The following is a 55,942-nucleotide window of genomic DNA, read 5'->3' on the forward strand; positions in this document are numbered from 1 at the left end:
GCTACCGGGTACGGATGGAGAGCAGGGTTTCGGCGGCCACGCGCATTGAAGTGCTCACGGATGGCCTGTTTTTACGCCAGCTGCAGGCCGATCCAAGCCTGAGTGGCGTGGGCTGCGTGATCTTCGATGAATTTCACGAACGCCGCTGCGAAGCCGATCTAGCCCTGGCCCTGCTGCGGGAAGCCAGGGAGCTGCTGATGCCTGAGCTACGGCTTCTGGTGATGTCAGCAACCCTCAACCTGCAACCCCTGGTGGAGCAACTGCCGGAGGCGGCTTTGCTCACCAGCGAAGGGCGCAGCCATCCGGTGGCCCTTAGTCATCAGCAACCGCGTGAGCGCGAACTGCTGCACGCCCAGGTGGTGCGTGCATTGGAGAGCCACTGGCTCGACCAACGGGCCGATGGCGAAACGGTGCTCGTGTTTCTGCCCGGCCAACGCCAGATTCAGCAAACCCGCGACGCCATCGCAGACACCGCCTGGGGAACGGAGCTGGAGCTCTGCGCGCTCCACGGCAACCTGCCGCTGAGCGAGCAAAGCAACGCGATTCGCCGCAGCCGCCAGCGCGCCGGGAAGGTGGTACTAGCCACGGCCATCGCTGAAAGCTCCCTCACCATCGAAGGGGTGAGCCTGGTGATCGATAGCGGTCTCAGCCGCCGCAGCCGCTTTGATCCGGTGAGCGGCATGGAGAGCCTGGTGACCGTGCTCTCCAGCCAAGCCAGTGCCGAGCAGCGGGCAGGGCGAGCCGGGCGCCTCGGGCCTGGTCGAGCCCTGCGCCTATGGAGCCCGGCGGAGCAGCAACGCCGGCCCGCCTTTGATCCGCCGGCCCTGATGGAGGCCGACCCGGCCCCACTGGTGCTTCAGCTTGCCCAGTGGGGCGCGGGTCTAGGCGAATCCTTGCCCTGGCTTGAGCCACCACCAGCCGCCCATCTGTTGGAAGGGCAGGAGCTCCTGATGCAGCTTGGCGCCCTCGATGCCAATGGCAGGCTCAACGAACACGGCCGTGCCATGGCAGCTCTCGGCGTCCACCCACGCCTGGCCCATCTGCTACTGCGGGCACGGGAGCTGGGGGCGGTGGGGCTGGGCTGCAGCCTGGCGGCCCTGCTGGGGGAACGCGATCCCTTGCGCCAACAGGAGGCCGGCAGTGATCTGATGCGCCGGATCGACTGGTTGCGCACAGCCAGCCGCGATCCACGCCGCCAGCAGCTGCGCCAGCTCACCCAACAACTTCAGCGCCAGCTGGAGTTGTTGGGTGAGGCGCCAGCAGCTCCCACCGAGCCGGTTGCGGCATTGAAAGAGCAGGCGATTGCAGCTGAGCTGATCGCCCACGCCTATCCCGAACGGGTGGCCCTGGAGCGCAGCCCAGGTTCGGGGCGTTACCTCACCCGCAGCGGCCGCGGTGCCCAGTTACCGCCGGCTGATCCGCTGCTGGGCAGCCCCGCCCTGGCCATCGCCGCCGCCGACGCCGCCAGCAGCGATGCACGCATTCAGTTGGCTCTCCCCCTGCCCGCAGCAAGCCTGATGGCCCTTGCGGTTGTTGCCGGCAGCGAGCAAGGGCGAGTGAGCTGGGACAGCCAACAGCAACGCATCCGCTGCGAACGGGAGCGATGCCTGGGCGCCCTGGTGCTGGAGCGCCGCAGCTGGCCGGATGCACCGGCCAGTGCGAGGCGGGCGGCCTTGCTGGAGGGGTTGGCGGAGCTGGGGATCGAAGCGCTGCCCTGGGACGATGTCAGCCGGCAGTTGCAGCAAAGGATCTGCCTGGCCCATCGGGAGCTGGGAGCTCCCTGGCCTGACCGCAGCCACGCCGCACTGGCGGCAGACCCTGAAGGCTGGCTGGGGGATCAGCTCGACAGCATCCGCAGCCGCAACGACCTCCAGACCCTCAACCTGGAAGAAGCCCTCTGGAGCGACCTGCCATGGGAGGCGCGGCGCACACTGGACCAGCTCCTGCCGCCAACGCTGCCGATTCCATCCGGCCGCCAGGCCCGGCTCGATTACAGCAGTGGCGAGCCTGTGCTGGCTGTGAAGCTGCAGGAATTATTCGGAGCCGCAAGCACCCCCACCGTGCTGGATGGCCGCCTGCCAGTCACCGTTCAACTCCTCTCACCGGCGGGCCGCCCAGCCGCGATCACCCAGGATTTAGAAGGGTTTTGGAGCGGGGCCTATCAGCAGGTACGCAAGGAGCTAAGGGGGCGGTATCCCCGTCACCCCTGGCCCGATGACCCTGCAAACACCCCCGCCACTGCACTCACCAAGCGAGCCTTACAGCGGCGTCAATCCCAGAGGTGATCAAAGCCGAAGTGGCGGAGGCCCTCGGCAATGCCGCTGCAACCCTCACGCGAGGCCAAATACACCGACGGGAGACGAGGCAGATGCTCCAGCAATGCCGCTTCGGCATTGGCCACCATCACACCCTTAAGGCCGGTTTCAAACATGGCCAAATCGTTGAGGGTGTCACCGGCGGTGACGACAGTGCTGCGGTCCACCTCAAGCCATTCGAGCAATGCCATCAAGGTGGAGCCCTTGTTCACCCCCGCCGGCAACAGATCGAGATAGCGGTTGTCAGACATCAAGCAATCCACGCCATGGGCCTCGAGCTGAGGGATCAACCGATGGTCAAAGCGCTCGGGATCCACGTAGTAGGCCAGCCGGCGCTCCGAATGAAGCGGCTGTTCGGTGAGGCCGGGCTGTCCCTGTAGCAGCGGCAGCAACTGCGCTTCCACCCCCTGCCAGCGGGCTTCAATCGGGTCCACCGCCAGGGGCACCGGCGCCAGGGAACAACCACAGGCCACGGTGCACCCCACATCGCTAATCACCAGATGCGGGGCTGCCAAACCGATCGGCTCGTCTTCTTGGAGCACGCGGGCAATGGAGGCCAGATCCCGTCCCGTGCAGAACACGTGCAACACCCGCTCGCGTTGCTCGGCCAACCATCGATAAAAACTGCGGCGCTCCTCGGTTGCCCCGCCGAGCAAGGTGCCATCGAGATCAGTCACCAACACCAACTCCGGCGCCTGGGGCAGCGGCGCTGAGAGCTGGCTTTCCAGCAACTGACGCGACATTACAAGCAGCGAAAAGGGGCCACAACCGTATCGCCCAACACCGTCAAGTGTCTCACATGTTTCGTTACAATTGGTTCGTTCGCGTCAATCCGATGCCCGATTCCACCTCCACGACTGCTCGCTTCGGTTTTGTGAATTTCGCCGAGACCTGGAATGGCCGCCTGGCCATGCTGGGCTTCACCATCGGCCTGGCCACCGAACTGCTCACCGGCCAAGGCATCCTCGGCCAGATCGGCCTGGGCTGAAGCACTCGGCACTCAACGTGTTTCAGCCGAGCGCCTCCTGATGCAGGAGGCGCTTTTTGATGGGCCAAACTGGCAAGGTGATGCGTCAAGCGCCCCTCTGGCCCAGCTCTTTGCCAAAAATCGCCGCGACGGCGCCCGCATGCTCAGCAGCGGGATCGTGATCACATCCGTGGGCTGGATTCGCATCGACCATCCCGCCGGACAGGTGGTTGCCTTGCTGGGAAGTCTGGTCTGTCTGTATTGGTGGGGCTGTTACCGCCGCCTGGAGAGGTGAGTAGCGAACCAGGCCTTCCCCGTTACAGCGTCGCCGAGCTCAATCAGGCCGTTGCTTCACTGTTGGAGCGAGGGTTTGCTCCCCGCTTTCTGCTGGATGCCACCGTGTCCCGTCCACAGCTCAAAAAGGGGCATCTCTGGCTCACACTGGTGGATGAGCAGGCCTCCATCTCCGGGGTGGTGTGGGCCTCACAGCTCAGCAAGCTCACCTACCGGCCCAGCGAAGGCGATGGGGTGCTGGTGGTGGGCAAGCTCAATTTCTGGGCAAGCCGCGCCAGTCTCTGTGTTCAGATCCTTGATGTGCGGCCCAGCCTCAGCGCCGTGCTCCGGCAATTCGAACGGGTACGCGAGCTACTCGAACCGGAAGGCCTGCTCGACTCCCAGCGCAAACGTCCTTTGCCGGCGATGCCAGAGGCTATTGCCCTGCTCACGAGCTCGCCCAGCTCTGCCCTGGCCGACATGCTTCGCACCAGCCAGGAACGCTGGCCAGCCACCAAGATCTACGTGGTGCCGATTCCAGTCCAGGGACCGGTGGAGGCACAAGTCAGGGCCCGATTAGCTGAGGTGGTCGCCCGGGCGCCGTCTCTCGGGATCGAAGCCATTGTGTTGGCGCGCGGCGGCGGGAGCCGCGAAGACCTGGCGGTGTTCGATGCGGAAGGATTGGCCCGTGACCTGGCAGCCTGCCCGCTGCCGGTGGTGACCGGCCTAGGCCACGAAGACGACACGACCATCGCCGATCTCGTGGCTGACTACCGGGCCGCTACCCCTACGGCCGCCATGGTGGCGCTGCTGCCTGATCGCCAGGCCTTGGCACTCGGCCTCGCGCAACAGCGCCAGCTACTCAAACAGGGCCTGTTGCACCGCCTGCAACGGGAGCAGCTCTGGATCGACAATGCACTGAAACGACTGGAGACCTTGCACCCGCGTGCCCTGCTGCCGCAAATCCGCGAACAGTTGGAGCAACGGCTGGAACTCCTAAGCGCACTTTCGCCCCAACGACTCCTGGAGCGCGGCTTTGCTTTAGTGCATCAACACAACGGCCCACTGTTGCGCTCTGTGCAACAAGTGCAGCCTGGAGATGTGCTTCAGCTGCAGCTGGCAGACGGCAGGATCAACAGCGTTGTACAAACTGTGACGAGCAAAGCCGATGGTTGACAGCAAACCGAAGCGCAACCGTGCGCGCAAAACCAACGAAGCGGCTGAACAATGGCAAAGCGAGCTGCAGACCCTTAGCTTCAACGAAGCACGCACCGCGCTCGAGCTGGCGATCGGGAAGCTTCAGGCCAGCGACCTTGAGGTAGAGGAAATGGCTTCGCTATACCAGCGGGCTGAGGCCTATGCCGAGCGATGCCGCAACGTGCTCGAGCGGGTGGAGCAAGACGTGATCGAATGGGACCAACCCTCCACCTAAACACCCCTGGCATGGCTCAACCTGCACATCCCAATCCCTGGTTGGCCTGGTTCTATCTGGCACTCGCCATCGCCGGTGGCGTGCTGCCCTGGATGGCCAACCTTGACTTTATGCGCGACTACGGAGCCAGCTTCGATCTGAAGGTCTTCATCGATCTGGCCAATGCCAACCCAGCAGCGCAATCGCTATCTAGAGATCTTCTGATCGGCGCAACTGCGGTGACCACCTGGATCATCGTGGAGAGCAGACGCTTGCAGATGCGAAATCTCTGGCTGGTGCTGCTCAGCTCGGTCACGATTGCCTTTGCCTTTGCGGCACCGTTCTTCCTCTTCTTGCGCGAGCGTCGGTTGGCCGAACTGGCCCGTGAGCCAGAGACGAGTTCAGCGATCGTCTGAAACCTCGCTGACCTGCACGTCGATCACAGCATCGCGAGCTGGTTGATCAACGGAGCGGCCACTGGTGGAGGACGGAGCCGCCAGAGCTCCGCCGCAGGCGGGACAGACCGAAGCACCGATGCTGGGCGTTCCGCAAGCGGGACAAGTGACCAAGCGGCGCTTGAACCACTGCCACGCCAAAAAACCCGCACCCGCCAAGACTAAAGGGCCAAAAACCAACAGAAGCGTGACGCCCTCGAGCACGTCGACAAACAAACGAGCCGTGAAGCCTGGCGCCAGCAGCAAGACGCCGATCACGGTGATCCACAGCCAGGGAATGGGACGTTGCATCGATCACCAACGGTTAACGACTACCTGCATCCTCACAGCAGCAGGAGCTAAGCGGCAGGAGCTGACCGTACGGATGCCTCGCCATCGCGACGACGACTCGCAACAACACTCAGCGCCATCCCGTAATACACAACAAGAGCCACGAGCCAGACCCACAAACTCAACAGCAACACACCACCGATCACACCATACGCCTGAAATCGATTCCCCAAAGACAGCAAACTGCGCCCCAGACCAGCATTCAAGGAGGTGAGTGCGATGCCAATCAAGAGTGCTCCTGGCAGGAGCGGCTTAGCCGGAACATGACGTGTGGGCAGCACAGCCAACAAGGCATAAGCCAAAGCGCAAGAGATGAGAATGGAGAGGCCAAAGTCAACCACCCAAGGCACAGGAGCCCAGAGATGCAACCAGGTGGGCAGCAAGTTCTGCAGCCAGAGCCGCCAACTACCAGGACTCAGCAAACGCAGATTCGTGGTGAGCTGATCAAGTACAACAAAGAAACCGATCAATACAACCAAGCCGAGCGCCTCAATCCGAGCCCGAATAAATCGCCACACTGGAGTCGTCCACGCATCGATTGGCTGCGAACAAGGGCGAAACCCCCAGAGGCGATCGGCACCACGCTGCAAGCTGAGATAGGCATTCGTAGACGAGACCAACAAAAACACAGCGCCAACGACTCCCGCACCTGTGCCCTGACCGATCAACTTCATCAACGTCGTGCTGACCAGCGGAATCACTGAGGCAGGCAACACACGATCAGCCAGCTGCAACAGCTGACCGGAGAGCCCGTCGACCCCACCCAAAATGCGGCTTGCAACCGCCAGAGCAATCAGCAGGATTGGGAAGAACGACTGCAGGGTGTGATATGCGAAAGCAGCACTCAGATCAACACAATCCTCTCGATCCCAGAGCCTATAAGAACGCCAAAACAGACTGAACGCTGAGCGCCAAGGAGAAGACTTCGACGATGGCGTCAACACGTTAGACAAGCAGCCGTTCAACGCACCAAATACATCCAGACCCTACTGCCTGAGCCAAGCCTTTGCCACAGCAAACCAGCCAACAAAAAAGCCACCCTCTCGGGTGGCTTCTCTGTCTCATCACCCCAATCAGCTGATTAACAGCAGCGATTGGAGCGAGAGCTGGTTGGAGCAAAGAGTGTTTTACCTGGCATCGACCTATTTTCTCAGGGGGCTACCCCCCAAATATCGTCGGCGCTGCATCGTTTCACAGCCGAGTTCGAGATGGATCGGAGTGGTTCCAATGCGCCATGGACACCAGGATAGAAAACTTAGGTTAAAAGCTTTCAACTTCTTTGCTCTCAGGTGAACCCTGAGAACTGCATAGGTTACGAGATCGTCTCATGCTGGCTTTCACCAGCACAAGACATTCGCTCTAGAAGACAAAGATCTCGCCTCACATGGAGGCCTGAGAGCTGAGGTTTGGTCAAGCCCTCGGTCTATTAGTACTCCTCTGCTTCACGCATTACTGCGCTTCCACATAGAGCCTATCAACGGGTGTTCTTCCCGTGACCTTACTGGCTTAAGCCATGGGAATACTCATCTTGAGGTGGGCTTCCCACTTAGATGCTTTCAGCGGTTATCCACTCCGCACATGGCTACCCAGCGTTTACCGTTGGCACGATAACTGGTACACCAGAGGTGCGTTCCTCCCGGTCCTCTCGTACTAGGGAGAAATCCTCTCAATATTCCTGCGCATGCACCGGATATGGACCGAACTGTCTCACGACGTTCTGAACCCAGCTCGCGTACCGCTTTAATGGGCGAACAGCCCAACCCTTGGGACCGACTTCAGCCCCAGGTTGCGATGAGCCGACATCGAGGTGCCAAACCTCCCCGTCGATGTGAACTCTTGGGGGAGATCAGCCTGTTATCCCTAGAGTAACTTTTATCCGTTGAGCGACGGCCCTTCCACTCAGAACCGTCGGATCACTAAAGCCGAGTTTCCTCCCTGTTCGACTTGTAGGTCTCACAGTCAAGCTTGCTTCTGCTTTTACACTCGTCGGCTGATTTCCAACCAGCCTGAGCAAACCTTTGCGCGCCTCCGTTACCTTTTAGGAGGCGACCGCCCCAGTCAAACTGCCCACCAGATACTGTCCGGTTCCCGGATGACGGGTAACCGTTAGAACCCTAGCTCGCAAAGAGTGGTATCTCACCAGTGGCTCACCATCACCCACAAGCAATGGATCAAAGCCTCCCACCTATCCTGCGCATTGCGAGCCCGAGCACAATACCAAGCTACAGTAAAGCTTCATAGGGTCTTTCTGTCCGGGTGCACGTAGTCCGCATCTTCACAGACAATTCTATTTCGCCGAGCCTCTCTCCGAGACAGCGCCCAGATCGTTACGCCTTTCGTGCGGGTCGGAACTTACCCGACAAGGAATTTCGCTACCTTAGGACCGTTATAGTTACGGCCGCCGTTCACCGGGGCTTCAGTCGTTAGCTTCGCTTGCGCTGACCAACTTCTTTAACCTTCCGGCACTGGGCAGGCGTCAGCCCCCATACATCGTCTTGCGACTTAGCGGAGACCTGTGTTTTTGGTAAACAGTCGCCTGGGCCTATTCACTGCGACCAGCTCGCGCTGGCACCCCTTCTCCCGAAGTTACGGGGTCATTTTGCCGAGTTCCTTAGAGAGAGTTACCTCGCGCCCCTCGGTATTCTCTACCACCCCACCTGTGTCGGTTTCGGGTACAGGTAATCATGCCTTAACGGGTATAGGGCTTTTCTTGGAAGCTTGACGTCACCAACTTCGCTTCCGTAGAAGCTCGCACTCACGCCTCAGCTCAAGCTGTTTTCACCAGCTCTCAACGCCTCGAACGCTTGGACCGGTAACCAACATCCGGATTGGCTAGCCTTCTCCGTCCCCCTTCCCAAAACATGATCAGTACAGGAATGTTGACCTGTTGTCCATCGACTACGCCTTTCGGCCTCGCCTTAGGTCCTGACTAACCCTCCGCGGACGAGCCTGCCGGAGGAACCCTTAGGGTTTCGGGGAATGGGATTCTCACCCATTTTTTCGCTACTCAAGCCGACATTCTCACTTCCATGCAGTCCACGCCCGCTTACGCTAACGCTTCACCCCACATGGAACGCTCCCCTACCATTAAACAAGTTTAATCCGCAGCTTCGGTACAACACTTAGCCCCGTTCATTTTCGGCGCAGGATCGCTCGACCAGTGAGCTATTACGCACTCCTTTGAGGATGGCTGCTTCTAGGCAAACCTCCTGGTTGTCTGGGCAATCCCACCTCCTTTATCACTTAGTGTTGATTTGGGGACCTTAGCTGGCGGTCTGGGCTGTTTCCCTTTCGACCATGGAGCTTATCCCCCACAGTCTGACTGCCTAGTTACACACAGGGTATTCAGAGTTTGTCTCGATTTGGTACCGCTCTCGCAGCCCGCACCGAAACAGTGGCTTTACCCCCCTGCTGGAGCACTAGACGCTACGCCTCAACGTATTTCGGGGAGAACCAGCTAGCTCCGGGTTCGATTGGCATTTCACCCCTAACCACAGCTCATCCGCTGATTTTTCAACATCAGTCGGTTCGGACCTCCACTTGGTATCACCCAAGCTTCATCCTGGCCATGGTTAGATCACCCGGGTTCGGGTCTATAAACACTGACAATCGCCCTATTCAGACTCGCTTTCGCTATGGCTCCACCATTCCCGGTTTAACCTGCCAGTGCCTATAAGTCGCCGGCTCATTCTTCAACAGGCACACGGTCACCCGATCAGTCGGGCTCCCATTGCTTGTAAGCTCACGGTTTCATGTTCTATTTCACTCCCCTCCCGGGGTTCTTTTCACCTTTCCCTCGCGGTACTGTTGCGCTATCGGTCACACAGGAGTACTTAGCCTTACGAGGTGGTCCTCGCGGATTCACACGGAATTTCACGTGCTCCGTGCTACTCGGGATACAGCTAGCTCAGTTCAGTTTTCGAATACGGGACTTTCACCCTCTGTGGTGCGCCATTCAAACGCTTCTTCTAACATCCCTGATACACGTTGCTGTCCCACAACCCCGATGCTCGAAAGCATCGGTTTAGGCTCTTCCCCGTTCGCTCGCCGCTACTGAGGGAGTCGTTTTTACTTTCCTTTCCTCCAGCTACTAAGATGTTTCAGTTCGCTGGGTTGGCTCGTGCCGCCCTATAGATTCAGGCGGCCGTTCTAGGGGTTGCCCCATTCGGAAATTCCCGGATCAAAGCGTTTTTCCAGCTCCCCGAGACTTATCGCAGGTAAACACGTCCTTCATCGCCTCTGTGTGCCAAGGTATCCACCGTGAGCCCTTTGTAGCTTGACCAAATTTAATCCTCCTAACGCTTCAGGCTGTTGAGGCCTATTCTCTCAAAATTGTCAGCATTGCTGCTACCAATTAAGGATCAGACTCCCTCCGGCTCGGCGCCATCGGAAGAACGCTAGAAGGTCTCGGCTCTCAAAAATAGAATCACGAATCAACTCAAACCTGATAACGATCCATCAATGATGGCTCATCAGACTTGATTGACTCGCCTCTATGAGATGCTTTGTCTTTCCAGACTCACCTATGCAGTTGTCAAGGTTCTGCTGAATCTCATTGAAAAAACCTCTCGCGAGGCTCCTTCGCTGAATTCAGCATCAGGGCAACCATCCTTTGGAATGCTCTGAGGCTGAACTCTGCTCGATCGCTCGAGCTCGTTTGATCAGCGAACAACGTCTACGTCACCTCTCAAGAATTGCTTCCTGGTTGAGGAGTTCAGGTGTTAGTGGAGGTTAGCGGACTCGAACCGCTGACATCCTGCTTGCAAAGCAGGCGCTCTACCAACTGAGCTAAACCCCCAAGACTCATCGCCTCTTCATTGACATGCATCAATGAAAATTAAACTGAGTTTGAATGGGCCATCCTGGACTTGAACCAGGGACCTCACCCTTATCAGGGGTGCGCTCTAACCACCTGAGCTAATGGCCCAGGAAGTGAACCCTCTATGGGGTGACCTAGACAACGTTTAGGAACTAAAAATCAAGAATCAAGCATGAATGACTTGCCGAAACATCTCATTCATCTCAACCTTGAAGTTGAGGTACCGATCGACCTTCGAGATGACAGGATCATGGCCTGAGATTAAAATACTCAGACATCACAATCAGGTATTGTCTCCCTGTTAGGAGGTGATCCAGCCGCACCTTCCGGTACGGCTACCTTGTTACGACTTCACCCCAGTCATCAGCCCCACCTTCGACATCCTCCTCCACAAGGGTTGGAGTAACGGCTTCGGGCGTGGCCAACTTCCATGGTGTGACGGGCGGTGTGTACAAGGCCCGGGAACGTATTCACCGCAGTATGCTGACCTGCGATTACTAGCGATTCCTCCTTCACGTAGGCGAGTTGCAGCCTACGATCTGAACTGAGCCACGGTTTATGGGATTTGCTAGCTCTCGCGAGTTTGCTGCCCTTTGTCCGTAGCATTGTAGTACGTGTGTAGCCCAGGATGTAAGGGGCATGATGACTTGACGTCATCCACACCTTCCTCCGGTTTATCACCGGCGGTCTCGCTAGAGTGCCCAACTAAATGCTGGCAACTAACGACGTGGGTTGCGCTCGTTGCGGGACTTAACCCAACATCTCACGACACGAGCTGACGACAGCCATGCACCACCTGTCTCTGCGTTCCCGAAGGCACTCTCTCGTTTCCAAGAGATTCGCAGGATGTCAAACCCTGGTAAGGTTCTTCGCGTTGCATCGAATTAAACCACATACTCCACCGCTTGTGCGGGCCCCCGTCAATTCCTTTGAGTTTCACACTTGCGTGCGTACTCCCCAGGCGGAACACTTAACGCGTTGGCTACGACACCGGAGGGGTCGATTCCCCCGACACCTAGTGTTCATCGTTTACGGCCAGGACTACAGGGGTATCTAATCCCTTTCGCTCCCCTGGCTTTCGTCCATGAGCGTCAGTTATGGCCCAGCAGAGCGCCTTCGCCACTGGTGTTCTTCCCGATATCTACGCATTTCACCGCTACACCGGGAATTCCCTCTGCCCCTACCACACTCTAGTCTTGCAGTTTCCATTGCTGAAATGGAGTTAAGCTCCACGCTTTAACAACAGACTTACAAAACCGCCTGCGGACGCTTTACGCCCAATAATTCCGGATAACGCTTGCCACTCCCGTATTACCGCGGCTGCTGGCACGGAATTAGCCGTGGCTTATTCATCAAGTACCGTCAGATCTTCTTCCTTGATAAAAGAGGTTTACAGCCCAGAGGCCTTCATCCCTCACGCGGCGTTGCTCCGTCAGGCTTTCGCCCATTGCGGAAAATTCCCCACTGCTGCCTCCCGTAGGAGTCTGGGCCGTGTCTCAGTCCCAGTGTGGCTGATCATCCTCTCAGACCAGCTACTGATCGATGCCTTGGTAGGCTCTTACCCCACCAACTAGCTAATCAGACGCGAGCTCATCCTCAGGCGAAATTCATTTCACCTCGCGGCATATGGGGTATTAGCGGCCGTTTCCAGCCGTTATCCCCCTCCTGAGGGCAGATTCTCACGCGTTACTCACCCGTCCGCCACTAACCCGAAGGTTCGTTCGACTTGCATGTGTTAAGCACGCCGCCAGCGTTCATCCTGAGCCAGGATCAAACTCTCCGTTGTAGTTCAAGTCCTGTTGACTTACCCTCATCAGCAAGCTGCTTCGGTTCATCTCAACTTGAATTGCTCATCACCCATTCCATCCACTGGCGCAGATCAAACAGTTGGAGCCACTTCCTCTGACAGAAGCGTTCAAAGAGTGCAAAAACAAAATTTCTTTCGTCTTGACTTTCCAGGATCTCAGATCCGGTCGTTGCTCCACCCACTGCACACCGACAACAAACGCAGCCGTGAGAGCCACCCTTGTTGCAAAGCAATAGGCTTCTGCAACTAAAATTTTTGACGGGACCTCACACCTTCACTGCTCTTTGCGGCCAACCACTCACAAGCTCAACACCCTCTCGGGTGGTTCCTGTCAGCAGCTGACGCAGTGAAAGCGTCAGTTCCTAAACGTTTCAGTTGTCCAGGTGCTCCAATCACCGCAGCCTTTCGGCTCACCCTCTCAGGTGCCTCCTCTCGGAGTTGGCTCTCGGATCAGCGATCTCTCGACCGCTTGTTGAACCTACATCACCAGCGGAACCGGCTTTCAGTTCGAAGCGGCGTCTCAGCCGCTCTCTGAACCTACAACACCGATCGCTCGGGTCTTCGGTTCCTGCGACGATCGCCTCTCGGCTCACGCGCAGTCCAAAACCATATCACAGCAATCCACCGACTTGTCAAGCAGGCGACACCAAGGCGTCAGCCCAGGGCTTGAACGTGGCCAGGGTGCTCTGATCGCGCGCCGCCAGCACAGGGAAGTTGGCCTGCGAGAGATCCTCACCCGCATGCAGCTGAGCTGGATCACGGACCAACCAGCGCACCGGACAGTTCAGTTCCTGCAGCACAAGCCAAGCTGCCGCCAGATCCCAGATCTTGGGCGTGGCCTCTAGAGCAGAGATGGTTTGGCCCATCCCGACACTCACCAGATTGAGGCTGGCCACACCCAACAGGCGGATCTTGCCGGGGAAGCGCTGATTGGGCAGCTTCTGCAACACCCCGATCGAGCGACTGCACAACGAGGCGCAGCCCGCCACCTGATTACGCGCCGCCGGAGGCTGAAGTTTGTTGTGCTTACGCCAAGCGCCGCCACCCCGGATCGCCACGATCCGTTGGCGGAGTGGCGGCACATCCAGAACAGCCAAAACGGGGACTCCACGCTCAAAGCGGGCCAGGGAAATCGCCCAGTAAGGAATGCCGGCCGCGAAGTTGGTGGTGCCATCGAGGGGATCCACCACCCAGAAAGCATCTGAGCCCGGCACGCACTGGCTGCCCTCCTCGCTCAGCACCCCTTCACCGGGATAAAGCTGAGCCAGCCCCTCCACTAGCGCGGCATCGCTCCAGCGATCACAGGCCGTGATCAGGCTGCCATCGGCTTTGGCTTCCGAATCCAACTGCCCAAAATCCTGGCGCTGCCTCTGGGCCACCTGATCCAGGAGAAGCCCAAGGTCATCCAGGCCAGCCGGCATGCGAATCGGCGATGCAGTCATCCGAGCTCCATGGCAAGAACGCGATCAAGGCTGCGGCCCGTATCTTCGCGGAATTGACGCAGGTTCACCCCACTGAGAAGCACCAGCGCCAGAACAGCAATCGCCGCTTCCAGCACAAACACCGCCGCGTAGGCGGGGAAGGGCGCATCCGCTGGGGTGAACGAGCGAGCCAGATCGAGCAAGCCACCACCGAGCACCTTGCCGGCCGCCCGCGAATAGGCCTGCGCCAGACCCCACACCCCCACAAAGGTGCCAGCCACTTCCGGCAGGGTGAGATCGAGCATCAACACCAGCGTGGCATTGGTGCCGATTCCTGTCGCCAAACCGAATAGGAACAGCACCAGCTTCAAGGCCTGGGGCTCCGCCGTGAAGCCCACCAAGGTGAGCAACAGCAACGCCACCAGGATCAGCTGACAACCCAGCCGAGCACAGGCAAATTTGCCGAGCCGCGGCACCAGCCACAAACCAGCCAGCAACAGACCCACCAAAGTTCCAATGCCCCACACAGCACTGAGGGAGGCCGTGGCAGCGATCGGCAGGCCAAACACCTCGGCGCCGTAGCTCTCGAGAATCGGATCCTGCAAAAACACCGCCAGCGTGAAGGCGAGCAAGAAGCAGAAAAACACGAGCACCTGGCGGCTGGAGGTAATCAGGCGCCATGCCGCAGCAAGGGTGATCGCATCGTCGCGGTCTTCTGAGCGGCTGAGCTGTAACCGTTGGCCCGGGCTTTCGATCCCCCAGGTGGCCACCAGGGTGAGGGCAAACACCACCAGGGCCACCTGGCCCATGAAACGGAGCAGGGTCTGCTCCAGCACCACTGGATCAGTGACCCCATCCAGCCCCCTCAGACAGATGGAGCTGGCAATCGCGCCCACCACGATGCCCACCGTGAGCAGGCACCAGATCAACCCAACCGCCCGCGGCCGCTCCTGCTCGGTGGTGCTGTCGATCACCAGAGCTAGATACGGGGTGGTCGCCAACGACACGGCCAGTCCGTAACAAGCAGTGAGACCGCACAGGGCCGCCACACCAAGAGCGATCCCCCAGGCGGTGCCGGCCTCGAGGGCAGCGTGCAACCGAAAGATCAGTGGGATCAACAGCACCGCCAGGGTGCAGAACAGCGCAGCCCCGATCCAGATGTAGGGCGTGCGGTGCCGCCCGGCCAACGGATGGGCATCCGACAGCTGACCAAACAGGATGCGCGCCGGAGCAACCAGCTGCTCAAACGCCAGGGCACCGCCAACAAGCAGACCGGGAAAGCCCAACTCCGTGAGCATCACACGATTGAGCAGGCCCACAAAGATGACGGCCAAACATCCAACACAGCCTTGAAACAGGCCGAGACGGAGCAGGCGAGGAAGTGGAAGAGACAGCTGTAAGGGTTCAGCTGACTACTGACGTTAGAACGTTTGCCCCGTCAGGAGGCAGGCTTGGCGGAAATGGTCGCTTGGCAAGCAGGCTGCAGAGGCTCGGACGGAACGGGAACGTTCTCCATGGAATCGAGCACTGGCATGCTGGATCCAAGCCCGGTTGGAGGCTGGCACACCGCCACTTGATCGAGGCCAGTGCGGCGGCGCAGCAGAGCGAGATTGTTGTTGTATTCGGCCAGAGCGGTGGCATAGCGCACCTCGGCTTGGGTGAGGTCGCGCTGGTTATCCACCACCTCTCGCTGAGTGCTGACGCCAGCTTGAAAGCGCAGACGCGCCAAGCGCAGTGACTCCCGCGACGAGATCACCTCGCGGGATGTGGTCTGAATATTGCGGTTGGCTTGGCGCAGCTGATAGAAACTTTCTTCAACCTGGAAGCGGAGATCATCACGGGTTTGCGCGAAGCGGAAGCTGTTTTCTTGAGCTCGCTGCTTGGCCTGGCGGTATTGAGCACGCGCTGCACCACCATCAAAGATGTTCCAGCGGGCCGAGAGACCAACCGAGTTCTCCACAGCCCATCCACTGCGGCCGGGTAGGTCCACAAGAACGCTCTCAACGCCGTCAAAGCGGGTACCGTCGAGGCTGTTGAAGATCGTCAGGAACGGTTGCACCGATCCAAGGGCACTATTGGCCTGACTGTTGGCAGCTGAGATATCAAGCAGAGCGTTGTCGAGCTCTTCGCGAAAGGCGTAAGCCGCAATCACGCTCTCTTGTAGCGACGGTGTCCAAACACCAAGGGGGCGCAAGGGCTCCTCAGCTGTAGGACTAACGTTCTGGGGTAAATCAAGCAGCCGCGCCAAGTTACGGCGGGAAATCGATTGATCAGCCAACGCGTTGGTGAGCAGCTGCTGATCGCGAGCCAGCTGGGTTTCAGCTTCCAACACCTCCAGCTTGGTGGCCACACCGGCCTGGAAACGAGCTCGGGCGTCGCGGAGACTCACCAGTGAGGCACGCACCGACTGTTGGCCGATCCGAACGGTGTCGTCGTCGAGCTGGAGTTTGAAATAAAACTGAGCAGCTTGAAGGCGCAACTCACGCAGCGCAATCAGATATTGATTCTTCGACTGCTCAAACTGATCACGCGCAGCAGCGATCTGGGGCACTCGCTGGGGATTGATCACATCCCACTGGGCGGTGAGCGAAGCACCCATCGCCCAGCGATCGGTGTAGGTGTATTGAGTTGTACGGCTGGTCTGGCCAGTGATATCGGTTGTGGGTTGCGTGATGCGCTGGTTACCGCCGGTATAGCTGGGCAAACTGCTGGCATTGATGCTCAGCGTGGGGTACCAGGCCGCTATCTGGGTGCGCAGCTGGCTCTGGGCTTGGTCCACCTGGGTGGCAATCGCCTTGAGGTTGGGGTTGTTGACCTCCGCGAGGTTTTCAACATCCTTGAGCGAGAGGGGGCGCAGTTCCACAATGCGCACCTGCTCAGGCTTGTTCGGCAGTGCCAGGGTTGCCGGAGCAGCCAGGTTTTGCAGGCTTGGATCAAGCTTGGTGGCCGCTGGAGCCAGCACGCTGGCATCCGACTTGGGTCGCGGTCCCTTCACCTGGGGAGCCAGCGGGAGTGGTTCCTGCACGCTGGCAGCGGGCTCTTGCTGAGCAAAGCCGGTGCCCGAGATGGCCAGAAGACCAGAGCTAGCTGCGACAAGCCAGGTCTTGAAGGGTCGCGTCACCGAAAAACTCTGCCCGTATGAAAGTCTTCCGGGGAGCTTAGTCAGTTCAGGCGTCCGTGCCCAGGCAAGCGGCCACGATCTCAGCCGCACCCCCCACCAACTGCACCGACACAGGCAATTGCGCTGCAATGGCTTCCAGGCGTTGGTCGTCAAGAAACACCGGATCACCCTGCCGCAGCATCACAGCAGGCAGCAGCAGTTCCTCACCAAGATCGCGATCAGCCAGCCCCTCCAGCAGATCTGCGCCCGTGAGCAGGCCGGTGACCACCTGATCTTGCCCCCAATAAGGGCTGGGCAGTCCATGGAGCAAAAGCTCCAACCCTGCAACCGCATTGAGTCGATCCACGGCCGGCTGCAGAGCTTCCGCCACCAGCCGCCCCACCACCCAGCTCACACGCCGAGGCCGCGGGAGCGCAGCTGGCAGGGCTGCCGTGGCCTCATCCATGGCCTCCAAGAACGCCCGGATGCTGCCCACCCCATTGCCTTCCTGGGGCAGATCTTCGTAGTTATCCCGAGGCGGCAGGGGATAGCCCGCCATGAGATACCACTCGTCGGACAGCCAAGCAAAGCGGCTACCCAACTCAGCCTGAAAGCGCTGCTGCAGCGGTTCCACCTGAGCAATCACGCGCTGGGCGCAGGCACGATCCACAGGCACCAAACCATCGCCTTCAGGCCGGTAACGGGTGAGCCCCACCGGCACAACCGCCGCGGAGAGCACCGCCGGCCAATCGCCTCCGGCGAAGCCGGCTAGATCGGTCAAGGTGCGCTCCAAGGACGCTCCATCGTTGAGCCCCGGACAGACCACCACCTGGGCGTGAATCTGGAGCTGACGCTGCTGGAACCACTCCAGCTGCTCCATTAGTAGGGCGGCGCGGGGATTCACCAGCAACCGCGAACGCAGCTCAGGCTCTGTGGCATGCACCGACACGAACAGCGGTGAGAGGCGTTGCTCTTCGATGCGCTGCCAGTCAGCGGCCGTGAGGTTGGTGAGTGTGAGGTATGAGCCGTAGAGAAAGCTGAGGCGGTAGTCGTCGTCTTTGAAATAAAGGCTGCGGCGATGGCCAGGTGGCTGCTGATCAATGAAACAAAACGGGCAGTGGTTGTTGCACTGCTTCAATCCATCGAACAGGGCTTCACTGAAAGCCAGGCCCAGCCCGTCGTCAGCATCTTTCTCCAGCTCCACCACGTGAAGGGTGCCGTCGGGATCCTGCACCTCGAGAGTCAGTTCTTCCGCAGTGACCAGAAACTGCAGATCAATCAGATCGCGGGGGCGCACACCATTGATGCTCAGCAGCCGATCGCCGGGCTGAATGCCGAGCTCATCACCGATGGAATCTGGCTCCACCGCATCCACCACGGCCGGCTGCGGAAGCCGCGCTTCACTGGCCTCCACCAGGGGAACGCCGGCTGAGGGTTCCTTCCACACAGGCAGTGCCCGTTTGCGCGTTCTGCTCTCAGTTTGAGGGGTCGAGGGGCTTCAGACCGCCTGGTGGCCCAACCAAAGCAGCAGGGCCAGCCCGAAGAACAACCTGTAACCCACAAACCACCAGGTGCTGTGGTTCTGCAAAAAGCGCAGCAACCAGGCGATGGCCAGCCATGACACCACGGCCGAGGAAGCGATCCCCACCAGCAGCGGCAGCACCCCACCGGCCAGAGGCTGGCTGAAGGCCTCTTTCAACTCCACCAGACCGGCGATCGTGATGGCGGGAATGCCGAGCAGAAACGAAAAACGAGCCGCGTCGGCGCGCTTCCAGCCATCAAAGAGCGCAGCGGTGAGGGTGCTACCTGAACGGGACACCCCGGGAACCAAAGCCAAGGCCTGGGCCAGGCCCACCAAGACCCCATCGCGAACCTGCACCTGCTGCAGCAGGCGCCGGCGGCTGCCGATCTGCTCGGCCAAAGCCAATAACAGAGCCATCGCGATCGACACCACCGCGATCGAGCCAAGGCTGCGCAATGGCGATTGATCGAAATCACGCACCCCGAGCTTGATTGCCAGACCAGCCAGCAGGATCGGGATGGTGCCCAGAGCGATGGCTACACCAAGCCGAGCCTGAGGGTCTTGCCATTGGCGCTGGCGAACGCCTGCCCGCACACCGGCGAGCACTTGGCGTAGATCCTCGCGAAAGAAGCCAATCACAGCCAAGATGCTGCCCAGCTGGATCACGGCGGTCACCGCAACGCCGGGGTCACCCCAGCCCAACACCACCGGCACCACTTTCAGGTGCGCAGTGCTGCTGATGGGCAGAAACTCGGTGAGGCCCTGCACCACACCCAGCACAAAAAAGCGCCAACAAGCTTCGAGCACCCCGATCGGATCCGAGGGGGGCAGAGCAGCAAACACCGGGTCTGGGGCGCAGTAGAGCGACCCTATGTGGTGAGTGCGGCGCTGACCAGCGCCAAGGACACAGCGGATGTCCCTTAAGGTTGGACAACTTTCTTCACATGTTGGTGATCGGGGTCTCGCCCAGCCTCACGGTGGCCGCGCTGCCCCCCAACGCTTCTCGCTTGGCTGCAAGCCATGCAGCCGCCCCGAGCCAGTGGCCGCTGAGCCTGGTGGGGGCACTTCTGGTCGCGCTGCCAGTGTTTCTGCAGGCTCCATGGGTACGGCTGGCGCCCTTTAGCGCTGCGCTCTTCACAGCACCACTGCTGCTGGCCGGCATCTTGCTAGCCCGCCAGCCCAACCCCCGCCTCAGCACGGCGGGCACTCTGCTGGTGGGGTTTAGCGGCAGTTGGCTGGGGGGGTGCCTGTTCTGGGGCTGGTGCCGTCTCCATCCGCTCTGGCATCTGCCGATCGAAGCCTTTGCCTTGCCGCTTGCGCTAGGAGGGCTCAACACCCGCTGGCGACTCGCAGCGAGCTTCTACCTCGCATCGCTGCTGGGCACCGCCGCCACCGATGGGGTGATGGCGATCACCGGCGTGATGCGGCGATGGACCGATGTGTTGCTGGCCCCCCCTGATCAAGCCCCACACCTGCTTCAGGCGGCGGCCCTGGGTGTGATGCAACCCATGGCATTAACGGTGACGCTGCTGGCTGGCGGCCTGCTGGTGAGCCTGTGTCGCCGCTTTTGGCGCCATCCCGACCCAGCCTGGCGCCTAGCCGCCTCTGCCATGGGCACCACCTTGGCCGTGGACGGGCTCTTTCTGGCGGCTGCCCTCTGGGCCCCTCAACTGAGCGGCCTGATCTGAAGAACTGCAAAAGCCTGCCCAAAGCAACGGGAGGGACAGGTCTCACACCTGTAGCTTTGCGAAGCTGCATGGCAGCCCCTGTGATTCCCGTTCAGACGGAGACTTCGATGAAACGGCTGGTTTCGTGGCTCATGAGTGGCGTGCTGATGGCCAGCCTGCTCTTCGGCTTAGTGATGACCCCTTCGGCTCAGGCAGCCGATCTGAACAACGTGGCCGACGAGAAAATCGCCGAACGCGGCGGCAAGGTTGACCTCAACAACTGTTCGGTTCGTCGCTTCCAGGCCTACCCCGGGATGTACCCCACCCTGGCGGGCAAGATTGTTTTAGGTGGTCCTTACAACAGTGTTGACGACCTGTTCAACCTCGATCTCACCGATCGCCAGAAGGAGCTGGTGGAGAAGTACAAGGACAACTTCACCGTGACTCCACCCTCGATCGCCCTCAATGAGGGCTTCGATCGGATCAACGACGGCCAGTACCGCTGAAGGCCTAAGGCCTGGGCTGGCCTTGATCTGAAGGAATTAAATTCCTTAACCGGTATCAGCCGTCGGGCCCGCCCGGCGGCTTTTTTGTTGCCTTCAGGCCTAAGGCCCCATGGTTGAGCTGCCCTCCAATTGGGATGTCGTGGTGGTGGGCGGCGGAGCCGCCGGGCTGATGGCGGCCCTCGAGCTCCCGCCGCAGCTGCGGGTGCTGCTGCTCAGCAAAGACCACGCACCCCGCTCCGCCAGCCGCTGGGCCCAGGGCGGCATCGCTGCAGTCACTCGGCCTGACGACAGCTTCGAAAGCCATCGCGACGACACGATCAGGGCAGGCGGTGGGCTGTGCGATACGCCGGCCGTGGAACTGCTCGTGCAACAGGCTCCCGCCTGCGTGAAGCGGCTGCTGGAGCTGGGGATGGATTTTGATCACCACAACGGCGCTCTCAGCACCACTCTCGAGGCGGCCCATAGCCACCGGCGCGTGCTGCATGCCCAGGACCGCACCGGTGGTGCCCTTGTGGATGCCCTGGAACAACAGGCACTGCAACGGCAAGGCCTGCTGCGACTCCAAGGTGCGCTGGCCCTACAGCTGTGGATTGAGAACGGGCGCTGCTGCGGCCTGCAGATGCTGCATGCGGGCAGCCTGCGCTGGCTGCGCGCCCGGGCCGTGGTGCTGGCCACCGGCGGTGGCGGCCACCTCTATGCCAACACCACCAACCCCTCCCAAGCCAGTGGCGATGGCATCGCCATGGCCTGGCAGGCAGGTGCGGTCATTCGAGACCTGGAATTTGTGCAATTTCACCCCACGGCACTGATGTTGCCTGGGGCTCCCCACTTCCTGATCTCAGAAGCGGTGCGCGGCGAAGGCGCTCGCCTTGTGGATGCCTATGGCAACAGCCCGGTGAGCCATCTCCCCGAGGGGGATCTGGCCGCGCGCGATGCCGTGAGCCGTGCACTCGTGCAGTGCATGCGCGAACAGCAGCTCGAGCATCTCTGGCTAGACCTGCGCCCGGTGGGCAGCACAAAGTTGGAGCAGCAGTTCCCCACGATCCTTGGGCGCTGCCGTGAACTGGGCCTTGAGCCCACCACCGCCCCGATCCCGGTAGCTCCAGCCGCCCACTACTGGATGGGTGGCGTGCGCACGGATGCCATGGCCGCCACCACAATCCCTGGTCTCTACGCCGTCGGCGAGGTGACCAGCACCGGGGTGCACGGCGCTAATCGCCTAGCCAGCAACTCCCTGATGGAATGCCTGGTGTTCGCACGGCAGCTAGGGAACTTGCAGCTGGCGGAGGCCAACGCGCCCCGCGAGGCTCGCCAGCAGCCCCTAGTCGGCCTGCCCGTTCCCACCGGAGAGCAGTTCCGGGAGCTGGAGCGCCGCCAACAGGATCTGCGCCGCCTCTGCTGGCAATCCGCTGGCGTGGAGCGGTGTGTCAGCCAGTTGCGCCACGGCTTGGCCAGCAGCCGGCTCAGCCTGCACCAGGTCAACGACGACCCATGGCTGCGGGCTGCGCAGCAGCAACCACCAGAGCACTGCGCTGATCTGGCCCCCACGGAAGCTGCCTGGATCAGCAGGGCCCACGACCTGCAACAGCGCCTGGTGGTGACCCAATTGCTCTTGGAAGCAGCCCTGTTCCGCCAGGAAAGCCGAGGTGGCCACTTCCGGGTGGATGCACCGTCACCACAACCGTTCTGGCGCCGCCACACCGTGCAACAACGCCATCAGGCCATCGGCACTGAAGCGGTGGCAGCTGATTAATTCAGCGCCGGCCCCTCGTAGCCGATCAACTCAGCCAGCTTGGTCAGAGGTTTCACGCCGGAATCCAGCTGACCGTTGATTTCCCAGGTGGGATAGCCCTCGATTTTCTTGGCATCACAAAGCTCCTTCTGGCTGTTGCGTCCATCGGGGGCGCATTCGATCACCGTGAGCTTGTCCGCCGCCTGCTTACCAAACAGTTCCTTCTGTTCATGGCAATGGGGGCACCAGTAGGCCGAATACATGCGCGCTCCCTGATCGGTGAGCTGCTCGGCCAGAGCAATGGTGGCTTCAGTGCTTTCGGCGCGAACTGGCGGTGGCACACCCCGGCCGGTTTCCACAGCGGGCTGGCCCACCGATGCAGCCCACCCGAGACCGATCACACCCACCAGCAGGGCCGTGATCAGCCCGCGGAAGACGAGTTGGCCGCGATCTTCCCACTCGCCGCCAAACAGGCTCAGCACCAACAAGCCTGTGCTGAGGGCTGCTGAAAGAATGCAGAACGGGCAGCAATCGCGGATGGCGAAGGCCATCACACCGAGTAGCACCGCGCTAAACACGGTCATACCGGTGCTCAGCAGCACCATGCCCCACCAGCTGGGCTGCGCCAGGTTGTGGCGGGCCTCACCCGGAATGACCAACGGCAGCACCGCCATCAGCAGCATGGCGCTGTAGGCCAGGAAACCAAACAGAGACAAGGGCTGGCCAAACAGACTGCCCCAGTCACTGGAGAGCACCTTTTCGCAGCCATTGCAGCCAAAGAAGCCTTGGCTGTTGCAGCTCAGAGAGGCCAGCACACCCCACTTCTTCAGGGTGATCGAGCCGGTATCAATCACGCCAATGGTGGCCAGCACGGCCATCGCCACCCGGATCCACTTGCTACCGGAATCGCCGCGGCGCCGTTGACCGGCCAGGCGCTCACTGAGGCGGGAGGAGGTCACAACCAGGCGCTTGCTGCTGGGACGATTGTGGCATCCACTGCCCGAGGCAGGTGGTGCTGCTCAGTAGGGTTGGGGATTGGCCTGCGCGCGGCCGCACCAGCCCTGAAGCCCCGCCCGATGAGCAAAACCAGCAACAAGCCCACCGTGGCCTTTGCCCACCTTGGCTGCGAGAAAAACCGGGTCGATACAGAACACATGCTGGGGCTTCTAGCCCAGGCCGGCTACGGCGTGAGTGCCGATGAGAGCGACGCCAACGTGGTGGTCGTGAACACCTGCAGCTTCATTCAAGACGCCCGCGAGGAATCGGTGCGCACCCTGGTGGAGCTGGCTGAGCAAGGCAAAGAGCTGATCATCGCCGGCTGCCTGGCGCAGCATTTTCAGGAGGAGCTGCTCGAGAGCCTCCCCGAAGCGCGCGCGATCGTGGGCACCGGCGACTACCAGCACATCGTGAGCGTGCTGGAGCGGGTGGAGGCGGGCGAGCGCGTGAAACAGGTGAGCGCCAACCCCACCTTTGTGGCTGATGAGCACCTGCCCCGCTACCGCACGACCAGCGAAGCGGTGGCTTACCTGAAGGTGGCCGAAGGCTGCGACTACCGCTGTGCCTTTTGCATCATTCCCCACCTGCGCGGCGACCAGCGCTCCCGCCCGATCGACAGCATCGTGGCGGAAGCCAAACAGCTGGCAGCCCAGGGGGTGAAAGAACTGGTGCTGATCAGCCAGATCACCACCAATTACGGCCTTGATCTAGCCGGCAAACCACAGCTGGCCGAGCTGCTGCGAGCCCTGGGCGAGGTGGAGATTCCCTGGATCCGCGTGCATTACGCCTATCCCACCGGCTTAACGGAGGCGGTGCTTGAGGCTTACCGCGAGGTGCCCAATGTGCTGCCCTACCTAGATCTGCCGTTGCAGCACAGCCATCCCGAAGTGCTGCGGGCGATGAATCGCCCCTGGCAAGCGGATGTGACTGGCGGCGTGCTGCGCCGCATCCGCGAACAGCTGCCCGATGCGGTGCTGCGCACCACCTTCATCGTGGGCTTTCCCGGAGAAACCGAAGAGCACTTCCAACATCTGCTCGATTTCGTGGCAGAGCAGCGCTTTGATCACGTGGGCGTGTTCACCTTCTCGCCGGAGGAAGGCACCCCGGCCGCAGACCTACCCAACCAGGTGCCGCCCGAGGTGGCCCAGGAACGCAAAGACCGGCTGATGGCTCTGCAGCAACCGATCGCCGCTGCCCGTAACGCTGCCTGGGTGGGGCGGATCGTGGATGTGCTGATCGAGCAGGAAAACCCAAGCACCGGCGAGATGCTTGGCCGCTGCGCCCGCTTTGCCCCTGAAGTGGATGGCGAGGTGCGGGTGCTGCCGGGTGAAGGAGGCCTTTGCGCAGCACCAGGAACGATGGTGCCGGTGCGTATCACCGCCGCCGACACCTACGACCTCGTGGGTGAAGTCGTGGGCGCCAAGGCCATGGTGAGCGATGCCATGGCGGCGCGTCAGGCCACGCCTTGATCGAATCACTGCAACGCCTGCGGCGCCGGCTCACCCGGCACCAGCGCACCACATTCCTACTGGCCTCAGGGCTGAGCACTGCCGGCTCCTTTGCCGGACTCACAGCCAAGGGCTGGCTGCTGATGGAGGGATCAGGCAATCCCTTCCTACTGGCCGCGAATTTCGCGCTGCTCACCCTGCCCACCCTGCTGGTCAGCGGTCCGGCGGGTGTGCTCACCGATCGGCTCGGGAGCGAGCGGGTGCTGATCCGGGCCCAGTGGGCGCTGCTGGCGGCAGCGGTGCTTGGGGCCATCGCCATCCCGATCAGCAGCGGCGGCCAACAAGACGCTTTATTGCTACTGAGCACCCTCGGGGTGGGCACGGCCAGCACCTATGAACTCACAGCCCGGAACAAATACGTGGCGCTGCTGGTGGATGAACCGGAGCAGCTGGGGCCGTATCTGGCCAGCTTCTCGGTGATCTTCAACGTGGGCAAGCTGGTGGGCCCACCCATCGGCGGGCTGCTGCTGGCGGCCACAGGACCCACCTTGGCCTTGAGCCTGGATGCGACCACCTATCTAATGCCCATCGCCACGCTGCTCTGGCTGATGGCCCCCCACCGGGAGCGCGAGCAACGCAGCCAGCGTGGTCAGGCAGCCAGCCTGGGCACTGCCTGGCGCGATTGCGGCCCAGCCCTGCGCCATGTCTTGCTGTTCACGGGTCTGGCCTGTCTGATTGGCTTCTTCCATCCGGGCTTAGCACCGCTGATGGCTCTGAAGCTGCTGGGGCCCAGCCCCCTGGCCCTCGGACTGTTCACCAGTGTGATCGCCTGTGGCAGCATCAGCGCTGGGGTGGTGCTGCAACGCAATGCCCAGGCGTGGAGCCGCAGGCCAGGCCTATTGCTCGGTGGCAGCACACTGATCACGGCCTTAGGGCAGCTTGGGCTGGCTGCGCCAGGGCCTCAGGTTTGGGGGCTGGCGATGGCTTTTCTGATTGGCGCCGGCACCGCCTCGCTGCTCTCAGGCACCAACCTGATCATTCAGGTGCACGCACCTCAGGTGCTGCGCGGACGCATGGCAGGACTGGGGCAGATCGCCTTCCTGGGGGGTGGGGGCATCAGCGGGCTGATTGCCGCAGGCCTCACCGACCTTCTGCCCGGAGGCTTATGGAGTTGCTTTGCCCTGCTCGGGAGCATTGGAGCAGCAGTGGGCGCTGCAGAACTGCTGCGTCAGGGGCGCATGCGCCTGGCCTGAGGCAGCAGGTTCCGGGCAAGGTCAGATCAGCTTGATCCCGCGCAGCACAAACGAGACCGCTGCTGCTGCCACAAGTCCGCCGCCCACGAGGGCGAGGTAAATCACAGGACCCATCGGTGCATTGAGTGGGAAAGACCCAGCCATTACAGCAGAACCCACCAAGACCTCCGGCTCCACTTAAGCTTTTACGACCACCATCGGTTGTCGCCACCAAGGCAGACCGTTGCTCTGATCCTGAGGATCGCCTGACTACGGCATGCGCACTCTGCTGATCTACCCGGAGTTCCCCAAGACCTTCTGGAGCTACGAAAAGATCCTGGAGCTCGTCAACCGCAAGGTGCTCCTGCCTCCGCTGGGGATGGTCACCGTGGCCGCGCTTCTCCCTCAGCACTGGGAGATGAAGCTGGTGGATCGCAATGTTCGCGAAGTCAGCGAGGCCGAGTGGGATTGGGCCGAGTTGGTGGTGATCTCCGGAATGATCGTGCAAAAAGCCGACATGGCCGTGCAGATCGCCCGGGCCAAGCAGCGCGGCCTACCCGTAGCCGTGGGAGGCCCCTTCGCCAGCTCCACCCCTGACGCCCCTGAGCTCGACCTAGCAGATTTCAAGGTGCTCGATGAGGGTGAAATCACCCTGCCGCTGTTTATCGAGGCCATCGAACGGGGCGAAGCAGCTGGGCGCTTCTCCTCCAATGGCGAGAAACCAGACGTCACTGGGACGCCGATTCCACGCTTCGACCTGCTCGAGCTGGATGCTTACGACTCAATGAGCGTGCAGTTCTCACGCGGCTGTCCGTTCCAGTGCGAGTTCTGCGACATCATCGTGCTCTACGGGCGTAAGCCACGCACCAAAACGCCTGAGCAACTGATTGCTGAGCTCCAATACCTTTACGACTTGGGCTGGCGGCGGGCCATCTTCCTTGTAGACGACAACTTCATTGGCAATAAGCGCAATGCCAAGTTGCTGCTGCCCGCCATCAAGGAGTGGCAGATCGAGAAGGGTTACCCCTTCAGTTTCACCACCGAAGCGTCCGTGGATTTGGCCTCGGATGAAGACATGATGCGCATGATGGCTGAAGCTCGTTTTGATGCGGTGTTTCTAGGCATCGAAACACCCGATGAGGCAAGCCTCTCGGTGGCAGGCAAACACCAAAACACTCGCAGCTCTCTGGAGGAATCCGTCGATCGGATCACCAGCTACGGGATTCGCGTGATGGCTGGCTTCATCATCGGCTTTGATGGAGAGCAAACGGGTGCCGGAGATCGGATCGTGCGCTTCGTGAGCCGCACTGGTATCCCCGCCGCGATGATGGGCATGCTTCAGGCCCTACCCAACACAGGCTTGTGGCACCGCCTTGAAAAGGAAGGTCGCCTGATTCAAGAGAAGGTTGACGCCAAGGGCGTGAACCAAACCAACCTGCTCAACTTCGTGCCCACCCGGCCAATACGAGATATCGCCAACGAATACGTTGACGCGTTCTGCAGGCTTTATGAGCCCAACGCTTACATCGACCGGGTCACCCATTACTACGGGAAAATGGGAGCACCCCGATGGAAAGCGTTCTACCAATCCGAGAACTCAGACAAGTCTGCGCTGCCGGAAATGCGCGATATCAAGGCCTTGGCCACGGTGATCTGGCGGCAAGGCCTCAAACGTGACACACGCTGGAGGTTCTGGCGCTCGCTACTGCACATCGCGCGCCAAAACCCAGCCAACCTCGAGCAATTCGTGGTCACACTCGCTCACAACGAGCATTTCCAGGAATATCGTTCCGTGGTGACCCAGGAAATCGAGGAGCAACTCGCCACCCTTCCTCCGGAGCCACCGCCAACACCAGCAGAAAGCAGCCGGGAACTCCAGCCCGTCTAATCCTGGATGTAATCGCTGCCGCTTTCCAGGCAAAGCTCGGCCTTTTGCAGCTCACGCCCTAGATAAAGGGCGTGATCGAGGCAACTGATCGGAGGGAGGGCCTCGCCCTCACTCAAGGCCATGCCCAACTCCTTGGCAGAGCGGCCCCGATAAATCTTGAGGGGTTCCCGCGGGCCAGCCCCCCGGCAGCTGATCACCTCACCGGTATCAGGATCAGTGGCAAGACCGCGCTCATCAAGACCGTTGCCGTAGTGCTCGGCGATCAGTTCTCCGGCAGCGCGATCGAGTTTGATCAGGAAGTAACCGGCGGGGTCGAGGGCGATGAATCGCTGCGACAACCGCTCATCAAGGCTGCGGCGCTGCTCGGCTGAAAAGCTGGTCATCAGCGGATGTTACGGCGCGGAATCCACCAGGGCCGGCGGCTTAGCAGTGAAGGGCAGCTCTGCGTTGATCGCCTCGATCTGCTCAAGCTGCTCGGCGTTGGCATCCGGCAGCCACCCGCGCACGATGCCATCAAAGCGCTGGTGATACCAGCGATGCAGAGAGGCATGCGGTCTGGCCAGAAAGCCTCGGCGGCGTTTGTGGCTGCCGCCGGCACCGGGGTCGAACTGCTGGATGCCGCGGCCGATCGCCCACTCGATCGGGGCGTAGTAGCAAACCTCGAAATGCAGGTGATCGATCTCCTCATCGCTGCCCCAGTAGCGGCCCCAGAGCTGCTGCTCACTGTGCACACAAAGCGACATCGCCACTGGCTGCTCTGGATCACCGCGGTGGGCACTGAAGAGCACGATGTGCTGGAGAAGTTGCGCTGCAGCGTGCTCAAAGAAGGCTTCCGTGAGGTATTTGCTTCCCCACGGCCCCCAACGAGCGCAATGCTGCTCATAGAAGCCATGCATGCGGCCGAGCAGGGCAGGAGTGATCGCTTCACCCACCACCGGCGTGACCTGCAAGCCAGCGGCCTGCACCGCCTTGCGTTCGCGCTTGATATTGCGGCGCTGGTTGGCGTTGAAACTGCTCAGATAAGCATTGAAATCGCAGTAGCCCTGGTTGCTCCAAAGACTCTGCTGATTGAGCCAGGTGGCACAACCCGCCGCCTCAGCCAGAGGTTGCCAGGCGGGATCCACATACAGGAAGTTGCAGCTGAAGATCTGGTGCTCTCGGCAGAACGCATCGATGAGCTCCAGCATCAGCGCTGTCAGAGCGGCTGCATCTTCGCCGGGGGCCGTGAAGAAGCGATACCCCACCACAGGGCTCACCGGACTCATGCCCAGCAACTTGGGGTAGTAGCGCTGGCCCAGCTGGCCAGCCAGCTGGGCAAAGGCTTGATCAAACACGAATTCCCCGTAGCTGTGACCTTTCAGATACAGGGGGGCTGCCGCGATCAACCGATCACCTTCCCAGAGGCCCAGGTGACAAGGCTGCCAGCCCTGCCTGGGCACGACACTTCCGCTGCTCTCCAGCCCCACAAGCCACGACCAGGAGTAAAAGGGGAGGGATTCCGCCGAAACCAAGGCATGCCATTGCGCTTCGGGGATATCCGCCAACGCGCGATGCCAGCGGGCCGTGAGCTCTGCCATCAACGCGGAAAGGCGGTGGTCAAGCTAGGCGCCTCAGGCTTGAGTGCGTCGCTGGCGGCACTGAGCTTGATCGCGAGCAGCGGCACACCCGCCCAGGCCGGCCTGCTGGGTCCACTACTCAACATGATGCGCCCCCAGCTGGAATCGCGCATCACAGCGGCCTGTCAGCAGTGGGCGAGCGGTGGTGATCGCAGCCTTGAGGAGCGCATGGCGCCCCCCTGCCGTGCCCTGGCTGGCCCGACGAGCCGCTGCCTGATTGAAGAAACGGAACGCAGCGGCCGCACCTTTGGCGTGATGACCGAGCTCTTGGCCGGACGCTTCGGCGACGACAGCGAGGTGGTGGTGAAGCGCTGCGCCGGACGGCTGCTGGGCCTGCCCCCCGATAGCTTTCAAGACGTACCCATCCGCGAACTGGCCCGCCGCTTCAAAACGGCCGCCGCACCTGCCCTGAATCCCTGAGGCGGCGGTAGCGCAGCATCAGCTCTTCACCCTCCAGAGCGCGCTGCTCCTGCAACGACCAAACACCCGGCTCCAAGACAATCGATGCAGGCAGCCAGGTGTGGGACCCACCGAGCAGCAGCGGGCAGAGGGTGAGTTGCAGTTCATCCACCAGCTGGTGCTCCAGCAGAGCACCAGCCAGCTCAGCCCCACCCAGCAGCACCAGCCGCTCCAGCCCACGGTCCGCCAGAGCGGCCAAGGCCTGTTGCCACGTCTCTAGCGGTAAGGCCACATGAAAACCCGCTGGCGGCTCCAGACGCTCAGGCCCCAGCAACCAGCGCTGCAGGGGCTGGCTGAAAAAGCGCAGGCTTGGATCAAAGCATCCACTGCGGCTCACCACCACAGCGGCGGGCTGAGGCGGCAGGCCCTGCCGGGAGCGCTGCTCGAGCAGATCCAGCTGGCGGATCAAGCAGGAGCTGCCATGCAGGCGCAGGGTACGCCCACCGATCAGGCAGGCATCGGCCCAGGCCAGGGCCTCTTCCAACACACGGCGATCACCCGGGCCGCCAATCTGGGCGGCCCCACCGGAGGGCGGAGCCAGGCGACCATCCAGGCTGACCGCCAGGACCAAGCGCAGCTCAGGCGCTAGCAAGAGCCTCAAGGGCCTGGGGCTTCATCCCCAAAGCAGGCACCTCGGCGAACACTTCCGCAGCGTTGTTGGGGCTTTCCTGCAGACGCACCTTGTGAAGAGAAGCACCGAGACCGGTGATCGGAGCACCGAGCAAATCAGCGATATGCAGGGCAATGTTCTCCGCCGTGGGCACGGTGGTGGCGAAATGGGTCACGTCCTTATTGAGGAAGGTGTGATCAAAGGGCTCAACCACCAGCTCGTCGACCAACCCCTGTAGAGCCACCAGATCACACACCATGCCGGTGCGGGGATCGATGGCGCCGCGCACGGTGATCTCGAGCATGTAGTTGTGGCCATGGCCATGGGGCCTGGCGCACTTGCCATAGATGGCGTCGTTCTCCTCGGGGCTCAACTCTGGCCGGGCCAGACGGTGGGCGGCCGCGAAATGGATCTTAATGGTGAGGAACGCTTCCATGGAATCGCCGAGCACATCGGCCCAGAGCTTGTCGGTTTCGTAAAGGCGCAGCCCCATCAGGGGCAGGTGGGGCTGCAGGCGGCGCCAGATCGCCAGGGTGAGCGCCTCTGTGGTGGGCAGCATGCCCGCGCTTTGCTGCAGGTCGAACTCCGGCCAGGCCTCATTGAGGAAGCGGAAATCGAGCTGGGCGGTGATCTGCTCACGAATGGCGTGCTTCACCTCCGAGAGGTTGAGCACCATGCCATCGGTGTCGAGCGGGCCACCCATGGCCACGATCAGCTCGTAGTTGTGACCGTGACCGGGGGCAAGGCTGCAGGCGCCGAAGCGGGCCTGGTTCTCCTCGGCGCTGAGCTCAGGCAGCCAGTAGCGATGGCTGGCACTGAAGCAAGCCCGCCTTGTGATCAGGCAAGGGCGGCCGCGGCCGTGGACATGCGCATCAGCTGCTGCAGGTTCGGCGGGCACCGGGCTCGCCGGAGGCGCCGCCACCAAGGGCGGAGTCATAACTGCATCAATCAATGAATCATTCTAGGAAAATGAACCGCTGCGCTGCCTGAGCCCCTATGGCCAACCCGCATGCTCCGCTGCGCCAACGCCTCGAAGGGCTCAATCTCTACCTGGTGGGGATGATGGGCAGCGGCAAAAGCACCACCGGGCGCCACCTCGCCCAGCTGCTCGGGTATCGCTTCCTCGACGCCGACAGCAGCATCGAACAGGTGGCAGGCCGGGGCATCCCGCAAATCTTTGCCAGCGATGGAGAGGCGGGATTCCGAGATCTTGAGGCAGCTGTGCTCAATCAGATCGCCAGTTGGCACTCACTGGTGGTAGCCACCGGTGGCGGTGTGGTGCTGCGGCCAGAGAACTGGGGCCAACTGCAGCAGGGGGTGGTGATCTGGCTCGATGCCCCAGAGGAGCTGCTGCTGGAGCGGCTCAACGCCGACCCCACTCAGCGCCCCCTCATGCAGAGCGAGGATCCCGCCCAGCGGCTGGCTGAGCTGATGGGCCAGCGGCGCCCCCTCTATGCCCAGGCCGACCTGCACATCGTTCAAGACGGTCGTGCAGCCGAGCAGGTGGCCCTGCAGATCCTCGAAGCCCTGCCCGGGGTGCTCAAGGAACGCGCGGCCGCACCGCAGCACAGCCTGCAGGTGGTGAATGAAACAGGGGAGGTGGGCTGCTCGATCAATTAGCCGGCAACGCGATCGGCGGGTGGTTCGAGCCGAATGGCAAACCACTGCACCACCAAACCAGGCTCAAGCTCCAACTCACAGGCGGTTTCCAGCAGCCGCTGGGCCCGAGCCGCGGCATCAGGCAGACCGCTCAGATCCGGCGGCAGCTGAACCAGATGAGCGAGCTGCCGCTCAAGCCACTTCAGGGTTTCGGCGGCGCTGAGCAGCTCCTGAGGCCGCCCTGGCTCGAGCACCACGTAATGATCCAGCTCCCGAATCAGGGGATCAGACATGCAGCTCCGCCGCGGCGCCAGGATCTGCGCAGCCTGCCACGCCTGTTGAGCCATGGGGATCGCACTGTTGCGTGTGTGCTGCGCGATGGCCTTGGTGCTGGTGTTCAACGCACCCGTGGCCGTTGCCTCAGGCTCAGGCGAGCTGCTGGAGCAGCGTCTCGAGGCCTGGCCAACCTGGAGCCTGCCAGCACCCTTGCCGCGGCCTGGGCAACAGGATCTGACCTACCCGAGCTGGTTTGCCGGTCGCTGGCAGGCCACCAGCATCGACCCCAGCGGCCAGGAGCCTGAGCTGCACTACATCGTTCAGTTCAACCTTGATCAGCAGGGCGAGGTGGTGGGTGATCGCGCCTTCAATGCCAGTGCCATCGGCCAGGCCCTGTTGGGGGAGCTGCTGCTGGAGGTGCGCAACGACCCCCTCAACCCCAACCGCCAGCTGGCCCAGCTAGCCGGCGATCAACAGCTCGAATCCACCGTGGTGGGCCGGCGCAGCAGCCAGAGCAGCAGCACCCTTTTTCTCGCTGATGAGCTGGCCCTACAGGTGATGCACGGGCCGGGAGATCCGCGGGTGAGCCGTGTGGAAACCCTCAGCCGCTACCGGCTGGTGGCGCCGGATCGCATCGAAGCCGAACAGTGGCAAGCCAGCTATGGATCCCCGGCCGATGGGCTCGCCGCCAGCGCGCAACACAGCTGGCAGGGGCGGCTCGTGCTGGAGCGCTTGGATCAGGGGCGCCCCACCTGAGCGCCGATGCCATCACGCCAGGCCCAAAGGGGAGCGAGATGAGGATCGTCGGCCAAGCCCGGCACACCGCGGCCCGCCAGGGGCGCGCCGGCACTGACCGGGAACAACAGCAGCGACAGCTGGGCTGCCACCGCCAGATCCGCCAGGCTGAGCTGATCGCCCACCAGGTAGGAGCGCTGCTGCACCAAAGCGCAGAGCGATTGCAGGTTGGCGCGCAACTGCTCAAGCCCGCCGTGATCGATCACCTGGCCCAAACTGCTGAGCACACCGGCAGGCAGCGCGCCCACAAGGCTGCGTACGGAGGCAGGAGTGGCGTCTGGCAGCAAACCTCCCCGCAACACCGGATCAGCGGCGGCGGCCTGCACGAGCGCCAGTCGCACACCCGCAGCGAGGGCGGTGTCGGCCCAGTCTTCCAGCACGAGCACCTGCGCCCGCTGAGCGGCGTCGGCTGGCAGCAGCGACGGTATGGGCTGTTTGGCTTCGAGATGCTGAGCAATAGCGGTGGAATCGCTAATCACATCAGCGCCATCGACCAGCACGGGCACCTGCCGCTGACCCGAGAGGCGAAACAGCTCCAGCTGCCCCACCCCTGGGGTGACCTCCACCACGTTGTAGGCGAGGCCCTTGGCCGCCAGCACCAGGCGCACCTTCTCGCAGAAGGCAGAGTGGCGAAACTGATGTAGCTCCAGCATCCAACCGGATCCCTTTGGCGGCAGAGTAGCCAGCACAGAACGGCCGGCGCTCCTGAGCTGATGCGGGATTTCTTTCTCAACGTCACGCGCTACCCGCGCTATCTGATCGCGTTTGGCCTCGGCGTGGCCAACTCCGTGCTGGAGCCCCTGGCCAAACGCCGTAGCAATCCGGTCACGGCCGTAGCGCTGTTAGGAGCGCTGGTGAGCGGCCTGGTCAGCCTGGGGCTGATCCTGCGTGCCATGGTGAGCACAGATGTAATCGCCTAGGCATGGCGCAGGGCAGGCGTGTTGAACGGGTAGCGGCCCTGATCCGCCGCGAGGTGAGCGAGCTACTGGTGAACGGGATCAAGGACGATCGCGTCAGCCTGGGCATGGTGAGCGTCACCAACGTGGAGGTGGCCGGCGATCTCCAGCACTGCAAGATCTATGTGAGCGTCTATGGCAGCCCTGAGGTGCAACAGCAGGCCCTGGCCGGTCTGCGTTCAGCCTCGAGCTATGTGAAAGGTGAGCTGGGGCGCCGCCTCAACATGCGTCGCACACCGGAGGTGATCTTCCACCTCGATCGCGGGATCGAAAAGGGCACCTCGGTGCTTGGCCTATTGAACCAACTCGAGCAGAAGCGCCAAGAACAAGGCGAAATCCCCGAGGGCACGGGCCTCCTCAGCGATGATGAGCTCTGATCGCCGTCGCCAATTAGCCCAACTACTCGTGGTGCGCGGCAGCGGCCACAGCCGCGATGGCCAGCGCCGCTACCCCCGCTGGGAATTAACCAACACTGAACTAAAGCGACTGCTCGAGCAGGGCGTGGGTGGCGTGATTCTGCTAGGGGGAAGTGCCGAAGAGCTGCGGCTCCGCTGCGCCCAGCTGCAGGCCTGGGCTAATCAGCCCCTGCTGCTCTGCGCCGATGTTGAAGAGGGGGTGGGCCAGCGGTTTGAGGGGGCCAGCTGGTTGGTGCCACCGTTGGCCATTGGCCGGCTGCATCAACGCGACCCGGAGCTGGCAGAGCAGCTGGCGGAGCGCTACGGACGCTGCACTGGCCGCCAGGCGCGCTTACTAGGCCTCAACTGGGTGTTAGGGCCGGTGTGCGACGTGAACAACAACCCGGCCAACCCGGTCATCAACGTGCGCGCCTGGGGCGAGAACCCTGCAACGGCTGGCTGCCTAGCAGCGGCGTTTGTGCGGGGCTGCCAAGCCGAGGGGGTGCTGGCCTGCGCCAAACACTTCCCTGGCCACGGTGACACCAGCACCGACTCCCACCTGGAGTTGCCGTTGATCCCCCACAGCCGGGAGCGGCTGGAGGCGGTGGAGCTACCCCCATTTCGGCAAGCCATCGCGGCGGGTGTGGCCTCCGTGATGACGGCCCACCTACAACTGCCAGCCCTGGATCAACAACGGCCCGCCACGCTCTCGGCGGCTGTGCTCACCGATCTCTTGCGCCGCGATCTTGGTTTCGGAGGCTTGGTGGTGACCGATGCCTTGGTCATGGAGGCGATCACCCGGCAGTACGGCGCTGCTGAAGCGGCAGTACTGGCCTTTGAAGCCGGGGCCGATCTGATCTTGATGCCGGCTGATGCCGATGCTGCGCTTCGAGGGATGGAACAGGCGGTGGACAGCGGCCGGATCAGCCAGGCCAGGGTGGAGCAAAGCTTGGCGCGGCGTGCAGCCGGCCTGCAGCGCTGCCCAGCCAACCCAGACGCGAGCCTCGATCAGGTTCTCGATGCACTGGGCGGTCTGGTGGAGCCCAATGAGCGCCAGCTCGGCACGTCGTTGCTCACCTTGAGCCTGGAGCATCAAGGCGGCCAGGTGCTGCCGGCGGGATCTGGCATCAATCTGATCCGCCTCGACACACAGCTCAACACCCCCCAGTTGCCAGCCATGGCACCGGCCCTGCTGCGCCCGGCAACCGTGGGCTATCAAGCACGCCTGATCGATCGCCGCAGCCCCAGCCCCTGGAGTGGCGACAGCCAGGCCCCCCTGGCCTTGGAGCACCTTGGAGAGGGCCCCGTGCTGCTGCAGCTGCTGGTGCGGGGCAATCCCTTCCGCGGCAGCGCCGGCGGCGATGAACCCTGGCCCCAGGTGGTGCGCCAACTGCTGGCCGCCGGGCGACTGGCTGGGCTGGCGGTGTACGGGAGCCCCTATCTCTGGGAGCAGCTGCGGGACCTGCTGCCGCCCGAACTCCCAGGGGCATACAGCCCAGGCCAAATGCCCCAGGCCCAAGCGGTGGTGCTGGATGCACTAGGGCTCGCGGCCGATGCCCTCGAGGGGGGCTTCACAGACTGAGGCGGCGCCACTGCCACTAGCCTCAGCCCGCCTGCATCCCGGCTCACGCCATGCTCAGCCTCTCGATGATCGTGCGCGATGAAGCAGCGCAGATCGAGGCTTGCCTGCGCTCGGTGCAGGGTTTTGCCGATGAGTTGGTGGTGGTGGACACCGGCTCCACCGACAACACCGTGGCCCTGGCCCAGGCGATGGGGGCACGGGTGGAGCAGATCGAATGGCCGGGCGATTTCGCACCGGCCCGCAATCAGGCGCTGCAGTTTGTAAGCGGCGACTGGGTGCTGGTGCTCGATGCCGATGAGCAGCTACGGCCAGAGGCGATGGCACCGCTGCGGGCGCTGATGGCCCAACCCGATGTACTGGTGATCAACCTGCTGCGCCACGAGCGTGGGGCCGTGCAATCGCCCTACTCGAATGTGAGCCGGCTGTTCCGCCGCCACCCAGCGATTCGTTGGAGCCGTGCGTACCACTCGATGGTGGACGACAGCGTGGCCGCGCTGCTGCAGCGCGAACCCCAATGGCGCATCGCCGATTGCCCGGAGCCAGCCCTGATTCACGATGGCTACCGGCCCGAGCTATTGGCCCAGGGCAACAAGCCCCAGCGGCTGCGCGAAGCCATGGAGGCTGAGCTGCAAGAGCGGCCCGGCGATCCCTATGCCAGCGCCAAGCTCGGCAGCCTGGAGGTGGCCGAGGGCAACCTGGAGCGGGGCATAACCCTGCTGCGTGAGGGATTGGAGCAATGCCCGTCCGACGCGCATCCAGAGCGCTACGAGCTCTTGCTGCACCTGGCCCTGGCGGAAGCCAGCCGCGACCCGGCCGCAGCCGCGGCGCTCTACCGCCAGGCGCTTGCACTTCCCCTGGCACCGCGCCTGAGCCTGGCGGCGCGGCTCAACCTGGCAGCGCTGCTGCTGCAACAGGGGCAGGCCCAGGAGGCGGAGCAGCTCTGCCAGCGCGCCACCGCCGCAGCGCCCGAGATCGGCCTTGGCTGGTACAACCTGGGGCTGATCCGCCGCCGCCAAGGTGACATCGCTGGGGCGCTCGAGGCCTACCGGGAAGCACGGCGGCTGACGCCGGAGCATGCCGAAACCCACCAAAATTTGGCCGTGGCTCTGCTGCTCGGCGGCGACATCGAGGGCGCCCGCACCAGCTTCCGCCAGGCGATCAGCTTGCTTGGGCAGCAAGGCCGGCGCAGCGAGGCCGAGCACTTGCGCCAACAGGCCGGCGCCATGGTGAAGTTGGAGGGCTGATCCACGTGCACAACCCCATCGCGGCCCATGGCGTGCCGCCGCTGCAAGGGCGAACGGTTGCCGTCACCAGGGCTGAGCAACAGCTGGGGGAAGCACGCCGCCTGTTTGAGCAAGCAGGGGCAACCGTGCTGGATTGTCCAGCGCTGGTAATCGGCCCACCGGATGAGTGGGGCCCGCTCGACGATGCCCTGGCGGAACTGGAGGAGTTCCACTGGCTGGTGGTGTCGAGCAGTAACGGCGTGGATGCCGTGGAGCAGCGGCTGCAGCGGTTAGGCGGGAGCCTGGCGCGGCGGCCGCGCAGCCTCAAGATCGCCGCCGTGGGACGCAAAACAGCAGCGCGGCTGGAGGCGCTGGGCGCTCCGGCCGATTTCGTACCCCCCCAGTTTGTGGCCGACAGCTTGATCGATCACTTCCCCGTGTCTGGCTGGGGATTACGCCTCTTGCTGCCCCGTGTGCAGAGCGGCGGCCGCACCGTTTTGGCAGAGGCCTTTGGCGAAGCCGGCGCGCGGGTGGTGGAGGTGGCCGCCTACGAATCGCGCTGCCCGGCCGCGCTGCCCGCCGCCACCGCAACAGCCCTGGCGGCGGGTGCAGTGGATGCGATCACCTTCAGCAGTGGCAAAACGGTGCAGCACACCGCTCAATTGCTGGAACAGCAGTTCGGTGCCACCTGGCAGCAACAGCTGGAGGGGGTGGCGCTGGTGTCGATCGGGCCGCAAACAAGCCACACCTGCCGCGACCTGCTGGGGCGCGTGGATGCCGAGGCTGTTCCCCACGACCTGGATGGCCTGGTTCGAGCCTGTGTTCAGGCCTTGAACAACCAGCCGCTCAAAGCGTGAACACCCGGCGCTGGCCAGCCTGGTTGAGCACAAGCCTGCCGCTGGCCACATCGATGCTGGTGACACTCCAATCCGCCGGCAGCAAGGCTGGCAACCCGGAGCCGCGGCAGACCCCACGACGCCCCACACACACCGCGCCGCTCTGATCACCCACCTGCACGAGCGCCTGAGCCTGGCCGGCCGTTCGAATCACACCGGTGAAGCGCAACGGCGATGCCGCAGCCGCCGGCGCTCCAGCAGCCGCGGGTTGCGCAAGGGGTGCAAACGGGTCGATGCGGCCGGTGGGTAAAGCTGCAACCACTTGCTGCGGGGTGGGCAAGGGGGTGAAGCCAGCAGCGGGCTGCGGATCAGCAGTCATCGGAGCCTTCGGGGCCGAGGCAGGCGGCTTGGGGGCTGCAGGAGGCAGGCTGATCGTGCCGCTATCGGGGGAGGAGCCACAGGCCGCCAGGCCAGGGATCACCATTAACGCCATGGCTCGATGGAGCAGGGCCTGCGGCCTGATCCATCGAAGGCTGATTGAATCCCTGAACTCAGGCCTGCTGTTGGCCATACCCGCTCTGCACGAGATCGCGGAAGCGGTCCAGGTTGGCCTGGAGCTCCTTGGTCACGATCCCCCCCAGGATGGAGGGTTCCATCAAGGGTGCCAACACCCCCGGTAGCTCGTAGCTCACGGTGAGCTTCACGGCGGTGAGCTCAGGGCCCTGGGGATAAAAACGCACGGCACCTTTAGTGGGCAGGCCTCCCACCGATTCCCAATGCAGCTGCTGGGCTTCCACCCGCTGGGTAATTCGGGCTTTCCAATGGAAGCGGAAGCCTTGAGCGGCAAGGGTCCAATCGGTGAGGTCTGGATCGTTGGGTTCGGTCACCACCGATTCGATCCAGTTCATCCAGCGGGGCATCGCCTCAAGATCGCTCCACACTTCCCACACCCGCTCGGCCGAGGCCTGTACCTCAGAGGTAACGCTGTGTTCAAGCCAACGGCCCATGGAAATCAAGCGAGGGGGTGAGCAGGCAACAGGTGATCAGGCAACGGCCGCGTTGGTGGCCAATTGCGCAGTGGAGCCGAGGATGGCGGCAGCGGCCAAACGTCCGCTCATGGTGGCGCCTTCCATCGAATCGATGTAGTCCTGCTTGGTGTAGCTACCCGCGAGGAAGAAGTTGCCCACCGGGGTGGCCTGGTCGGGGCGGTAAGGCTCCATACCCGGCGCCTCGCGATAAAGCGACTGGGCCAGTTTCACCACATTGCTCCACACCAACTTGAGATTGCGGGCCGATGGGAACAAGCGCCGCACCTGCTCATCGGTGGCCGCCACGATCTCCTCAGTTTTCTTGGGGATCCAGGGATCACCAGGGGTGAGCACACACTGCAGCAGCGAGCCCACGCCCTCCTTGCGGTAGTCCTCCGGGCTAGCCAGAGCCAGATCAGCGAAGCAGCTGAAATCAGCGTCAGCGGTGTAGAGGAGATTGTCGAGGCCAGCAGGGCGGGCCACATCGCGGCGAGCAGCTTCTTCGATGGCGCCGTCGCCCAGTTCGGTCACCCAGCCGTCGTAGCGGAGCTGCACCGTGGCCACCGGCACCGCCTCCAGCTTGTAGAGATTCTCGAACAGTGGCCAGCGGCGCCAGGCCTCAGGGATCATTCGCTGGATGCCGGGCACATCACAGGCGGCGAGGTAGGCATCGGCCTGCACCGTGATCTCGCCATCGGGAGTACCGAGCTTGAGGCCACTCACCTCGGTGCTGGGTTGACCATCCGCACCAGCTGTGCCCTCTTCAAACATCACCTCGGTAACGCGGTGGCGCAGGTGCAACCGGCCGCCGCGCTGCTGGATGTAATCGAGGATCGGGCCGGTGAGCCAGCGGTGCGGAGATCCCTTGAGCAGGTTGAGCTTGGAGGCTTCGGTTTTGGCAGCAAACATCATGAAGATAGTGAGCATGCAGCGAGCCGAGATCGCTTCACAGTCGATGAAGCCCAGGGCATAGGCGATCGGATTCCACATCCGCTTGATGCTCTGCTCGCTGCCGCCATGGCCGAGGAACCATTGCTGAAAGCTGATGCGATCAAGGTCGCGAATCACCTTCATCGCCCCTTCGTAATCCACCAAACCGCGCACGATTGGGCTGGTGCCCAGCGCCAGGGCATTGCGCAGCTTGTCGAGCCAGTCGAGCTGGGGGGTGGTGAAAAAGGCCTTCAGGCCGTTGAAGGGTGCGCCGAGGGCGAAGCGGAAATCCAGCTCACGCAGGTCGCCGCCGGCATTCACGAACAGGTGGGTGTGGTCTTTAGGGAGCAGGTTGTCGATCGCACCCACTTTGCGCAGCAGGGCAAACAGGTTGGCGTAGTTGAAAAAGAACACATGCAACCCCATCTCGATGTGATTGCCGCCCTCATCGACCCAGCTGCCCACCTTGCCGCCCATAAACGGCCGGGCTTCGTAGAGATCCACCTGATGGCCGGCATCCACCAGATCCACGGCCGCGGCAAGACCCGCCAGACCTGAACCCACGATGGCGACGCGCACCCTGCTTCTCCCATGGAATGGGCACGACTCTATGGAGAGGGGCAGCAGAGCGGCAGGTGTGGGTTGTGCTCCATACGATGGGGAGATCAGGCCAGAGCCTTTCGATGACCAGCGATACCGCCACAACCACCGCCCCCGCCGCTCAGGCGACGCACACCGGCCGCGACGGCAAAGGGATTCAGATCACCGAATCAGCCATGAAACAGCTGGCCACGCTGCTGCCGGCCCAGGGCGACGGCAAGGTTCTGCGTGTAGGCGTGCGCTCAGGTGGCTGCAGCGGCATGAGCTACACGATGGACTTCATCGATGCGGCTGACATCCAGGCCGATGACGAGCGCTATGTGTACGAGCCCGCCGGAGCACCCAGCTTCACCGTGGTGAGCGACCCTAAGAGCCTTCTCTACATCTACGGCATGCAACTGGATTTCTCCAGTGCTCTGATCGGCGGGGGCTTCAATTTCACCAACCCCAATGCCACCCAGACCTGCGGCTGCGGCAGCTCGTTTGCGGTGTGAGCGGCTGCATCCCGCCCGGGTGCGAATCTGAGAGCACGACCAGGCCTGCCGCAGACCCATGACTGACGCCGTCGCCGAAGCACCCTCGCTATTTGAGGAGGCCCTGCAGCGCTACCAGCAAGGTGCACCGCTGCCCGAGGTGATCGACAGCTTCCTCACGATCACCGAGCAGGAGCCGCGGCTCTCAGCAGGTTGGACCTGCCTGGCCTGGCTGCAACTTCTCGACAATCAGCCCCAGGCGGCGATGCGCTCGGCCCGCAATGCCGTGAAGCTCAACCCCCAAGACCCCCAGGCCCGCATCAACCTCAGCCTGGCGATGCTGGAAACCAACGCCAAGGGTGTCCGCGAGCACATCGAATGGGTGCAACGGGTGCGGGTGATGGCGCCTGAGCTGGCTGAGGAGCTGGATAACTCCATCGCCGATGGCATGGCCCGCCGGCCCGACTGGCAGGCGCTTCAGAAGGTGCAGGATTGGCTCAAGGGTTGACCCCGCACACAACCGACCCTCGCCCGATCCTCCTGCTCAGCAACGGGCATGGCGAAGACCTCAGCGGCGCCCTGATCGGGCGAGCACTGGTCGAGCGAGGGCTCACGGTGGACGCATTGCCGCTCGTGGGCCACGGCCGCGCCTACGAGCAGGCTGGGATTCGCCTGCGGGGCCGCACCCGCGAATACAGCACCGGCGGGCTGGGCTACACCAGCGCCTTTGGCCGCCTCACCGAACTGGTGCAGGGACAAGTGATCTACCTGCTCAGCCGGCTGCTGCTGCTGCTGCGCATCGCCCCTCGCTATCAGCTGATCCTGGTGGTGGGAGATGTGATCCCCGTAATCGCAGCCTGGCTGAGCGGGCGGCCCACAGCCACCTATCTGGTGGCCTATTCCAGCCACTACGAAGGCAAACTTCGGCTTCCATGGCCCTGTGCATCCTGCCTGCGCCAGCGCCGCACCCGGGCGATCTACAGCCGCGATGCCCTCACCGCCGCCGACCTCACCGGCCAGCTGCAACGTTCAGTGCACTTTCTCGGCAATCCCTTTTTCGATGGAGCTCTCAGCCCCAGCGAACCACTCAAGGGCCACCCCAGACAGCGGCTGGGCCTGCTGCCCGGCAGTCGGCTCCCCGAAGCCTTACACAACCTGGAGCTGATGCTGCGGGTGCTTGAGCGCCTACCCGAACCGCTCCGGCCCGCCGAGCGGCTAGGGCTGCATGCGGCCTTAGTGGGCAAGCTCACCCCCCAGGAAGTGGCCCCCCTAGCCAGCCGCCTGGGCTGGAAGCTGCAGCTGGAGGGAGAAGAGCGCTGCAGCCTGCAGAGGGGGCCACTGCAGCTGCAGCTCGAATGGGGCCGCTTCGCAGCGGTGGTGCAGCAATGCGACCTGCTCCTGTCGATGACGGGCACCGCCGCTGAGCAATGCGTGGGGCTCGGCAAACCTGTGCTTCAGCTGGTGGGGGATGGGCCGCAATTCACGGCTAATTTCGCTGAGGCGCAGCGGCGACTGCTCGGGCCTGGCCTGTTCTGCGCCAGCGGACCTACCGGCAGCGAGGAGCAGCTGGATGGCACCGCCGCATTGCTGGAGCAACTGCTCGCACGGCTCCTGAGCGATGGCGGCTGGCGTGCCGCGCTGCAACAACTGGGCCGCGAGCGCATCGGCAGCGGCGGCGGCGCCGCCAGGATGGCCGCCGATCTGCGCACCCATCTGGATGGCTGAACCCACCACCAGCAGTTCTCTGCCGCTCGGCCAGAGGCTCAAGGGCTGGATCGACACCCTGCTGGTGGTGGATGTGTTTGTGGTGATCGCCGGGGCGATCTGGTTTGGGGTAGCAGTGCTATGCCACAGCCGCGGCATCGAAACACCCCTGGATTGGTTTCAGCGGCTATGGGAGCCACTGTTCACCCCGGCGATCGGCCTGCTGATGGGGGCGGCCATCCTCAGCGGGGTGCTGGGCTGGGCCCTCAAGTGGTGGCAGCGGCGAGCGCAGCGCTGAGCTCGCCATGGCGGAACTGGAAGCCCTGCGCCTGAAGACGCTGTGGCACCACCTTCTGCCCCTCGAGCACCACCTTGGCGCCATCACCAAGCAGCAGCTGCAGCAGGGGGCCCGGCACGGGCAACAGGCTGGGGCGACCCAGGCAACGGCCTAACGCCGCAGCAAAGGTGGCCATGCTGCAGGGCTGCGGGGCCACAGCGTTGTAGACACCGCTGTAGGCCTGATCCGCCAGGGCTGCGGTGATCAGGCTGCAGAGATCCGCGCGGGAGATCCAGCTCATCCACTGCTGGCCGTCGCCAATCGGTCCACCGAAGCCCAGCCGGAACACCGGAAGCATCTTGCCGAGGGCCCCGCCATCGGCGCCCAGCACGATGCCGATGCGCAGGATCACCACGCGACACAGGGATTCAGCGCCGCGGGCTTCCGATTCCCACGCCGCGCAAAGGCGGCCAAGCACGTCGGTTCCAGCCGGGCTGTCTTCTGAAAATTGGGCGCTGCTGCTGGTGCCGTAGTAGCCAATGGCAGATCCATTGATCAGCACCGATGGACGCTGCTCTTGAGGCAGGGCAGCCATCGCTGCCACCAGAGCATGGGTGGTATCAATGCGGCTGCTGGTCAGAAGCTGCAGGTGCTGGGGCGTCCAGCGCTTCTCGGCAATCGGCTCACCAGCCAGGTTCACCACCGCCTCGGAAGCCCGCAGGGCCTGCTGGAGCTCAGGGCGCCGCCAGCTGGCGGCTTGGGCAGGATCGGCCTGCAACCGCTGCAGCTGCGGATGTTGCAGGCCGGCCAAGGGCGCCGCAGAGCGGCTCACCAGGATGAGACTGTGGCCAGCCTCTAGCAGTTGGGGCACGAGGGCACGGCCCACAAAACCGCTGCAACCCACCAACAAAATCCGCACGCGTTCAGCTCCAGCTCGCCGGCCAACGCTAGGGATGGCTGGCTCCCACCAGGCCGAGGCGCCGTGCCAAAGGATTGAGCAGCGTTCCCTGCAGCACCAGCCCCAACAGCACCACTGCGAGCGCAAAAGCAGGCATCGCGCTTCCCCATGACACATCCGAGGCTGCTGCTTGCAACGCGATGGCCACAGGCACCGCCCCGCGCAGCCCTGCCAGCGCGGTGAAATGGCAATCGGCCCGGCTGAACCCAGAGCGCAGCAGCAGCAGCGCTACCACCAGCCAGCGCACCAGCAGCAACACCAACAGCAGGATCAAGGCGGTGGGCAGCAGCTCCACCACCTCGGTGGGCTGCACCACCAGGCCGAGGCACAAGAAGAGCATCAGCTCCGCCAGCTTGGCGAAGCCGGCTTGGCTGGCCTCCAGCTGCTCGGGGTCCACCTCTTCGCTGTTACCGAGCACCAGACCCATCACATAGGCCGCCAACAAAGGGCTAGCCCCCATCAAGGCCGAGCCACCGGCCACCAACATCAGAGCCGCCAGACCCATCACGGTGACCTGGCTGAGGTTGAGCGGATGGCGGCGGCGCCCCAACATCAACACTGCGGCCTTGCCGCCCAGGAAACCCAAAAAGGCACCGAGAAGAAACTGACGCACCACCTCCACCAACAACGGCGCAATGGCGGTGTCTTGGCCATGGGGAAGGGCCAGAGCAAGGCTGGCCAACACCACCGCGATCGGATCGTTGAAGCCGGATTCGCACTCCAGCAGATCCAGCAATCGCTGGGGCAGGCGGCTGCGCAAGGGCCTGAGCAGGGTGAGCACCGCCGAGGCATCGGTGCTGCAGAACATGGCACCCACGAACAAGGCACCGGCCACCCCCACGGCGAAGTGTCGCCCTGGCAGGGTTTGAACCACGACCACCACCAGGGCCAGGGCACCGGCCGTGAGCAGCGACCCGAGGGTGGCCAGGCGCAACGATGGCACCAACACCTGCCGGATCTGCTGCCAGTTGGCCGCCAAGCCCCCAAAAAACAGCACCAGAACAAGGGCGAACTGGGCCAGCTGATCGGCATGGCCGAGGCTCAAGAGCGAAGGCGGCTGGCTGGGCCCGGGCTGCACGTTGTTGTCGATCAGCAGACCGAGCACCAGCACCAGCAGGATGCCGGGCAGGCGGATCTGAGACGCGATGTCGTCGAGGAAGAGGGCGAGCAGCAACAGGCCGCCAAACAGCACCAAGAGGAGCGCCAGGCTTGGTGGCACAGAACCAGCGATCACAGGAGGGCTCTAGCCTGCCTGGGAGCACGCAAGAGCGCCATGGCTGAAACGCCCGCGGCAGCACCCCAGGCTGCAGCCAAGAGCACCATCAAAAAAGGCAGCTTGGTGAAGGTGAACCGCAGCGCCTACAGCGCCAGCCTGGAGGCGCAGGCCAGCGATGTTGTCGCTCCTGACTACATCTTTGAAGGGCCTGCCGAGGTGCTGCTGATCAAAGGCGACTACGCCCAGGTGCGGTTTCGCCGGCCCGTTCCGGACGTGTGGCTACGGTCCGACCAGCTGGAGGCCTTCTAGATCTCAAGCCGACGACGCTCCTCATGCAGCCGGGTGCGGCGCTGTTTGGCTTCGCGCAGCATCTCGCGGCCGTCACGCAGATAACTATCCACATACCCCATCGTGTAGCGCTCCAGCTCCAGCAGAGCGTCCTGCACTTGAGAGAGGCAGTGATACACGCTCAGGCTGAAGCCATGGGCTGACGCAGGAGCCGCAAGCGAGCGATACAGGGTCTCCACTTTCTCCATGCGGGCCTGGCTCTGCTCAAGAAAGGCGCAGAACGCCTCCATCAGCTGATCGTCATAGGGATCAGCAGAGAGGGCGCGGAGCTGAGCCGGGAAGGGATTGATCACCTGAGCCAGCAGGCGATCAATTGGGCCATACACCTGCTGCAGCCAGGCCAGCAGCTCAGCATCTCCGCGGGCCGCCTGAGCCGTGGCCTTGCGAGCAGCCCGGCTTGAGCGCACGGCCGTGCTGTGCAGACGGTCGTGTTCAGCGCGGCGGTCGGGGTCGCCCAGCACTTCCCAGGCCGCATTGAGCTCCAAGATTCGATGCTCCTCGCCACCCGCATCGGGGTGGTGCTGCTTCACCAAAGCCCGGTAAGCCGCCTTGATCTCCGCAGCCGTGGCGGAAGCGGCCACACCAAGCACCTTGTAAGGATCGCGAGTGGAGGAAGGATTGGGCAAGAGCAAAGCAGAGCCATCACCATCTTCACCACGGAGGGGGCGGCGATGTAGATCTGCTCAAGTTCTGCCCATAGGCACAACGCTGCAGAGCAGCTCCCGATCACGGGCGACAGCCAACGATGCACGACATGAAACTCGCCTTCTGCAAGGCACGAGAGCGTGCGCAAAAGCCACGCCTTCAGGCCCGAATCTACGATTGCTTAACTCAAGCAAGATTCATGCGAATGCACGCATGGCTCAAACGACGCAGGGGGAAAGTCCTCTCAACGCTGCTCACATGCACCGTAACTTTCGGCGCGACAGGGGGATCACTTCAAGCTCACGAACAAACCCCCGAAGCAAAACAGCACGACACCGTGCGGGCGATTTGGTTTCCTAACCCTCCCTATGCCGTCGACGAGAAGGGCGTGCCATCAGGCTTGGAGATCGATCTCTGGCGGATGATCGCCGAGTCACACCAGATCCCATACAAAATCAAAAGAGCATCCAGCTTCGCCTCCTTACTTGCCGAGATCCGCTCCGGGGAAGCAGACGTTGGCATTTCTGGCATCCTCATCAATGAAAATCGCAGCAAACAATTCAACTTCTCACTACCAACAGCTAGCAGCAAACTCAAGGCCTACGCACTAGCGCCCACAGAATCCACCGCGCTAGCAATGTTACGCATCGTCCTCTCAAGAGAAGTGATGCTGATCTTTATGGGACTGACATTAATAGCCTGCCTTTTTGCTATCCCCGTTTGGGTCCTAGAGCGACATCGGCAAGACTTACCCGACCCAAGAAAAAGTCACCAGCTGATTTTCATTCTACAAAAGACACTTTTACTTTCCACAGACCATACCAAACGGAGCACAACCAGACTGATCTCAATCGGCTCACTATTTGCACGAGTGCTGCTGACAGCCTACTTCACATCGTATGTGTTCCGCTTGGCCAGCGAGGAAGCCCTGCCGGTTAACAGGCAAACGCAACCCGATATTCAGCTAGAGGATTTAAGCCGTTTCACCTTTGCAGCCATACCCGGATCCATCCAGTCATCGATTGCGAAGAGTAATAACGCCAAAACCATCGACTGCTACTGGACGAAAACCTGCATCGCCATGCTGCAAAGTGGAAAAGCAAACGCGATTCTCGACGACGAGGCAACGGTTCTCACCACGCTCAATCACATGCCTCCCATTCCGAAGGTTGTCGCGGCTTCCGGAGAATTGATGCCGCTACTAATGGCCTTTGGCTTCTCTAATCAATTCAACGAAGACCCACGATCAAAAATACTTAATGCTGCCATTTCCCGGAGCTACTACGACGGAACCTACAGCAAGCTTCAGAAGCGCTGGCTCAAGGAATGAACAGCTTCGCATGGCCTTCAGCTGGCCATAAAGCCCCCAAGGTTGACCGAAATCCACGATCAACCCCACAGAATAGCTAGATCCTATGAGCCAACAAGGTCGCTACACAGGCAACCATGACGATCACTATGGTCAGGCTCTGCAAGAGTTAACGAGCTCTGGATCGGGAGATCACGAGGGCTCTCAAGGTCATAGCGGTAGCTCCAGAGAAAACTGGATTCCCCGGCATTGAGCAGCATCTCCTCCTCCTCAATTCCCCGAAACACAATTCCTGACTCTTCGCGCAGGTCGCGCGCCAGCGAACAATAAACCAAGCCATCAATGTAGCGCATAGCATTTGAAGCACGAATCGCCACCTCACCCGTAAAAGACTGAACCGTTCCAGTTACACCAAAGATCCCGATCTCAAACTGGCTCCTCAGAGCATTGATCAACTAAGTGAACAACTGAGCAGCCATCACGACGACCTCCGCGCAGCCCAGCTGATGCCCAGAAGTTTGCAGAAGGGGCGACACACAGCCACCTCAACCGGCTATCACCATCTTATTCTCTCCCAGCCTGCGGCCTTCATGACGAGCCTCATCAGCAATATCGAGCAAGACAGCTTCGAGCTGACACATGGCATCACGGCCGAACAACCGCGCATTGATCCACAGATCCGCGAGGCGCAGAATCAGATAAGAGGAAGTTCGGTCGAGCGTGGAATAGGTCGTAATCATGGTGAAAATGTCAGGCGTGGAAGGCTACTGGCGGCGTCTAACGGACAGATACAAACGTTTACACCTCAGTGAATTGATGCCACGACAGGGGCCCCCTGTCGCAGGCGTGGCATTCCAACCACAGCACGTGCAAACGATGGCCAACGCGCACAGAAAAGCTTTTGTCGCGCATTTGATGCATCCGTTCGCCCTTCCCCCGAACCACCAGATCGCTGGAAGGCCGAGAAGCCCTCATCGGCTACCGGGGATGTGCATGAAAAAGCCCCCGCCGAAGCGAGGGGCCTGTGATCTTGGTGTGTGAGTGTGCGCGAGGTGCGCGTGAGGAGTGGTCTGATCAGACGATCAGAACTTGAAGCCCACCTGAACCACACCACCAAAGGCATTGAAGGTTTCGCCTTGGGGGGTGTTCTGACCAGCAGGACGGCTCAGATAGAACAGAGCGGGGGTCACGCTGATGTTGTCGGTGACTTGGAAGTTGTACCACCATTCCCAGGCATAGTTGCCGTCGTAGGCGGTGTCACCGTTGAAGGTGGAAGTGGTGAAGGGCTGCTGACCCACGGCCATACCGGCGGAGTTGCCCTTGATGAACACGTCGTTCCACTGCAGACCGACCATCCAAGATTGGGCGTTCTGGGTGTTGCTCAGATCCTCATAGCCATCGGTGAAGCCGGTGATACCCCAGCCAGCGCTGATGGAAGGAGCCCAGCCGCTTTGGGAAGGCTGCCAATAACCATTCAGGGCGAAGCTGTTGGTGGCTGCACCGCCGTTCAGATCAGCACACTTCAGCTTCGAGAGCGCATAGGTGTACTGCGTGCCGGAGCGGATGTCGGTGCCGCACTGGCCGTAACGGTAGGCACCCGTGAGGCCCCAGTTCTGACCGGCACCACCAAGCTGAGCTGTGAACGAACCACCGCCACCATCGGTCATGATGCCACCCTCATTCGGGTTGCCCTTTTGAGCTTCCTTAGCCACATAGCTCACAGAAGCGGCCAGGTAGGGGTTGCCCTTCTTCACTGACTGCTTCCACACAGCTGCAACGGCTGCACCGGTTTCCTTGTTGTAGACACCAGAGGTGCCGTAGGTGCCGGTGAAGAAGTCGAGCAGGTTCGACTTATAAGCGGTGGGAGTAATCGCCAGCAGCTCAGTGTTACGAGCGCGGGCACCAACGGTGAGTTTCACACCGCTGCCCACCGGGAAGGTGTAATACAGACGGTCGATATCAACAACGTTGGGGCCAGCCTTCGACTCGAACGATTTGTCGAGCTTGGTGCCGCGGTATTGGCCACCGTCGAAGGCTGAAGCGGCGTAGTTACCAGAGCGCAGGCGGGTGCGCAGCAGGTCTTTGCCGGTGAAGCTGGTGTCGAAGTTGAGGCGAACGTCGTAGTTGAAGACGAAGGCCGAGTAAAGGCCGTTCTCATCCACACCAGGACCGTTATTGCCCTTCTTGGCAGAACCGCCATAGGTGTAAGCACCCATGTCGAAGGTGGCTTCACCTTTCAGCTTGGTGGTGGTGGAGAACTGGGTGGCTTCCAGTTCGCCCACTTTGGCCTCGAGGCCATCCACGCGGCCCTTCAGCACGGCGAGTTCCTTTTCGAACTCCTTCATCAGGCGCTTCAGCTCGTCGGTCACGTCGGTGATCCGGTCGAGGCAAGCGTTCAGCAGGGCGGCCGCTTCAAAGCGGGTCATCGCACGGCTGCCGCGGTAGGTGCCGTTGGGGTAGCCGGCCACACAGCCGTAGCGCTCGATCAGGTTGCTCAGAGCCTGATAAGCCCAGTCGGTGGGCTGCACGTCGGAGAACTGGGTGATCGAAGTCACCTGCTCCTCAGAGCCGTACTGGCTAACGCCAGCGATGTTGAGTTCAGAGGCGGATGCAGCCACGGGAGCCATCAGGCCCAGGGCAGCAGGCGCCAGAAGAAGCTTCTGGAACAGTTTCATGGTCCTCACACCAATTGAGGGGCCCAGGCATAAGGCCTGAGTTGTGCAGAACTTAAGGGACAGCACCTCAAGCCAGAGAACGGCGCAGCACAGGGCCAGGTAGCCAGCGATACACAGGCATGGTGCGGAGTGCAACTGCCGTCATCTCATCAAAAAAGCCCCGGCCAAAGGCCAGGGCTGAAGTGAGGCAAATGTGTGAGAAATGGAGCTCGAGGTGTGTGAGAAGTGAGCTCCGGTTCAGATCAACAGATCAGAACTTGAAGGTGGTCTTGATGATGCCACCGAAGTTGTTGAGGGGAGCGCTGTCGTTGCGCTTGTTGTTGAGTTCCCAGCCCAGCTGACCCAGGGGGTTGGACAGGTAGTACAGAGCGGGGGTCACGCTGATGTTGTCGGTGACCTGGAACTTGTACCACCACTCCCAGGCGTAGTTGCCGTCCTTAGGTGAGGCGCCGCAGAGGTCCTTGTCGCAAGCGGTGACGAAGGTGGGCTGGCCCACTGCCATACCGAGAGCGTTGCCCTTGATGAAGGCGTCGTCCCACTGCAGGCCGACATACCAGCTCTGGGAGGCCACGCCGTCGAAGTCGAAGGCGGTGTTGTCAGAGCTGTAGCTGGTGATGCCCCAGCCAAGGCTGATGGAGGGAACCCAGCCGCTCTCGGAAGGCTGCCAGTAAGCGCTCACAGCGACAGAGTTGTTGCTGCCAGCACCAGCGAAGGCGCCCTGCAGAACAGCAGCGGGAGTACCGGAGGCAGGGCCCACGCCGTTGCCGTAGTTGTAGGCAACAGCCGCACCCCAGCTGTCGCCGGCGTAGCCGAGCTGACCGGTGAAGGTCTGGGCAGCGCCGTCGGTACCAATACCACCTTCGTTGGGGTTACCAACGTTGGCGTTAGCGGACACGTAGTTGAGGCTGAAGCTCCAGCCGTTATCGGCGTACCACACACCAGCACCTGCGCCTTTGTTCAGGCTGTAGGTGCCAGGGGAACCGGCGTAGGTGAAGACGTCGAGGACGGTGTCAGCGGGGTACACGCTGGGCCACATGGCCAGCATGTCGTCCTGACGCACACGGCCACCGAAGGTGACGGTGACTTTGTCGCCAACGGGGAACTGGTAGAAGAGGCGGTCGATGCCCACCACGTTCGGGCCAGCATCTTCCTGGAAGGCCACTTCCAGAGCGTTCAGGCCGAGGTTGGCGCCATTAGCGCCCACGGTGCCGGCGGCGCCCCAGGGGGAATCACCGAAGTTGCCCGAGCGCAGGGTGGTGCGCAGCAGGTCTTTGCCGGTGAAGCTGGTGTCGAAGTTCAGGCGAACGTCGTAATTGAAAGCGGTAGCGCCTTCGAGGGTCTTGGCAGCGTCAGAGGCGTTGCTGTTGCTGCCGCCAAAGCTGTTGGCACCCATCACGAAGGTGGCAATACCCTTCAGCTTGGTGGTGGTGGAGAACTGGGTGGCTTCCAGTTCAGCAACCTTGGCCTCGAGGCCATCCACGCGGCCCTTCAGCACGGCGAGTTCCTTTTCGAACTCCTTCATCAGGCGCTTCAGCTCGTCGGTCACGTCGGTGATCCGGTCGAGGCAAGCGTTCAGCAGGGCGGCCGCTTCAAAGCGGGTCATCGCACGGCTGCCGCGGTAGGTGCCGTTGGGGTAGCCGGCCACACAGCCGTAGCGCTCGATCAGGTTGCTCAGAGCCTGATAAGCCCAGTCGGTGGGCTGCACGTCGGAGAACTGGGTGATCGAAGTCACCTGCTCCTCAGAGCCGTACTGGCTAACGCCAGCGATGTTGAGTTCAGAGGCGGATGCAGCCACGGGAGCCATCAGGCCCAGGGCAGCAGGCGCCAGAAGAAGCTTCTGGAACAGTTTCATGGTCCTCACACCAAAAGAGGAATTGGGCGCAATGCGCCGTGGAGGCATCCTGCAAGCCCTGCCACGGCAAACACAGAGAAGCTGTGCCACAAACCGCAATGGCATGTAGCAACCAATACACAACGGCCCTCAATGCCGCGCTCGCTCAGACTTCTCGCAACCCCCCACACGCCACCACCTGTGTTGAAGCGATCGCCCTGGCTGTGGTGGCTGGTACTACTGGGCATTTGGCTGTTGGCCACCGCCGCCGATCGCGCCTGGCTTATGGCTGATCAACGCCTGCCGGCCTGGGATCAAGCCGACTACCTCAACAGCGCCATTGATCACGGCCGCGCCCTGGGGCTTTTGGGCGGCGGGAGCTGGCCGGGCTGGCAAGGGCTGATGGATCTCTCGCCCAAAATCCCACCGCTGGCATCGCTGGTGAGCGGCACGGTGATGGCCGTAGCCGGCGAAACTGTGAACGGCGCCAGCTGGTCCCTGAGCCTCTGGCATGGCCTGCTGCTGCTGGTGATCGCCCGCTGGGGCCAGGAGCTGCTCAACGCGTCGTTTGGCTTACTCGCGGCAAGCCTGGTAGCCCTGGCACCAGCGCTATCCGGCCTGCGGGTGGACTTCACCCTCGACATGCCGCTCACCGCCAGTTGCAGCCTGGCCCTATGGCTGCTCTGGCGCTGGCAGCGGCGTGAGGGCGGCGGCGGATGGGGACAGGCCATCGCCGCCGCCGCCGCCATCGCCGCAGCCCTGCTGATCAAACAAAGCGCGCTGCTGGTGCTGGCTCTACCGGCCCTATGGAGCTTCGGCCAGGCCCAGGCACACCCCAGACGACGCTGGCAGGCGTGGGCTGCGCTGGCTTTGGTGCTGGCCTTGCTGCTGCCCTGGCTGCATCACAACTGGATCACCACCCTGGGCGGCACTGAGCGTGCCGTGATCAGTTCAGGGGCTGATGAAGGTGATCCCGGCAGCCTCGATCCCCGCAGCCTGATCTGGTACCCACGCCTGTGGGCGAGCCAGCTGGGCGTCGCCACAGTCAGCGCCGGGCTGGCCGGGCTGGCCCTGTTGGGCTGGCAGCATCGCGGCCACTGGCGTCAACGCTGGCAGGCCGGCTGGGGCTGGCTGCTGGGAGTCGCGATCAGCGGCTGGCTCTGCACAAGCCTCAGCCCTAATAAAGACGAGCGCTACATCGCGCCGGTGCTGCCGCTGCTAGCCCTTCTGCTGGCGCGGGGTTGGTGGGCCCTGGGACAATGGATCGCCCGCCAGCGCTCGAGCCACTGGGCCAGCGGAGCCCTTGCTCTGGGGTTGATCAGCGCTGGCGGGATCGCGGCCCGCGCCAGCCTGGGCGAACTGGATCGCGATCCCCCCTCCGCCGTGGTGGCAGCGATGCAGAGCCTGCGGGAGCGTGTAGGCGATGCCCCCACCACTCTGCTGATCAGCGGCAGCAGCGCCGATCTCAACGAACACAGCCTCACCCTGTTGGGCCGCCAACAGGGTGGCCAGGTGCTGGTGCGCCGGCTGGGGCGCAATCCCGGCCAGGAGGAGCTGGCTCTCGAGCAGGGGGAGTGGTGGCTGATCGCCACTGGCGACCAGGGCACGAGCCGAGCCTCCGCTCGGGCTCTCAGCCGCGCCGTACGCCGCAATGGCCGCTACGAACGCGTGCAGATCTGGCCCTGGAGCAAGCAGCGCCAGCTGGAGTTGTGGCGGCGCAAGCCTGGTGTGGCAGCACCCAGCAGCTTCCAGCAGCGGTTCATCAGCCTGGCCCGGGGGCTGGAGCAGGGGCCCCGGGGCCTGCAGCCGGTGTTTGCGGCGATCGGCCCCTGGCATCTGCTCGATCCTCGCTTCAGCTATCAGGCCGAGGTGAAGCAGTGGGCGGAGGCCCAGCTGCAGCGCAATCCCAGCCATCGCGATGCGCTCTGGAGCCTGGCCCTGGTAGCGGTGCTACAGAACCGGCCACAACAGGCTGATCAGTGGTTTGCCCGCTTGGAGCAACTCGAGGGCAACGGTCACTGGCCCACCGCTTATCGCAGCGTGGTGCAGCTAGCTGACTGGCGAAGTTGCAGCGCGGCCAGGGTGGCCGACGCGCGCGACAGTGATCCCAATACCACTCCGGTGCTGATGGCCCTTCGCGATCTGAGCCGCAGCCTCTGCTTCGATCCACGCGGCCCCATCGCGCTGCGCAGCAGCCTGCCGGCCGCGGTTGAACGCGTGTCGCTGGAGCTGAAACAGCCATGAGCCAGCGCCTGACCCCAGAGCAACGCGTGTGGCTGGCAGCCGGGGTGTTCACCCTGGTGGGCTGGACACTGCAGTGGTGGCGACTGCACAGCTTCGCCGCCACGATGGATCAGGGGATCCTGTTCCAAGTGCTCTGGAACGGCCTGAGCGGCCATCCATTCGAGAGCACACTCTCCTCGCAACTTTCCACCAACGTGGTTCATGGCGGCCAACTGCCGGCCATCGGCTACCACCGCCTCGGACAGCACTTCACACCCACCCTGGCCCTGTGGATCCCGCTGGTGGCACTGCTCGGCAAATGGGCCCTGCCGATGCTGCAGGTGGCGCTGATCGCCGCAGCCGGCCTGGTGCTGCATCGCATCGCCCGCCTGCGGCTGGAGGCGGATCTAGCGGCGATGCTCACCATGGCCTTTTTCGGCGCCAATGCCGTCATCGGCCCCACCCTGGGCAATTTCACTGATCTCAGCCAGCTGCCGCTGTGCGTGTTCGTGCTTCTACTTGGTCTGCTGGAGCGGCGCCTCTGGCTGACCCTGCCCGCGGCGTTCTTGATGCCCCTGATCCGCGAAGACACCGGCGTAGTGCTCGTGGGGATCGGGCTGTGGCTACTGGTGCGGCAGCGCTCGCGCTGGCCCCTCGCGCTGGCTTTGATCGCCTGGGGGGGCGGCTGGGTGGTGCTGGTCACCAACGTGCTGATGCCGCTGTTCAGCCAGGACAACTCCCGCCGCTTCATGGTGGAGAACTTCGGCCAATACCTGCAGGGCCAGGAACAGGCCAGCAGCCTTGAAACAGCCGTGCGCGCCCTGCAGCAACCGCTGGTGCTGCTGCGGGAGCTGGTGAGCCCACCCCGCGACACGCTGCTTTACCTGGCAGGCCAGGGCCTGCCTTTGTTGTTCATCCCCTGGATCGCGCTCGACAGCTGGCTGTTGATGGGCCTGCCTCTGCTCGGCCTGCTGCTGGCCCAGGGCTCCAACAACCCCCTATCGATCAACATCCGCTACACCTACCTGGTGGTACCGGGGCTGTTTGCCGGCAGTGCCCTCTGGTGGCAGCGCCACCAGCCGCTGTTCGCCTCAAGGCGACTACGGCGTGTGTGGGCTGGCTGCATCCTGCTGTCCCTGCTGTTCACCCTGGGCAGCAATCCCAACCGCAGCCTGTCGTGGCTGATCCCCGACAGCATCCAGCCCCTGGTGTACAGCAACCCGATACGCCAATGGCAGCACAGCCAGCAGGCTCATGCAGTGCTGGGTTTGATTCCCTCGAAAGCCAGCGTGGCAGCCAGCACCCCGCTTATCCCGCATCTGGCGGCGCGGCAGGTGCTGGTGCGCTTCCCCGACCATGTCGCCTACCAAACCCGCGCTGGCCAGGCCACACCCGTGGAATGGATTGCCGTTGATCTCGATCAACAGCGTCGCTATGCCGTGGCCTTCCCCCAGGAGCAGAAAGCGTTGAAGCGAAGCCTGCGGCAGCT

At 62.5% G+C, this 55,942-nt stretch carries 54 protein-coding genes, 2 tRNA genes and 3 rRNA genes (2 of these 59 running past the window's edge); 28 read left to right on the forward strand and 31 right to left on the reverse strand.

Annotated features, from left to right (window positions below):
* Positions 1-2,285: the 3' portion of an ATP-dependent helicase HrpB gene (gene hrpB / locus KJJ24_RS08865; protein WP_214338134.1), read on the forward strand. The gene continues 232 nt to the left of window position 1, outside the view; 2,285 of the gene's 2,517 nt are visible here — the last part of the coding sequence; the start codon falls outside the window, past its left edge; it ends in the stop codon at positions 2,283-2,285.
* Here the strand turns inward: hrpB and KJJ24_RS08870 are convergent.
* Positions 2,270-3,058, reverse strand: a complete 789-nt coding sequence (locus KJJ24_RS08870; protein WP_214338135.1) for an HAD family hydrolase — start codon at positions 3,056-3,058, stop codon at positions 2,270-2,272. The genes hrpB and KJJ24_RS08870 overlap by 16 nt on opposite strands.
* Positions 3,059-3,150: 92 nt before the next feature.
* On the opposite strand from KJJ24_RS08870, the gene KJJ24_RS08875 reads away from it, so the two are divergent.
* Genes KJJ24_RS08875 through KJJ24_RS08895 form a run of 5 tightly spaced genes read left to right on the forward strand, consistent with a single transcriptional unit; the run spans position 3,151 to position 5,382 of the window.
* Positions 3,151-3,303, forward strand: a complete 153-nt coding sequence (locus KJJ24_RS08875) for a chlorophyll a/b-binding protein (RefSeq protein WP_214338137.1) — start codon at positions 3,151-3,153, stop codon at positions 3,301-3,303.
* A gap of 40 nt (positions 3,304-3,343) precedes the next feature.
* Positions 3,344-3,577 carry a hypothetical protein gene (locus KJJ24_RS08880; RefSeq protein ID WP_214338139.1) on the forward strand — a complete coding sequence of 78 codons (234 nt, stop codon included), beginning with the start codon at positions 3,344-3,346 and terminating at the stop codon, positions 3,575-3,577.
* The gene (gene xseA / locus KJJ24_RS08885; RefSeq protein WP_214338141.1) at positions 3,574-4,731 is read left to right on the forward strand and encodes an exodeoxyribonuclease VII large subunit; all 1,158 of its coding nucleotides are present in this window, start codon (positions 3,574-3,576) and stop codon (positions 4,729-4,731) included. Before KJJ24_RS08880 ends, xseA begins: the two co-directional genes overlap by 4 nt.
* Positions 4,724-4,987 carry an exodeoxyribonuclease VII small subunit gene (gene xseB, locus KJJ24_RS08890; protein ID WP_214338143.1) on the forward strand — a complete coding sequence of 88 codons (264 nt, stop codon included), beginning with the start codon at positions 4,724-4,726 and terminating at the stop codon, positions 4,985-4,987. Before xseA ends, xseB begins: the two co-directional genes overlap by 8 nt.
* Before the next feature lie 11 nt (positions 4,988-4,998).
* Entirely contained in the window at positions 4,999-5,382 is a 384-nt protein-coding gene (locus KJJ24_RS08895; protein ID WP_250544546.1) for a DUF2834 domain-containing protein, read from the forward strand.
* On the opposite strand, the gene KJJ24_RS08900 is transcribed toward KJJ24_RS08895, so the two are convergent.
* The 12 genes from KJJ24_RS08900 to KJJ24_RS08955 form a co-directional block, all read right to left on the reverse strand.
* On the reverse strand, positions 5,368-5,712 hold the full coding sequence (locus tag KJJ24_RS08900) for a ribosomal protein L32 (protein WP_214338147.1): 345 nt from the start codon (positions 5,710-5,712) through the stop codon (positions 5,368-5,370). The two genes, KJJ24_RS08895 and KJJ24_RS08900, sit on opposite strands and share 15 nt — an antisense overlap.
* A 47-nt stretch (positions 5,713-5,759) precedes the next feature.
* The gene (locus KJJ24_RS08905; RefSeq protein ID WP_371811804.1) at positions 5,760-6,695 is read right to left on the reverse strand and encodes a YihY/virulence factor BrkB family protein; all 936 of its coding nucleotides are present in this window, start codon (positions 6,693-6,695) and stop codon (positions 5,760-5,762) included.
* A gap of 185 nt (positions 6,696-6,880) precedes the next feature.
* A 5S ribosomal RNA gene (gene rrf, locus KJJ24_RS08910) occupies positions 6,881-6,997 on the reverse strand.
* A 160-nt stretch (positions 6,998-7,157) separates the two neighbouring features.
* Positions 7,158-10,033: ribosomal RNA gene (locus KJJ24_RS08915) — 23S ribosomal RNA — on the reverse strand.
* A gap of 443 nt (positions 10,034-10,476) precedes the next feature.
* Positions 10,477-10,549: transfer RNA gene (locus tag KJJ24_RS08920), tRNA-Ala, on the reverse strand.
* Positions 10,550-10,604: 55 nt separating this feature from the next.
* A tRNA-Ile gene (locus tag KJJ24_RS08925) sits at positions 10,605-10,678 on the reverse strand.
* Between the two features lie 193 nt (positions 10,679-10,871).
* Positions 10,872-12,356, reverse strand: a 16S ribosomal RNA gene (locus KJJ24_RS08930).
* The 16S, 23S and 5S rRNA genes sit together here with 2 tRNA genes alongside, the layout of an rRNA operon.
* A 653-nt stretch (positions 12,357-13,009) precedes the next feature.
* Positions 13,010-13,819 carry an inositol monophosphatase family protein gene (locus tag KJJ24_RS08935; protein ID WP_214338149.1) on the reverse strand — a complete coding sequence of 270 codons (810 nt, stop codon included), beginning with the start codon at positions 13,817-13,819 and terminating at the stop codon, positions 13,010-13,012.
* A complete protein-coding gene (locus KJJ24_RS08940; RefSeq protein ID WP_371811715.1) occupies positions 13,816-15,132 on the reverse strand; it encodes a BCD family MFS transporter in 1,317 nt (438 codons plus the stop codon). The genes KJJ24_RS08935 and KJJ24_RS08940 overlap by 4 nt, the downstream gene beginning before the upstream one ends.
* A 104-nt stretch (positions 15,133-15,236) precedes the next feature.
* Positions 15,237-16,919 carry a TolC family protein gene (locus KJJ24_RS08945; RefSeq protein ID WP_250544549.1) on the reverse strand — a complete coding sequence of 561 codons (1,683 nt, stop codon included), beginning with the start codon at positions 16,917-16,919 and terminating at the stop codon, positions 15,237-15,239.
* Between the two features lie 46 nt (positions 16,920-16,965).
* Complete coding sequence (locus tag KJJ24_RS08950; RefSeq protein WP_214338151.1) at positions 16,966-18,345, reverse strand: TIGR03279 family radical SAM protein; 1,380 nt, start codon at positions 18,343-18,345, stop codon at positions 16,966-16,968.
* A gap of 51 nt (positions 18,346-18,396) precedes the next feature.
* Entirely contained in the window at positions 18,397-19,263 is an 867-nt protein-coding gene (locus KJJ24_RS08955; RefSeq protein WP_250544551.1) for an undecaprenyl-diphosphate phosphatase, read from the reverse strand.
* Positions 19,264-19,364: 101 nt separating this feature from the next.
* On the opposite strand from KJJ24_RS08955, the gene KJJ24_RS08960 reads away from it, so the two are divergent.
* The 3 genes from KJJ24_RS08960 to nadB all read left to right on the forward strand — a co-directional run bounded on the left by KJJ24_RS08960 (position 19,365) and on the right by nadB (position 22,346).
* Positions 19,365-20,108, forward strand: coding sequence for a DUF3120 domain-containing protein (locus KJJ24_RS08960; RefSeq protein ID WP_214343521.1), 744 nt, complete (start codon positions 19,365-19,367; stop codon positions 20,106-20,108).
* 107 nt (positions 20,109-20,215) lie between these two features.
* Positions 20,216-20,593 (forward strand): photosystem II complex extrinsic protein PsbU, encoded by a 378-nt coding sequence (gene psbU, locus KJJ24_RS08965; protein ID WP_214338153.1) that lies wholly within the window; start codon positions 20,216-20,218, stop codon positions 20,591-20,593.
* A gap of 109 nt (positions 20,594-20,702) precedes the next feature.
* On the forward strand, positions 20,703-22,346 hold the full coding sequence (gene nadB / locus KJJ24_RS08970; RefSeq protein ID WP_214338155.1) for an L-aspartate oxidase: 1,644 nt from the start codon (positions 20,703-20,705) through the stop codon (positions 22,344-22,346).
* Here the strand turns inward: nadB and KJJ24_RS08975 are convergent.
* Complete coding sequence (locus KJJ24_RS08975; protein ID WP_214338157.1) at positions 22,343-23,284, reverse strand: vitamin K epoxide reductase family protein; 942 nt, start codon at positions 23,282-23,284, stop codon at positions 22,343-22,345. The genes nadB and KJJ24_RS08975 overlap by 4 nt on opposite strands.
* 117 nt (positions 23,285-23,401) lie before the next feature.
* Here KJJ24_RS08975 and rimO point away from each other — a divergent pair, with 117 nt between their 5' ends.
* Positions 23,402-24,790, forward strand: a complete 1,389-nt coding sequence (rimO, locus tag KJJ24_RS08980; protein WP_214338159.1) for a 30S ribosomal protein S12 methylthiotransferase RimO — start codon at positions 23,402-23,404, stop codon at positions 24,788-24,790.
* Entirely contained in the window at positions 24,787-26,022 is a 1,236-nt protein-coding gene (locus tag KJJ24_RS08985) for an MFS transporter (RefSeq protein WP_214338161.1), read from the forward strand. The genes rimO and KJJ24_RS08985 overlap by 4 nt, the downstream gene beginning before the upstream one ends.
* A gap of 21 nt (positions 26,023-26,043) precedes the next feature.
* Here KJJ24_RS08985 and KJJ24_RS08990 read toward each other — a convergent pair whose 3' ends face one another.
* Positions 26,044-26,166, reverse strand: a complete 123-nt coding sequence (locus KJJ24_RS08990; RefSeq protein WP_250544553.1) for a cytochrome b6-f complex subunit 6 — start codon at positions 26,164-26,166, stop codon at positions 26,044-26,046.
* A gap of 112 nt (positions 26,167-26,278) precedes the next feature.
* Here KJJ24_RS08990 and KJJ24_RS08995 point away from each other — a divergent pair, with 112 nt between their 5' ends.
* A complete protein-coding gene (locus tag KJJ24_RS08995; protein ID WP_214338163.1) occupies positions 26,279-27,889 on the forward strand; it encodes a B12-binding domain-containing radical SAM protein in 1,611 nt (536 codons plus the stop codon).
* On the opposite strand, the gene KJJ24_RS09000 is transcribed toward KJJ24_RS08995, so the two are convergent.
* Together KJJ24_RS09000 and KJJ24_RS09005 are read right to left on the reverse strand one after the other, a co-directional pair.
* Complete coding sequence (locus tag KJJ24_RS09000) at positions 27,886-28,272, reverse strand: DUF4346 domain-containing protein (RefSeq protein WP_214338165.1); 387 nt, start codon at positions 28,270-28,272, stop codon at positions 27,886-27,888. The genes KJJ24_RS08995 and KJJ24_RS09000 overlap by 4 nt on opposite strands.
* Positions 28,273-28,281: 9 nt before the next feature.
* Positions 28,282-29,466 carry a GNAT family N-acetyltransferase gene (locus tag KJJ24_RS09005; protein ID WP_214338166.1) on the reverse strand — a complete coding sequence of 395 codons (1,185 nt, stop codon included), beginning with the start codon at positions 29,464-29,466 and terminating at the stop codon, positions 28,282-28,284.
* 39 nt (positions 29,467-29,505) lie between these two features.
* On the opposite strand from KJJ24_RS09005, the gene KJJ24_RS09010 reads away from it, so the two are divergent.
* Complete coding sequence (locus KJJ24_RS09010) at positions 29,506-29,925, forward strand: hypothetical protein (protein WP_250544555.1); 420 nt, start codon at positions 29,506-29,508, stop codon at positions 29,923-29,925.
* Here the strand turns inward: KJJ24_RS09010 and KJJ24_RS09015 are convergent.
* Together KJJ24_RS09015 and KJJ24_RS09020 are read right to left on the reverse strand one after the other, a co-directional pair.
* A complete protein-coding gene (locus KJJ24_RS09015; protein WP_250544557.1) occupies positions 29,891-30,535 on the reverse strand; it encodes a dihydrofolate reductase family protein in 645 nt (214 codons plus the stop codon). The two genes, KJJ24_RS09010 and KJJ24_RS09015, sit on opposite strands and share 35 nt — an antisense overlap.
* Positions 30,536-30,542: 7 nt before the next feature.
* A complete protein-coding gene (locus KJJ24_RS09020) occupies positions 30,543-31,415 on the reverse strand; it encodes a 6-carboxytetrahydropterin synthase (RefSeq protein ID WP_214343523.1) in 873 nt (290 codons plus the stop codon).
* Positions 31,416-31,570: 155 nt separating this feature from the next.
* On the opposite strand from KJJ24_RS09020, the gene KJJ24_RS09025 reads away from it, so the two are divergent.
* Positions 31,571-32,194, forward strand: a complete 624-nt coding sequence (locus tag KJJ24_RS09025) for a shikimate kinase (RefSeq protein ID WP_214338170.1) — start codon at positions 31,571-31,573, stop codon at positions 32,192-32,194.
* On the opposite strand, the gene KJJ24_RS09030 is transcribed toward KJJ24_RS09025, so the two are convergent.
* Positions 32,191-32,466 (reverse strand): chlororespiratory reduction protein 7, encoded by a 276-nt coding sequence (locus KJJ24_RS09030; protein ID WP_214338171.1) that lies wholly within the window; start codon positions 32,464-32,466, stop codon positions 32,191-32,193. The genes KJJ24_RS09025 and KJJ24_RS09030 overlap by 4 nt on opposite strands.
* 52 nt (positions 32,467-32,518) lie before the next feature.
* Between KJJ24_RS09030 and KJJ24_RS09035 the strand changes: the two genes are divergently transcribed.
* Complete coding sequence (locus KJJ24_RS09035; protein WP_214338172.1) at positions 32,519-33,205, forward strand: DUF6816 family protein; 687 nt, start codon at positions 32,519-32,521, stop codon at positions 33,203-33,205.
* On the opposite strand, the gene KJJ24_RS09040 is transcribed toward KJJ24_RS09035, so the two are convergent.
* On the reverse strand, positions 33,187-33,897 hold the full coding sequence (locus KJJ24_RS09040; RefSeq protein ID WP_214338173.1) for a glutathione S-transferase family protein: 711 nt from the start codon (positions 33,895-33,897) through the stop codon (positions 33,187-33,189). The genes KJJ24_RS09035 and KJJ24_RS09040 overlap by 19 nt on opposite strands.
* A gap of 60 nt (positions 33,898-33,957) precedes the next feature.
* Here KJJ24_RS09040 and KJJ24_RS09045 point away from each other — a divergent pair, with 60 nt between their 5' ends.
* From KJJ24_RS09045 to KJJ24_RS09065, 5 genes are read left to right on the forward strand one after another with little or no spacing between them, the layout of a single operon-like run.
* Positions 33,958-34,164 carry a DUF751 family protein gene (locus KJJ24_RS09045; RefSeq protein ID WP_214338174.1) on the forward strand — a complete coding sequence of 69 codons (207 nt, stop codon included), beginning with the start codon at positions 33,958-33,960 and terminating at the stop codon, positions 34,162-34,164.
* A 2-nt stretch (positions 34,165-34,166) separates the two neighbouring features.
* Entirely contained in the window at positions 34,167-34,577 is a 411-nt protein-coding gene (rbfA, locus tag KJJ24_RS09050) for a 30S ribosome-binding factor RbfA (RefSeq protein WP_214338175.1), read from the forward strand.
* Complete coding sequence (locus KJJ24_RS09055; RefSeq protein ID WP_214338177.1) at positions 34,564-36,177, forward strand: glycoside hydrolase family 3 N-terminal domain-containing protein; 1,614 nt, start codon at positions 34,564-34,566, stop codon at positions 36,175-36,177. The genes rbfA and KJJ24_RS09055 overlap by 14 nt, the downstream gene beginning before the upstream one ends.
* A gap of 50 nt (positions 36,178-36,227) precedes the next feature.
* A complete protein-coding gene (locus KJJ24_RS09060) occupies positions 36,228-37,421 on the forward strand; it encodes a TPR domain-containing glycosyltransferase (protein ID WP_214338179.1) in 1,194 nt (397 codons plus the stop codon).
* Between the two features lie 5 nt (positions 37,422-37,426).
* Complete coding sequence (locus tag KJJ24_RS09065) at positions 37,427-38,257, forward strand: uroporphyrinogen-III synthase (RefSeq protein ID WP_250544559.1); 831 nt, start codon at positions 37,427-37,429, stop codon at positions 38,255-38,257.
* Here the strand turns inward: KJJ24_RS09065 and KJJ24_RS09070 are convergent.
* From KJJ24_RS09070 to zds, 3 genes are read right to left on the reverse strand one after another with little or no spacing between them, the layout of a single operon-like run.
* A complete protein-coding gene (locus KJJ24_RS09070) occupies positions 38,247-38,807 on the reverse strand; it encodes a hypothetical protein (RefSeq protein ID WP_214338181.1) in 561 nt (186 codons plus the stop codon). The genes KJJ24_RS09065 and KJJ24_RS09070 overlap by 11 nt on opposite strands.
* Positions 38,788-39,243 (reverse strand): SRPBCC family protein, encoded by a 456-nt coding sequence (locus KJJ24_RS09075; RefSeq protein ID WP_214338183.1) that lies wholly within the window; start codon positions 39,241-39,243, stop codon positions 38,788-38,790. The genes KJJ24_RS09070 and KJJ24_RS09075 overlap by 20 nt, the downstream gene beginning before the upstream one ends.
* A gap of 36 nt (positions 39,244-39,279) precedes the next feature.
* Entirely contained in the window at positions 39,280-40,773 is a 1,494-nt protein-coding gene (gene zds / locus KJJ24_RS09080; RefSeq protein WP_214338185.1) for a 9,9'-di-cis-zeta-carotene desaturase, read from the reverse strand.
* A gap of 104 nt (positions 40,774-40,877) precedes the next feature.
* Between zds and KJJ24_RS09085 the strand changes: the two genes are divergently transcribed.
* From KJJ24_RS09085 to KJJ24_RS09100, 4 genes are read left to right on the forward strand one after another with little or no spacing between them, the layout of a single operon-like run.
* Positions 40,878-41,288: an iron-sulfur cluster assembly accessory protein gene (locus KJJ24_RS09085; protein WP_214338187.1), complete on the forward strand. Its 411-nt coding sequence runs from the start codon at positions 40,878-40,880 to the stop codon at positions 41,286-41,288.
* Between the two features lie 58 nt (positions 41,289-41,346).
* Positions 41,347-41,775: a hypothetical protein gene (locus tag KJJ24_RS09090; protein ID WP_214338189.1), complete on the forward strand. Its 429-nt coding sequence runs from the start codon at positions 41,347-41,349 to the stop codon at positions 41,773-41,775.
* Positions 41,772-42,992 carry a lipid-A-disaccharide synthase-related protein gene (locus tag KJJ24_RS09095; RefSeq protein WP_214338190.1) on the forward strand — a complete coding sequence of 407 codons (1,221 nt, stop codon included), beginning with the start codon at positions 41,772-41,774 and terminating at the stop codon, positions 42,990-42,992. Before KJJ24_RS09090 ends, KJJ24_RS09095 begins: the two co-directional genes overlap by 4 nt.
* Positions 42,985-43,269, forward strand: a complete 285-nt coding sequence (locus tag KJJ24_RS09100; protein ID WP_214338192.1) for a hypothetical protein — start codon at positions 42,985-42,987, stop codon at positions 43,267-43,269. The genes KJJ24_RS09095 and KJJ24_RS09100 overlap by 8 nt, the downstream gene beginning before the upstream one ends.
* Here KJJ24_RS09100 and KJJ24_RS09105 read toward each other — a convergent pair.
* Together KJJ24_RS09105 and KJJ24_RS09110 are read right to left on the reverse strand one after the other, a co-directional pair.
* On the reverse strand, positions 43,238-44,167 hold the full coding sequence (locus tag KJJ24_RS09105) for a TIGR01777 family oxidoreductase (protein ID WP_214338194.1): 930 nt from the start codon (positions 44,165-44,167) through the stop codon (positions 43,238-43,240). The genes KJJ24_RS09100 and KJJ24_RS09105 overlap by 32 nt on opposite strands.
* 28 nt (positions 44,168-44,195) lie before the next feature.
* Complete coding sequence (locus tag KJJ24_RS09110; RefSeq protein WP_250544568.1) at positions 44,196-45,440, reverse strand: cation:proton antiporter; 1,245 nt, start codon at positions 45,438-45,440, stop codon at positions 44,196-44,198.
* Positions 45,441-45,479: 39 nt separating this feature from the next.
* On the opposite strand from KJJ24_RS09110, the gene ndhO reads away from it, so the two are divergent.
* On the forward strand, positions 45,480-45,731 hold the full coding sequence (gene ndhO, locus KJJ24_RS09115) for an NAD(P)H-quinone oxidoreductase subunit O (RefSeq protein ID WP_214338196.1): 252 nt from the start codon (positions 45,480-45,482) through the stop codon (positions 45,729-45,731).
* Here ndhO and KJJ24_RS09120 read toward each other — a convergent pair.
* Positions 45,728-46,396, reverse strand: a complete 669-nt coding sequence (locus KJJ24_RS09120) for a J domain-containing protein (RefSeq protein WP_214338197.1) — start codon at positions 46,394-46,396, stop codon at positions 45,728-45,730. The two genes, ndhO and KJJ24_RS09120, sit on opposite strands and share 4 nt — an antisense overlap.
* A 128-nt stretch (positions 46,397-46,524) precedes the next feature.
* Here KJJ24_RS09120 and KJJ24_RS09125 point away from each other — a divergent pair, with 128 nt between their 5' ends.
* Positions 46,525-47,745, forward strand: a complete 1,221-nt coding sequence (locus KJJ24_RS09125; protein ID WP_214338199.1) for a transporter substrate-binding domain-containing protein — start codon at positions 46,525-46,527, stop codon at positions 47,743-47,745.
* Positions 47,746-47,828: 83 nt separating this feature from the next.
* Here the strand turns inward: KJJ24_RS09125 and KJJ24_RS09130 are convergent, their stop codons facing one another.
* The 4 genes from KJJ24_RS09130 to KJJ24_RS09145 form a co-directional block, all read right to left on the reverse strand.
* Positions 47,829-48,179 carry a hypothetical protein gene (locus tag KJJ24_RS09130; protein WP_214338201.1) on the reverse strand — a complete coding sequence of 117 codons (351 nt, stop codon included), beginning with the start codon at positions 48,177-48,179 and terminating at the stop codon, positions 47,829-47,831.
* 90 nt (positions 48,180-48,269) lie between these two features.
* Entirely contained in the window at positions 48,270-48,464 is a 195-nt protein-coding gene (locus KJJ24_RS09135) for a hypothetical protein (RefSeq protein ID WP_214338203.1), read from the reverse strand.
* 342 nt (positions 48,465-48,806) lie between these two features.
* On the reverse strand, positions 48,807-50,399 hold the full coding sequence (locus tag KJJ24_RS09140; RefSeq protein WP_214338205.1) for an iron uptake porin: 1,593 nt from the start codon (positions 50,397-50,399) through the stop codon (positions 48,807-48,809).
* Positions 50,400-50,649: 250 nt separating this feature from the next.
* On the reverse strand, positions 50,650-52,251 hold the full coding sequence (locus KJJ24_RS09145; protein ID WP_214338207.1) for an iron uptake porin: 1,602 nt from the start codon (positions 52,249-52,251) through the stop codon (positions 50,650-50,652).
* Positions 52,252-52,431: 180 nt separating this feature from the next.
* Here KJJ24_RS09145 and KJJ24_RS09150 point away from each other — a divergent pair, with 180 nt between their 5' ends.
* Together KJJ24_RS09150 and KJJ24_RS09155 are read left to right on the forward strand one after the other, a co-directional pair.
* On the forward strand, positions 52,432-54,474 hold the full coding sequence (locus tag KJJ24_RS09150; protein WP_214338208.1) for a glycosyltransferase family 39 protein: 2,043 nt from the start codon (positions 52,432-52,434) through the stop codon (positions 54,472-54,474).
* Positions 54,471-55,942, forward strand: partial view of a DUF2079 domain-containing protein gene (locus KJJ24_RS09155; RefSeq protein ID WP_214338210.1) — the 5' portion only. It continues 136 nt past the right edge of the window; only the first 1,472 of its 1,608 coding nucleotides appear in the window; its start codon is at positions 54,471-54,473; the stop codon falls past the right edge of the window. Before KJJ24_RS09150 ends, KJJ24_RS09155 begins: the two co-directional genes overlap by 4 nt.

Source organism: Synechococcus sp. LA31 (assembly GCF_018502385.1).
GTDB lineage: Bacteria > Cyanobacteriota > Cyanobacteriia > PCC-6307 > Cyanobiaceae > Vulcanococcus.

Bases quoted from the DNA above. Each gene is read 5' to 3' on its own strand.
- psbU (WP_214338153.1), top strand. From the start codon at position 20,216: ATGAAACGGCTGGTTTCGTGGCTCATGAGTGGCGTGCTGATGGCCAGC.
- KJJ24_RS09140 (WP_214338205.1), bottom strand. From the start codon at position 50,399: ATGAAACTGTTCCAGAAGCTTCTTCTGGCGCCTGCTGCCCTGGGCCTG.
- rbfA (WP_214338175.1), top strand. From the start codon at position 34,167: ATGGCGCAGGGCAGGCGTGTTGAACGGGTAGCGGCCCTGATCCGCCGC.
- KJJ24_RS09075 (WP_214338183.1), bottom strand. From the start codon at position 39,243: ATGGGCCGTTGGCTTGAACACAGCGTTACCTCTGAGGTACAGGCCTCG.
- KJJ24_RS09035 (WP_214338172.1), top strand. From the start codon at position 32,519: ATGGGGATCGCACTGTTGCGTGTGTGCTGCGCGATGGCCTTGGTGCTG.
- KJJ24_RS09145 (WP_214338207.1), bottom strand. From the start codon at position 52,251: ATGAAACTGTTCCAGAAGCTTCTTCTGGCGCCTGCTGCCCTGGGCCTG.
- nadB (WP_214338155.1), top strand. From the start codon at position 20,703: ATGGTTGAGCTGCCCTCCAATTGGGATGTCGTGGTGGTGGGCGGCGGA.
- KJJ24_RS09040 (WP_214338173.1), bottom strand. From the start codon at position 33,897: ATGCTGGAGCTACATCAGTTTCGCCACTCTGCCTTCTGCGAGAAGGTG.
- KJJ24_RS09125 (WP_214338199.1), top strand. From the start codon at position 46,525: ATGAAACTCGCCTTCTGCAAGGCACGAGAGCGTGCGCAAAAGCCACGC.
- KJJ24_RS09025 (WP_214338170.1), top strand. From the start codon at position 31,571: ATGGCCAACCCGCATGCTCCGCTGCGCCAACGCCTCGAAGGGCTCAAT.
- KJJ24_RS08895 (WP_250544546.1), top strand. From the start codon at position 4,999: ATGGCTCAACCTGCACATCCCAATCCCTGGTTGGCCTGGTTCTATCTG.
- KJJ24_RS09060 (WP_214338179.1), top strand. From the start codon at position 36,228: ATGCTCAGCCTCTCGATGATCGTGCGCGATGAAGCAGCGCAGATCGAG.
- KJJ24_RS09135 (WP_214338203.1), bottom strand. From the start codon at position 48,464: ATGATTACGACCTATTCCACGCTCGACCGAACTTCCTCTTATCTGATT.
- KJJ24_RS09085 (WP_214338187.1), top strand. From the start codon at position 40,878: ATGACCAGCGATACCGCCACAACCACCGCCCCCGCCGCTCAGGCGACG.
- KJJ24_RS08870 (WP_214338135.1), bottom strand. From the start codon at position 3,058: ATGTCGCGTCAGTTGCTGGAAAGCCAGCTCTCAGCGCCGCTGCCCCAG.
- KJJ24_RS09000 (WP_214338165.1), bottom strand. From the start codon at position 28,272: ATGACCAGCTTTTCAGCCGAGCAGCGCCGCAGCCTTGATGAGCGGTTG.
- KJJ24_RS09070 (WP_214338181.1), bottom strand. From the start codon at position 38,807: ATGGCCAACAGCAGGCCTGAGTTCAGGGATTCAATCAGCCTTCGATGG.
- KJJ24_RS09090 (WP_214338189.1), top strand. From the start codon at position 41,347: ATGACTGACGCCGTCGCCGAAGCACCCTCGCTATTTGAGGAGGCCCTG.
- KJJ24_RS09030 (WP_214338171.1), bottom strand. From the start codon at position 32,466: ATGTCTGATCCCCTGATTCGGGAGCTGGATCATTACGTGGTGCTCGAG.
- ndhO (WP_214338196.1), top strand. From the start codon at position 45,480: ATGGCTGAAACGCCCGCGGCAGCACCCCAGGCTGCAGCCAAGAGCACC.
- KJJ24_RS08960 (WP_214343521.1), top strand. From the start codon at position 19,365: ATGTTGGTGATCGGGGTCTCGCCCAGCCTCACGGTGGCCGCGCTGCCC.
- KJJ24_RS08875 (WP_214338137.1), top strand. From the start codon at position 3,151: ATGCCCGATTCCACCTCCACGACTGCTCGCTTCGGTTTTGTGAATTTC.
- KJJ24_RS08900 (WP_214338147.1), bottom strand. From the start codon at position 5,712: ATGCAACGTCCCATTCCCTGGCTGTGGATCACCGTGATCGGCGTCTTG.
- KJJ24_RS08935 (WP_214338149.1), bottom strand. From the start codon at position 13,819: ATGACTGCATCGCCGATTCGCATGCCGGCTGGCCTGGATGACCTTGGG.
- KJJ24_RS08880 (WP_214338139.1), top strand. From the start codon at position 3,344: ATGCAGGAGGCGCTTTTTGATGGGCCAAACTGGCAAGGTGATGCGTCA.
- KJJ24_RS09100 (WP_214338192.1), top strand. From the start codon at position 42,985: ATGGCTGAACCCACCACCAGCAGTTCTCTGCCGCTCGGCCAGAGGCTC.
- KJJ24_RS08990 (WP_250544553.1), bottom strand. From the start codon at position 26,166: ATGGCTGGGTCTTTCCCACTCAATGCACCGATGGGTCCTGTGATTTAC.
- KJJ24_RS09005 (WP_214338166.1), bottom strand. From the start codon at position 29,466: ATGGCAGAGCTCACGGCCCGCTGGCATCGCGCGTTGGCGGATATCCCC.
- KJJ24_RS09055 (WP_214338177.1), top strand. From the start codon at position 34,564: ATGATGAGCTCTGATCGCCGTCGCCAATTAGCCCAACTACTCGTGGTG.
- rimO (WP_214338159.1), top strand. From the start codon at position 23,402: ATGAGCAAAACCAGCAACAAGCCCACCGTGGCCTTTGCCCACCTTGGC.
- xseB (WP_214338143.1), top strand. From the start codon at position 4,724: ATGGTTGACAGCAAACCGAAGCGCAACCGTGCGCGCAAAACCAACGAA.
- KJJ24_RS08995 (WP_214338163.1), top strand. From the start codon at position 26,279: ATGCGCACTCTGCTGATCTACCCGGAGTTCCCCAAGACCTTCTGGAGC.
- KJJ24_RS09045 (WP_214338174.1), top strand. From the start codon at position 33,958: ATGCGGGATTTCTTTCTCAACGTCACGCGCTACCCGCGCTATCTGATC.